Raw genomic sequence first — 56,782 nt, forward strand, 5'->3', positions numbered from 1 at the left:
CGCGATACAGTAAACGGTACATTGGAAGCAATTTCTGATTTAGCAGGTGCTGATATTGGTGGTGCTGCGGGTTCGCTCACAGGTGTTGTCGGCACATTGATTAATAATGGTTCAACGGCTTCTGGTCTGGTTCAGCATATTGCTGGTGACCTCACTGATGTCGGTGGCCTCATCGGCGGTGTAACTGGTGGTATCGGTGGTGGCGAAGGTGGTCCTTTAGGTGCGATCACTGGCATTACTGGTGGTATTGGCGGTGGTGAAGGCGGTCCTCTTGGCGCGATCACAGGCATTATCGGCGGCATTACTGGCGGTATCGGTGGTGGTGATGGCGGTCCTTTAGGCGCGATCACTGGCATTATCGGTGGGATTACTGGCGGTATTGCTGGTGGTGATGGCGGTCCTTTAGGCTCAATCTCTGACATCCTTGGTGGTATTACTGGCGGAATCGGTGGCGGTGAAGGCGGTCCTTTAGGCTCAATCACTGGTATTATCGGTAGTATCACTGGTGGAATTGGTGGCGGTGAAGGTGGTCCTTTAGGCGCGATCACTGGCATTATCGGTGGGATTACTGGCGGTATTGGTGGTGAAGGTGGTCTAAGTGTGATTACAGATATTCTTGGAACCATTAATAATGGTGCAAATAGCGGAGACGTTATCGCAGGAATTGCTCAACCGATTCAAACGGTCATTAGCAATGGCAACATTGCAGTAGACACATTACAAGATCATGTCAGTACCCTATTCAGCGATGGTTCATTAGAGAGTATCAATAATCTAATTAGCGTCAGTGTTGGAAATGGGGATTACAGTCTTCATGGTAGTATAGACGGAATTTTAGATGCATTGACTGGAACCGTCACTTCTGGCATCGCTGTAGGCGAACCAAATCCAAATGGTGGTTCTTTAACAGATCTTGTATCTCTTCAATCCCCACTCAGCAGTCTTACAGATCATCTATTCAGTTCAGTGAATCACTTCTAAAATAGATTAGCTAAAAAGCCGCTGATCTCAGCGGCTTTTTTTATATTTATTATTTAATTCATATTCAATCAAAAAACTCAGGCACAAAAAAACCGCAATTAAGCGGTTTCTTCTATTAAGTTGGTGCGCTCAGAGAGATTCGAACTCCCGACCCCTTAGTTCGTAGCCAAGTGCTCTATCCAGCTGAGCTATGAGCGCATTACTTATGTGCCTATTCAGGCGTGTGTTACATTAAATCTTTACTTGGTGCGCTCAGAGAGATTCGAACTCCCGACCCCTTAGTTCGTAGCCAAGTGCTCTATCCAGCTGAGCTATGAGCGCTTTAAGTAAAGTGGCGGTGAGAGAGGGATTCGAACCCTCGGTACAGTTACCCGTACGCATCCTTAGCAGGGATGTGGTTTCAGCCACTCACCCATCTCACCGTAACACGAGCGCAATAATACAAACTAAAACCACATTACACAAGGGATGTTCCTGTTTTTTTCTACTTTTTAAGCTCAATCAAATGTTTTTTAACCAATTTCCACATTTTTTCAGCATTTTTTAGTTCAACGCTTGTTAATATAGTGTTCTCTCCTTTATTCAGATCGGAGCAATAAACAGAATCTTGCAATCTTTGACGTGCAGTTAGAGTTTGAATGACTTATGCTAAACCGATCTGCCAGATGTGAATTGAAACGATATGACTAAAAATTGGGCCGATCCCGAAGCAAAAGCAGAAGCGCAACGTTACGATAATCCTATTCCTAGCCGAACTCTTATTCTAACTACATTAGAACAATTACAAACTGCACAATCCCATGCAGAGCTGGTTGACCACTTTAATATCCCCGATCAAAAAAGCATTGATGCCTTGAATCACCGTTTAAGCGCCATGGTTCGTGATGGGCAACTTATGAAGGATGGTTTTAAATACCAACCGGCAACCGATCTGCCAACTCATGAAGCAACGGTCTATATCAATAGCAAAGGTCTAGGTACTGCCAATATTGCAGGTCAGGACGATATCCTTTTACCTGAACGTGAACTTCGCCTAGTTTTTAATGGCGACCGCGTTAAAGTGCGTCAAACCTCAGTTGATCGTAAAGGTAAGCCTTGGGGCTTTATTAGTGAAGTGGTACAACATCGCGTTAAACAAATTATTGGTAAATTGTCTGAACATGAAGGTGAATACTTCATTCAACCAGGGAATCCAAACCAACATCAACCTATTACTTTAGAAAAAGAATTGATTGAGCATGCCAAGGCTAAAGTTGGGGATATGCTCCGTGTTGCAATTGATGACTATCCAACACGCGAAGAACTGGCGACAGGTCATATCGTGCAATCGATGGCAGACAAAGCCGATACCGAGATTATTATTCCGCAGACCATCTTAGAGTTTGGTTTGCCATATGAGTTCCCTGATGCTGTCATTAAAGAAGCTGAAAGTTTTAAAGAACCTTCAGCAAAAGATCTGAAAGGACGTGTTGATTTACGTGATTTGCCATTAGTCACCATTGATGGTGAAGATGCTCGAGATTTTGACGATGCAGTCTTTGCAGAGAAACGTGCAGGCGGTGGTTATCGTGTTGTCGTTGCGATTGCCGATGTTAGTCATTATGTCCGTTTAGACTCTGCATTAAATGAAGAAGCAGAAGAACGTGGTACATCGGTTTATTTCCCGCACTTTGTATTGCCTATGCTTCCAGAAGCGCTATCAAATGGCTTGTGTTCTTTAAATCCGCATGTTGACCGTTTATGTATGGTCTGTGATTTAAAACTGTCTCGTGCAGGTAAAGTCACAGGTTATGAGTTCTACCCTGCGGTGATGCATTCCAAAGCTCGTCTGACTTATACCCAAGTTGGGCAGTATTTTGAGGGGGCAACCAATGCGATCCCTGAAGATAAGAGCATTCACAAGTCACTCAATACACTCTTCCAGCTTTATCAAACACTAAAAGGCTTACGCGCTGAACGTCATGCAATGGAATTTGAAACCATTGAAACCTATATGACTTTTGACGAGTTAGGTGGGATCAAAGAAATCTTGCCACGTAGTCGTAACGATGCACATAAACTGATTGAAGAATGTATGCTGCTGGCCAACGTTGCTGCAGCAGAATATGCTTTAGAACATGATATTCCGATGTTATATCGTGTGCACGAAGCACCAGAGTTTTCACGTATTCAGAAAGTGCGTGACTTTGTGAAATTGCTTGGTCTACCATTCCCTGAACAGCCAACTCAAGCAGATTATCAAGCCGTCATTGAAGCAACCAAAGATCGTTTAGATGCACCAAGTATTCATGCGGTGTTGTTACGTTCGATGATGCAAGCCTACTATGGTGCGAAGAATGCAGGCCACTACGGTCTTGCTTATGAAGCCTATACCCACTTCACGTCACCGATTCGTCGTTATCCTGACTTATTATTACACCGTGCGATCAAAGCGTATTTAGACAAAAAAGTGTATCCACTGTCAGGTGCCGCTTTAGATGATGCGGGTGAACATTTCTCCAAGACAGAACGTCGTGCTGATGAAGCATCACGTAGTGTTACCATGTGGTTGAAATGCCACTATATGCAACAGCATATCGGTGATGAATTTGTCGGGGTAATCAGTGCTGTCACTGAGTTTGGTCTATTTGTCACACTCAAAGATTTATATGTCGATGGCATGATCCATGTCAGTCAGCTCGGTGAAGACTTCTTCCTTTATGATCAAGCCAGCCAAAGCTTGATTGGTCAAAACCGTGGACAGTCATTCAGTCTTGGTGATGAAGTGAAGATCCAAGTGGCAGGTGTCAACTTGGAAGAACGTAAAATTGACTTCCAACTGGTACAACAGCTGACACATTTGGGTCGTGTAATTCGTCAGAAAGCACCACGTACTGCGAATCCTTCTAGCTCGAAGCGTGCTTCAGCAACTGAAGAAGTATTTGGCAAACAGCCATCGACAACTTCTAAAGTCAGTGAAGATGGTGAAAAGCCTGTGCGTAAGAAAAAGGACAAAAATAGTCCAAGTTCTTATACCAAGAAGCCAAGTAAAAAATCTTCTGCTAAACCTGATAGTAAAGAGAAGGCGAAGAAAAAAGTGAAAAAGAAAAAGTCGAATGCGAAAGCAAAGGCTGAGTAATTTTAAAAAACAAGAGAGCTTCGGCTCTCTTATTTTTTGTTATATAATGAATAGATAGACTATTTCTAAATATAAATAAAATCCGAATGACTCACTACCGTATCACAAAATATTATTATCACCATTACTTATCTATTCTCTTTTTTTTCTCACAATAGGTGCAGCTATTTCTGTATTTTGGAGTAATTTTTCACCTCGCTATACGGTAAAAATTGTCACCTTGATCTTTGCTGGTTTTCTCTATGCCTTACTCCTTATTTATTTTCTCTATTTGAAAAAGAGACAGGAATGGGTGATCCCTAGACACTGGGAGCGTGTACAAAAACAACCTAAGCGTCATGCTTTATTTATTTTCCCTTTATTTATTATTCCCATACTCTGGCTCAACTTGGCAAGTAAGCTTCCAATGATCTGGACATATACGCTAGGAAAACCTCAAATCATAGAAATATCAGCACAAGCCGTAAAAAGGCGCTCTAAAAATACCGATCTTTATTCTTTTCAAACAATATATTCAGGGATCCCTATTTTCAGAATTACATCAAAACAATATGTAATGTATAGGGACCATCAACTCAAATTAAAGCTATCTACCCGTCACAGCACATTCGGTACATATGTACTGTCGATTGATGAAATTCAGATCACAACGCAAAACCCAATGAATAAATAATCAATCAACCTTGATTTCTCACCTCCGAAGCCCTACATCTATAACTATGTTTAAAGATGAATATGGCAAAAATACAATGACACTCCAGCAAGCGACACTTCCCGTTCCTCAATTTGATCAAATTCAACTTGCCGATTTAAAACAACAGATTGAACAGACCATCAAAAACGGTCAAAACTTCTTAAATCAACTCAATGAAGTTCCGCAAGGCCCTGAAGCCCAACTGGCAACCTTGGCAGAAGTCGATCAACTTGAAAATAACATGAGTGAATCGTGGGGGATTTTGTCACATCTCAATGCCGTGATGAACAATGCGGAAACCCGTGAAGTCTACCAAGCCCTGTTACCGAGTCTAAGTGAATACTATACGCAACTAGGTCAACATACGGCACTGTATCAGACCTATCAACAGATTCATGACAGTGCAGCGTTTCAAACGCTGAGCGAAGCGCAACAAAGTGCCATTAAACTCGCGCTACGTGATTTTAAACTGTCAGGTGTTGCACTGGAAGGTGAAGCCAAAAAACGTTATGCCGAAATCTCAGCACGTTTATCCCAGTTGTCTTCAGACTTTTCGAACCATGTACTCGATGCAACCCAAGCTTACTTCAAGCCTTTGACCGAAGCACAACTCAAAGGCCTACCGCAAAGCAGTGTTGAATTATTAAAACAATATGGGCAACAACGTGAGCTTGAGCAAGCTGTTGCCACACTCGACTTCCCTGCTTATTTTGCCATTTTGACCTATGCCGATGAGCGTGAATTAAGAGAAGAGCTGTATAAGGCCTATGTCACCCGTGCCTCAGAACAATCCGACCAAACAGAATTTGACAATACCCCAGTGATGGAGGAAATCCTGAGCTTGCGTCAAGAAATGGCGCAACTACTTGGCTTTAATAACTTTGCTGAATATTCTCTTGCCAGCAAAATGGCACCTGATGTCGAAACCGTAGATAAATTCTTGGTTGATCTTGCAGAACATGCGCGTACTCCAGCACTTGCTGAAATTGCAGAACTCAAAGAGATTGCACAACAAGATGGTATTACAGACTTAAAACCTTGGGATGCGACCTACTATTCTGAAAAGTTGAAACAGCAACAGTTCAATCTTTCTCAAGAAGCGCTTAAACCGTATTTCCCTGCACCAAAAGTGGTACAAGGTTTATTCCAGATCGTGCAACGCCTTTACGGGATCCAGATCGTTGAGCGCCAAGCCCCTGTCTGGCAAAATGATGTCCGTTATTTCGAAATTGAAGATCAAGGCCAAGTGGTCGGCGGTTTCTACTTTGATTTATATGCACGAAATGGCAAACGTGGTGGTGCATGGATGAGCGGTTTCCGTTCTCGTGTACAAACAGTCAATGGTCTACAAAAACCAATTTGCTACATGGTCTGTAACTTCACCCCACCGATTGGCGATCAACCTGCGCTACTGACTCATGATGAAGTGATTACTTTGTTCCATGAGTTTGGTCATGGCTTACATCATATGCTCACCGAAGTGGATAACATCTCGGTTGCAGGGACACACGGTGTGGCATGGGATGCGGTGGAATTACCAAGTCAGTTTATGGAATTCTGGGCATGGGACAATGAAAGTCTAGATGTACTCAGCGAGCACACTGAAACCAAACAAACCTTACCGCAAGAATTGCTATCTGCGTTGTTGAATGCTCGTTTCTTCCAGTCGGGTATGCAAACCTTGCGTCAGATTGAATTTGCATTGTTTGACCTGAGTATTCACCACCAAGCACCAGCCTTAAACAGTCAGCAAATTCAAGCCACACTGGATGATATTCGCGCTAAATTTGCCGTGGTTCCAGCTGTACCGTATAACCGTTTCCAACATAGCTTTAGCCACATTTTTGCAGGCGGTTATGCGGCAGGCTACTACTCTTATAAATGGGCAGAAGTTTTGGCCAGTGATGCATTTGACCGTTTCGAAAGCGAAGGTGTTTTTAACACCGAGACCGGAAAAGAGTTTAGAAAGTTTATTCTAGCAGTTGGCGGAAAAGATACAGCGCTTGATGCGTTTCGCAATTTCCGAAAAAGAGAACCAAAAATAGATGCATTATTACGTCATCAAGGTTGGACGAACACCGATAAAAGCGCTTAAACTACGTCATTATTGTTCACAGGGTGTAATTAACTGACATGAAAAGACAGTTCATCGCGGGCGCAAAATGCCCGAAATGTGGGGCCTTAGATCGTGTGGTTAAGATCATCACTGTGGATGACGAGTGGATTGAATGTATCGAATGTGCTTATAGCGAAAAACGCCCAACCCATGTGGAACAGGCACAACCCGCTGAGCCAGATGAAATCGGGGTGATACAATTCAAACCTCGTCATTTTGACTAGAAGGTTAAAAGTGATGTCCACATACCAAACAGAAAATTCCAAATTATTATGGATGATAATTGGTGGAATTAGTATTGTCGTGGTGCTGTTCCTTGCTGTGCAATGGTTCTTAGCTCAAAAAGATCAGCAAGCCACAACCTCCGCACCGACTCAGCCTGTTGCTGAAAAAAGCGTTACCCCAGCACCAACTGAAGCCGCAGCTACAGCTGAAGAAGTAACGACGGCGAGCAGTGATGTCGCTGCACCGATCCAATTGGTTGAAGAGTCGATTGTGAAAGCACCTCTGCCTGCAAATGATAGCTTGGCTAAAGAAGAAATTGCTAAACTGGATGATATTCATCAACAACTGCAAGACCAGCAACATGATTTGAAACAGCAAAATAGCGATGTAGATACTTTACTGAAGCTGAAAGAAGATCAAATCAAACTTTTAGAAGCCCAGATTGCGGCTCAAAACCACTCTTAAAATAAAAAAGCTTTAACCCCCGTTAAAGCTTTTTTCTTAACTGTATTTTTAATCTAAAATGTGTTTTGAGGCTGATTTAAATTGAATCGGTTTCTGAATGGTTTGCGCAATCAAAATCCCCAGCAAGGTTAAGCCACCACCTATATAGTGGAACAACTGCAAATGCTCGCCCAGCAAAGCCACCGCAATCAGCGCAGTAAATAAGGGCAATAGATTCATAAAGATACTATTTCGATTCGGTCCTAAATGTCTCACCCCCTCTATCCATAAATACGACAACAATACTGAAGAAAAAATACTGGCGTAGACAATTAGTGGAATGGTCTGTTGATTCAGTTGCATCTGCGAAGCAGGCAAAAATATAAAAAATGGCAATACATAAACAATGGCAAAACTGGATTGCACAAAATTCGATTGCCACGCAGGAATCGGCATTTTCCAACGTTTCAGTAATACACCATATAAGGCATAACCTGCCGCAGCAATGAGCATCAAACCATCACCCAAATGTACGCCTTGCTTCCAGATATCGGTAATTGAACCATGACTTAACAAATACAAAATGCCATAAAAAGATAGAGCGCCTCCGAACAACATGCCATAGCTCAGCCGAGCTTTCAGCATCACACTACTTAAAATCATGGTCAGTAAAGGAATCAAGGCGGTAACAATCGCCATATTGGTCGCCGTTGTGGTGGATGCTGCCTGATAAGACAAGAACTGGAATAGAGATACGGACAGAAAACCACCCAATGCCAATTGTTTCCAATACTGCTTGATCGTGTGTCGATTGTTCCAAACCGGAATCAACACAAAGGTACTCATCACCGCGAGCGCCAACACCAGACGATAAAAAGTAATGGCGACAGGAGAAATGGCATGGCTGGCCATTTTAGAGACCACCACATTGCCCGCCCAGAACAAAATGGCAAATAACGGATAAAAATAAGCTTTCTGAAACATGTGCTAGACCTATACATTGCGGTATTGATCATGCTAAAAAACAATCAATTTATAATTTCTCGATAATAAGACGATTACTATCGAAAAACAGACAATTTATCTGAGGTACTTACGATGGGAAAGAACTTTGAACATGGGTATTTAGACTATCCAGTCTATGCCTTTTCCGAAAACTACCCACATGGACATATTGAAGATTGGCATAGCCATGATCGAATCCAATTGATTCATACCCTATCAGGCGTGATTCGAGTACAAACCCATGAAGGCATCTGGATTACCCCGCCTGGACGTGGCGTGTGGATTCCTGCGCATAAACCGCATGCCTTACTCAGCAGCGGTGATGTCAAAGCCCGAGGGATTTTTATAGAAACCTCAGCACAAACCCATCTGAGTTCAGAATGCCGTGTTGTTGCCATTCCTGCTTTGCTACGGGAGCTGATGAGTAGTGCGATGCAGATCGAAACAGCAATCCAGCCGAATAGTCGTGATGAAAGGCTGTTGCAGTTAATCTTAGACGAAGTTCGGGTATTGCCAGCCCTTGCCTTTAATTTGCCAGATCCTCAAAACCCACGCCTACAACAGCTCTGTCAAAAAATTAAAGACAATCTCAGCTTTAACTGGAATCTGGAAGATACAGCTGAACAACTGCATATCAGTAGTAAAACACTGGCACGACATTTCCAAAAAGAAACTGGACTGCATTTTTCTCATTGGGTCCGTCAAGCCAAGCTGATGCAAGCCATGATTGATTTGTCCCTAAACAAACCAGTTTTAAATGTTGCCTTAGATTTGGGTTATGACAGCCCCAGCGCCTTTAGTGCGATGTTTAAGCGTGAAACCAGCATGACACCAAGTGATTATCTGAAACAGTTTTCTGAAACAGCCGTCTAAGCAATGAGATGACATTAAGCTGAAAATCTCATTCCTTTCACCTCAGCAGCAGCATAAAATAAGCACAATCTCCCAATACCCGAATCGCTATGGATGCTCAACCCACCAATCGCAACCTGATGATGGCGATTGGTTGCCTTACTCTTTCTGCGTTGCTTTTCTCTGTGATGGGCATTTGTATTCGTTATGCTTCACATACAGTTGATAATTACACCATTGTATTTTTCCGCAATGTGGTGGGGCTGATCCTGTTTTTACCTTTTATCTTCAAGCAAGGAACCCGCTTTGTAAAAACAGAAAAACTGTGGATGCATACGTGGCGTAGTATTGTTGGGCTTGCTGCCATGTATGGTTTTTTCTATGCCATTGCACATTTAAAACTCTCCAATGCGATGGTCTTTACCTATTCTTCCCCGATTTTTATTCCATTGATTGCTTGGCTATTTCTCAAAGAAAAAATCACCACAGCAATGCTCTGTGCTGCGGGCTTGGGTTTTATTGGGGTGTTCTGTGTCGCCAAGCCTGATCAAGGCTTGTTAAACTGGATCTCTATTGTCGGGATCAGTTCAAGTTTGTTGGCATCAATGGCCTTTGTTACCGTTCGCGCCCTAACACAGACCGAACCACCTGAACGCATCGTGTTTTATTTCTGCTTTATTGGTTCTTTATTGTCTGTCATTCCGATGTTTTGGGTATGGCGACCTTATCATTTACAGGAGTTACTGTTTTTGATTGGCGCGGGTATACTCGCCAATGTCAGCCAGATTTTTATGTCACACGCCTATCGGCTTGCCCCTGCTGGGCAGATTGCACCCGTCAATTATATTGCGATTATCTTCGCAGGGATTTGGGGCTTTTTATTGTGGAATGAAGTGCCTGATTTATATAGTGTGATTGGTTTTGGCATTATTCTCTCAGCGATTTTGTTATGTAGCCCTTTAATCCAAAGGTCAAAAAAGTCAGTATTGTAAGTTCATGACTTTGGATAAGGGTGCAGATCCAGTACATAGTGACCTAGAATTTCCCGTTTCGGCTTATCAATAATTACAACAAGATAGGTATTATCTAAGGGCACTGGGATATTAATATGCTGGAATTGCCCATCTTGAGTTTCATAAATATGTTTCACATACCATTCCCATGCAGTACAAGAATGATAGAGCTGTTCAATCACAAGATCAGCATATCCCCATAAATCTACAATTTCCTCAGCACTCTCTGTGATATCTAGCATGGGAGGAAAAAAGGTTGCCTGATATTCGTCCTGACTCAGTTTTTTCATGGATTAACCTATTCAATAAAATAACAATAAAAAAAAGCAGCCTAAGCTGCTTTTCTTTTGGTTTCAATAATTAGTGCTTATACCAACCAAACATCTGGAAGATATACGGCGCATATGTCACCAACACCAACGATGAGAACAAGACGATAATCGGCAACAACCAACGCTCATAGCGGAAGTAGAAACTGGTGTATTTCTCTTTCGCTTCCTTATCGGCGGCCGAGACCTCTTCATCCCCGACGGAGAGTCGCGTCAGTAAGTGGTTCAAGGCAACAGGCGGCGTTACATAACCAAATTCAAATGCCACCAATACAATCATCCAGAAGTGAATTGGATGGATGCCATTCTCGTAAGCAACAGGCGCAACAGTTGCAGCAACTAAAATCACCGCACCGAATGGATCGGTCGTCATACCAATAATCGCAAGTAACAGTGCAATAAAGGCAAGTGAAATATAAATATTACCCAAGTGTGTTGGTAATAATTCAACCACTTCTGCACGTTCGATTAAGCCACCAACACTTGCAGACAATGCCATTAATAGAATTAATGCACCAATATGTCCGACCGTTTCTGAGGTTGCAAAACGTAATGCTCCACCAAAACCAAAGCTCTTGCTCCCGTGTGGATCATGTGATTTCAAGAATTCTGATTTCTTTTCATGCTCACGAACCAAAGCTTCATGCTTCGCATCCACCACTGGTGCAGGTGCAAGTTTTGAGGCAAATAACTTGTCAAACAAGATCATTGCAATCAATACCAACGGTAAAATCATTGGCGCAGTAAATTCATTGATTGACGTATCTAAAGCAAGCTTATAGAACATCACCACAGCAAAACCAATGATGATATACGGGATCACAGGTACACAGGCACGTAACATCCCTGGCACAGCGATTTTAGGTGAGTTTACACGGAACTTTTCCTCTGCAAGAATCAGAGAAACACCCAAGAAGATGAAGGCTGTTAACCAGAAGACGTAGATACCGTGATCAAATAATTCTGTCGATGTCACATGACGGCTGTCCAGCATCGAGATCAGGATTACAAGTAAACATGGACGAATCACCACACCCAAAGAACCAGACATTGCTGATACGGCTAAGGCATATTGACGGCGTGCACCTGAGTTCCAGACTTCTTTATAGATGATCGCACCCGCTGCAATAACAAAAATCCCCGAAGCACCTGTATATGCTGTTGGAATCGCTGCTGCAATCAAGATTAGCCAAGTCAAGGTTTCTGGCGCCAAGTTCCACGGACGTAAGATATTTAAGAATAAATCCATCACGCGTGTTTGGGTCAGTAACATACCCGCCCAAATGAACAATGCCAGATTTAAGAAAATACCTGAGAACTCCACCAAGATACCTAAGTAGATCCCTTGCCCCATTGGATAATCCATGAAGAAGGTAAATACAATCCCTGTCACCAAAGACATAAACGCATACAGAGGAACGCTCAGTAGCGCCAAACCAAAGTTACCCTTCGGCTGTGCTGTCTTCGGAATAAAGATGAATTGGAAAATACTGATAATGGTCAGTGACACAAATAATGCAATCCACAACCAATACAAAACTGCCGTTTTTCCAGCAACTTCAACACCTGAATTCAATACTGAATGGTATTGGCTAATCACGGAATAACTGAGTAAAGCATTACCAGCAACCATCAACGCCGAATAGACACGGAAGTCGATTTTAGTTTTTGGTGCACGTAAACCAATGTGGTGATAACGTAAAGATGCTGTAATTGAAGCAAACAACACCATGATTAATAAAATAACAGTTTGGTTTTCAGAACCTAATTTAAAGATCCCAAAGAAAGTGGTTTCAACTTTACGATAAGTACGAATACTTGGATGGTTTTCCAAGTGCTTCATTGCTTTATCATAGAATTGGTATTTTTCTTCACACTGCTGCTGTGCGGCTAATAAAGACGCACGAACATCAGCTTCAGAAGCCGCACCAAACATACTTGCAAATTCATCGGCAGCATTGGCTTTCATCTGCTCTTGAACTTGTGCATCAATGTTTGGATGTCGATCACAAGATGGTTTTTCAGGTTCCGCACGTAAAAACGAATATTGCATCCCTGTTGTTTGATCACCGTATAAACGCTCCCCCATACGAAGCATCTGACCGTGAATCATTTCGCCTGTACCAATAAGCAACGTCATTAGCAACAAAGCAAGAATAATGAAGGTTGATATCCAGTCATTCCAGATATAGCCTAACCGGGCTAATCCAGTCTTATTCTCTTGATCATTTTGCATGTCTATTCCAATTTATTGTTATCAACATCCATCCAAAGATGTTGAATCATGCGATGTCCATGGTTGATAGATAAATGAATTTACCCTTTGAATCACCAATCCCTTTTTAAACCGCTTAAATTTGCAGCAAACTTTTAGAAAAAAGAATGACTGCAATCACTTTTTTGTTGGTTGTTTTTATCAATTTATATGTACTCTCGACTGCCCTCTATTTTCATCCTTATTTTAATGAACAATTTAGCGCGCTAAATTGTCTTTTTTACCGTTCCTTCCAGCATAAGATAAGTTAGCGCTAATGCAGGCTACTCCATCTTTTCCGTCTATTTATAGCATAACTATTTCAATCTAAAAATGTTATTTTAATCACATAATAGCCTTATCTGGCCTAAATTCATCGCTTGTTGTTCTTTCACCCCAAATTTATCTGCATAACCCGAGTCAACACTGTATCTACCATAAAAAAATAAGCACCCGAAGGTGCTTATTTTGATCTTTAAAGTACAATGCTAGCTATACCAGCCAAACAATTTAAAGGCATAAGGGACGTAGGCAATGATCAGAATTGCAGGCACCATTACCAATAATGGTAAAATCCAGCGCTCATAGCGATAGAAGAAGGACAGATGGCGTACTTCTGCATCTGCTTCCGCCACTTCTGCATCACCAATCGACTGTCTCGCCAATAAATGATTCAGTGCAACAGGTGGCGTGACATAACCCAATTCAAAACCAATCAATGCAATCATCCAGAAATGCACAGGATCAATGCCATACTGATAGGCCACTGGCGCAACGGTTGCAGTAATAAGAATAACCGCCCCGAATGGATCCATAATCATCCCCACAAAAATCATCAACAGCACGATTAGCGTAATCACCACATAGGTGCTGTTAATATCTTGCGGGAAAGTTTCCATGATATGAATCTGTTCAAGGAAACCACCAACACTCACCGAAAGTGCCATGAGGATCACTAAAGCCCCGATATGTCCAACGGTCTCACTGGTCGATGCATGTAATGCTTTACCGAAAGAAACACGGCGCACAGGATTCCGCGGATCATCTGCGGGGTTGATTGGCGCAGCAGGTTGAGAACCATCCGCAGGAATAGTGTAACTGTTCAAAGTACTATCCCAATGCCCAACAGGGGCTAAAGGTGCAGGTTCTTTACGCAATTTATCAAAGAGCACCATCAACAATAAAATGATTGGCATCATCACAGGCGCTGTAAATTCATTCAGATCTGTTGCTAATGCATGTTTAAAAAACAACCAAATCAGGATGAAAATCACGATATAAGGTGATACAGGCACAAATGCACGTAACGACTTTGGCAAGGCAACTTTAAATGGTGCAATTCTAAATTTCTGTTCGGCAAAAAACAGCGCGATTACCAAGAATAAAGTTGAGGTTAATAAGAAGGTATACATACCGTATTTATATAACAGGTCAGTGGTGACTTCTTTATTCAAAGAAGCCACAACCACGATCAATAGACATGGACGAAGCACCACTCCAAGCGAGCCAGAAAGTGCGGTTGCAGCCAAAGCAAATTGGCGACGCCCACCTGCATTCCAGACCTCTTTATAAATAATTGCACCTGCTGCAATAACGAAAATACCTGAAGCGCCGGTGTAAGCCGTCGGCAAAGCTGCAGCAATTAAGATTAACCAGGTTAATGTTTCAGGCGCTAGATTCCACGGACGCAAGATATTCAGGAATAAATCAACAATCCGTGTCTGCTTTAATAGCATCCCCGCCCAAATAAACAGGGCCAGATTTAAGAAAATACTCGAGAACTCGACCAACTGCCCTAAGTAAATCCCTTGCCCCATTGGATAGGCCATGAAGAAGCTAAAGGCAACCCCTGTAATAATCGCCATATAGGCATAGAGAGGCACACTGAGGAAAGCTAAACCAACACTTCCCCCTTCTCGGGTTGGCGTAGGTGACTTAATCAACTGATACAGACTGATCAAGGTCAGTACCGCAAATAAAATCATCCATAACCAATAAATCAGCGTCATTTCTGGGCTAATCGGAACACCAGAATTCATCACAGATCGATATTGACTCAGCACCGATGAGGTCAATAAACCATTTCCAATGAGCATCGCAATACTATAGATACGGAAATCAATTTTCGTTGCGGGGCTGCGCAAACCAATATGATGGGTCTTTAATGTGGCACTGATGGCCGCAAATACCACCATAATCACTAAGAATAAAGCGCGGTTTTCTGTACCAAATTTAAAGATGCCAAAGAAACTGGTTTCAATCTGACGATAGGTCCGCACACTCGGATGTGCCTCGATATGCGTCATTGCCTTATCATAAAATTGATATTTTTCATCACATTGTTGCTGTGCCGCCATCAATGAGGCGCGTACATCTGACTCTGAAGCCACACCAAACATACTGGCAAATTCGTCAGCAGCATTGATCCGCATCTGTTCCTGAACTTGCGCATCAATATTTGGGTTTCGGTCACAGGTGGGTTTTTCTGGTTCAGCACGCAAAAATGAATACTGCATTCCAATTGCAGGATCACCATATAGTCGCTCCCCCATTCGTAATAATTGGCCGTGGATCATTTCTCCAGTACCAATAATCAATGTCATGAGTAATAAGCAAAGGATAACAAAGGTTGATATCCACTCGGTCCAAATATAACTCAGTAGACCTAATCCAGATTTTTTCTGTTGATCATGTTGCATATCTATTCCAGTTTATTGTGATCAACATCCCTCCGAAGATGCTGAATTTTCAATGTACATGGTTGATAGAGAACACATTTATTCTCACTATAACCAATCCCTCGTTGTACCCACTGAAATATTATTAAGCTGGTTTATCCAATGATCATGACATTCTAATTTTTATGTTTTTTATCAATAAATAACTCAAACCACAGAGCAAGCCACCAATGGCACCGATCAAATGTGCCTCGGTCAAGACTGGGCTTCCAATTAACTGGGCTGTTCCTGTTTGCCCAAAGGTATTCTCCCAAATCAGTTTGGCAGCTATCAATGCTAGCACCAAAATTGCAAATTTCCGTTCATTCCGATATTGCAAATACACCACACCAACAGCGCTATAGAGACCATGCAAAACGCCAGAAAGCCCGGCATAGGCATCAATATAAGGTAAATAAAAATAAAAAATTAAACTAATGAATGGAGGCAGAATTAATAGCAATGCACCTAGATGCCAGTTGCGTACATGCGGGAAAATAAAAGGTAAACAGGCAAAAGCCATCATATTGAGTAGAAAATGAATCCAACCCACATGCACCCAATGTGCCGTCCAGATACGCCAAAATTCAGTAAATAAAATAGGGCGCCAATAAATAAAATGATCAGCAAACACCTGTAGACAAGCCGATATGGAAATACATATCGCGATCAAAATGATTTTCCTTATCCATATTTGATCTTTCATCTATCGCTTCCCTCTTAAAAAACAGACCTTTTACAAGTTTAGATGTTGCACTGGTAAAAGGTCGTTTAATTCAGGTTACTCAGTTGGTGTTTCTTGTGTTGGTGCAGCCTGATCTTGCGCTGGTGCAGCCTGATCTTGAGCAGGAGCTCCGTCACCACCACCATCAAAGAGTGAATCTAACTCTGCTGAGCTCTCTTGTTTGTCATCCCAGAATGAAGTTAAACCCTCATCGCCGGCTCTTACACCGGTATTTTCAGTCCAATAACGATCTGCAATACCACGAACCATTAAGCCAGCCATCTTATCAATCAATCTAAACTGTGGATTCGCAGGTTTATCATCGCCAGTTGCCGCAGCATAAGAACGGAATGCATCCCGTAACTTGGCATCATCACCGCTGGCTTGGGCTGCAACAGCATATAAAGCATGTGCAAGACGTACACCTTTTTTCTCACCAATTGCCATGGATTGCTTCATGGTGGCATAAGGCTCTGGTTTACCATCACCTGCACCCGGTAAAAGCGTCCAGATTACCGCACGGGTTGCCATTGGTGCACCCCAGAACTTTTCATTGTCCAGACACGCCATACCGCGTTCAACAATACCTGCAATATCTTTAGGTACATTGATCGCACCACCAGAGTTAATATCGTTGGTCATAGCTTGCAGACCACTGACCATACCGAGTAAATAAACAGTTTGGTCTAGATCATTACGCATGGTTGGACATGAGTCGCCCAACTTATATTTGTATTTAGTTTCCCAACGATTAGCAAACAGCTGATAGCCCGCATATTGACGTTCAGCAGCGATAGCCGCCCAACGTTTCTGTTCAATACGTGCATCTTGCGCTTCAGATACTTGTCCTGCTTTAGACGCACGTAAATAACGTAATTCAGCTTCTAAAGCTTGGTTCTCGGCACACACACCTGCTGCCGTATAAAGTAAGACTGCCATCCGAGTCGGATCAGCACCCATATCTTTGGTGGACATCACTGCAGGGGTTAAAGCATTCCCTGAGTTACATACCATTTCAGCATCATCCATCGACAAAATCGGTGGAACAATATGCTTTTCACCAAAACCAAGTGCCACGTTGGCACCTGTTTTAATTACATATGAACATCCTGATAGCATTGATGTTGTCAATACAGCAACCGCCACACCTTGCCCAATTTTATGGAGTCTAGACATACTTCCTGTCCCTCTAATAATTTGTTTTTTCCTTTTAGCTGTACATTATCAGATGCATAACCTGAATTAAAGAGTAATTGCTCTAATTTTAACCTAGACATTTTGACACATATCACAGAGGAAGGAATTGACACTTGGGCGGCTAAACACAAATTTCAGGCAAAAAAAAGTAGCATTGCGACGGTTCAGCACATGCTACTTATTAACTGGTAAAATCGTGAAACTCTTTATATTTTAGTTTTGTTGAAAATAATCCTTGAGTAATGTTCCGGCTCTTCCTACTACGATCGCCATAACGATTGCAATTACTAGAAACATCCACATTGAAATCTCCATAGAGACCTCCTACACTTACGTATCTACTTTTGATAGATACTAGATTGGCGTTCACCATCGATATTCACGGGAGAGTGATATATTGATGACACTTTCAATCTCTTTCTCTTGGTCACGACAACTTGACGTGATTCAAGAAATTCCCTGAGTAAAGTTCCTGCTCTTCCTACTACAATCGCAAAAATGATTGCGACCACCAGAAACGACCATGTTGGAATTTCCATTTTGGACCTCCACCATACTTTACGTTGGTGTTTGTACTTTAACGAAAATAAATCAGACTTGAGCGCCGGATTGTCTGACAATCATGATTTTCACTATTTTTTAGAGTATTTAATCTAACAATTTAAACAAGATAAACTTTAATTCTAATTAAGATATTGAAATTTATACTTTTATTAATTTTATACAGTTGTAGAATTGTCGAACAATCATCCCAGTTTTGCGCGTAATTTTAGCTTTTTCCATTGCAAATGTGACAATTGATCCCACCAAATAATGCAATTTTTATTCTTTTGATGAGAAAAATACAGCGCGATATAAAGTTGGTGATCCAGTATTTTGACGATCTGTCTGCGCTGGATCGTTAAGGCTGGATCAGAAAACTCAAATGAACACTCTTGATGATCCAAGTATTCAAATCGTCTAATTTGAGGTTGTTTCAAAAATAAAAACCAAGCGACGCTCATCATGCAGAAGCACAGTAGCCAAATCCATAAGGCAAGTAAGGAATAGGTTAAACTAAGCATGGCAATGAAAATCAAGAGCTGCAATACCATCGCAAAACGACTGCGTTGCAGCTCGAAAACACCATTAGCCATGGACATAGTGTTTTAATTTTAAAATAAAATCTTTTAATTCTGCACGAGGCGGTTCCCCAACCTCCATAAACCAATCCAATAAATCTGGATCTTCTTGATCGACCAACTCCGCAAATAATGCCTTTTCAGCAATATCAGCTGTCAGGTAATGGTTTTTAACATAAGGATCAAAATACACATCGATTTCTTTTAAACCGCGACGCGCACGATACACAACCTTACGCTCTTCCAGTGTCATTTCATCAGACATTATTGGCTCCGCAATGCAACAATTTTCCCATAGTGTACCCGATCTACCCAATGAAGTTCTGAGAGATTTTTCTCAAGTGACCAAATACATCAATCAAATTGAGCATTGATCACATTGTTCACTATTTTCGATTTCTTGTATGGTGATGACGATGACTTAAATCCAACACACTAGGGAAAAATAACAAATGCAATCAGGTGCTATTCGTCCAATTCCAAACATGCTCCCACGCAAACTGTTTACTTCAGACCACGAAGCATTCCGCGAGACCGTGCGTAAATTCTATGAGAAAGAAGTTGTTCCAAATATTGAAAAATATGAGACACAACAACATGTAGATCGTGATTTATGGAATAAAGCGGGGGCACTTGGTCTGCTCTGCACAACAATGCCTGAACAATACGGAGGTTCTGGTGTCGATCGTCTTTACAGTATGATTCTGATTGAAGAACAAGCTTATGCCATGGATTCGAGTACCGGTTTCTCGCTGCACTCAGATATCGTTGCCAACTACGTCAACAACTTTGGCAATGAAGCACAGAAGCAACATTGGTTGCCGAAAATGGCCACAGGCGAAGCAGTCACTGCGATTGCCATGACTGAACCTGGCACAGGCTCAGACTTACAAGCGGTGCGTACTACTGCGGTACTGGATGGCGATGAATATGTCATCAATGGTTCAAAAATCTTTATCACCAATGGTTATTTATGTGACATGGCGATTGTGGTCTGTAAGACAGGCAACAATGAAAAAGGTTCAGCCAATTTATCGCTACTTATTGTCGAAGCAGATCGTGCTGGTTTTAGCAAAGGCAAACCTTTGAATAAAATCGGGATGAAAGGCCAAGATACTTGTGAATTGTTCTTTGATAATGTCCGTGTACCGAAAGAAAATTTACTCGGTATGGAAGGCATGGGCTTTATCATGTTGATGAAAGAGCTCGCTTGGGAACGTATGCTGGTCGCGATTATCTGCCAAGCGGGGGCAGAAGCGGCCTTTGCACATACCGTGCAATACACCAAAGATCGTAAAGCATTCGGCAAAGCCATTAGCACCTTCCAAAATACTCGCTTTAAACTGGCGGAATTGCGTACTGAAATTGATTTCTGTCGCACCTATCTCGATCGTTGTATGGAATTACAACTTGAAGAAAACTTAGGTGTGGATGCGGCAGCAGCTGCGAAATACAAAATTTCCGACATGTTCTCAAAAGTTGTAGATGACTGCTTACAGCTACATGGCGGTTATGGTTATATGCTGGAATATCCAATTGCCCGTGCTTATATCGACAACCGTGCCAATCGTATTTATGCAGGTACCAATGAAATTATGAAAGAGCTCATTTCCCGCACACTCTAAATATCAATACAACAAAGGGATCGCGCGCGATCCCTTTTTATTTATTTCGATTCAGGTTTTTCAGTTGTTTGAACGGGCTGCGGATTCATCCTTGCCATCAGCTGCTTCACTTTTGGATTCTCAATATATTGTTGCATGGTGGTATTCAACGCAGTACGCGCATTTTGTGTCGTGAAATGCGCCACTTCACTGCCCACATCACTGGCTTTCTTTGCCCAAGCCTTTCCTTCCACAGATTGATAGAAGGTCAATGCAGCCTGTAACTCTTTCTGGCTAAAACTTTCTACATAACGTTGCACGATAAATTGCTTACGCTGTTCACTATTCAGATTTTTGCTTAAATCGGTATAAAAACTTTCAGGTAAGTCTTTTGGCAAACGCATACGAATTTGCTCTAAAATCATTTTATCAGTGTTTTGCAAACCTTGTTCTGTCCCGTCAACAGATACCAGCTTTTGTGCAATCGCTTCTTTTTGTTTTGCATCATCGGCAAACACCAATGTACTGAATAATAATGTCCCTAAGATGATGATTTTTTTCATCGTATTATCCTTAATCAAAATTTTCTAATGTGCTCAATATACGCGATATTGATCGAATTTAAAGCCTGATTGCAAATAAAAAACCCCATGCTTATGCATAGGGTTTTTTAATAAATTCAATAAATAATTACGACACTAGCTTTGGCTTACGATCGACTTGCTCACCACGTTTATGGAATTGTAGAACCACATCATTGAATGATGCATCTTTCAATTCTTTACGATCCGCAAGGTAGTTATTGGTGATCTTCCACGGTGCTTTTTTACCTTGTTTTGGCATCACATCTGCTGCACGTGCAATATAACCTGAAGACATTTTACCCATAATGGTATCTTGCTCACGCAATGCTGGATCTGCATGGGCGATGACTTCATCATAGCCATTTTTGTCCATATGATTAAGCAAACGACAGATATAATCCGCAGCAATATCAACTTTCAATGTCCATGATGCATTGATATAACCAATGATCATCGCCATATTTGGTACATCACTCACCATCACACCTTGATAAAGCATGTGTTGAGAGGTATCCATTGGCTTGCCATCGATTGTGCCTTTCACGCCACCCAAGATTTGGATTTCCAAACCTGTTGCTGAAATCACAATATCTGCTTCAAGGTGTTTACCAGACTTCAACTGGATACCATTTGCCGTGAACTTCTCAATTTGATCCGTTTCAACATTGGCTCGACCTTCACGCAACGCTTTAAATAAATCACCATCTGGCACGACACATAAACGTTGATCCCAAGGGTTGTAGCTCGGTGTAAAGTGTTTCATATCCACTTTACCCTTTAACTGCAACTCAATGCCTTTCAACAATAAACGACGTACTGTTTTTGGATATTTTTGTGCCAATGCATAAATACCACGTTGCATCCCAATATTACGTGCACGGGTAAATTTATAAGCGGTTTCCTCAGACATAAATTTACGGGTTTTTTCATAAATAAAGTCAATTGAAGGAATCGTCGCAATATAAGAAGGAGAACGCTGTAACATGGTCACATGCCCTGCTCCACCTTTCACCATTGAAGGAACAAGGGTAATCGCTGTTGCACCACTACCAATAATAACGACTTTCTTACCTGTGTAATCTAGGTTTTCAGGCCAGTGCTGTGGATGGATTAATTGGCCTTTGAAATCTTCCTGTTTTGGGAATTTCGGTGCATAACCTTGATCATAGTTATAGTAGCCAGTACAACCCATCACGAAGTTTGCTGACCAAGTTTGCTTTTTCTTGTTACTGTCTTCAATTTCGACAGCCCATTTTTTCTTTGCAGAATCGTAGTTTGCAGAAAGAACTCGATGACCAAAATGAATTTTATCTTTTAACTGATTTTCACTGATTACATCGCTTAAATAACCTTTAATCTCAGCACCGCTCGCCAATACTTTGTCTTTTGCCCATGGTTTAAAATTAAAACCAAAGGTTGACATATCCGAGTCAGAACGAATCCCAGGGTAACGGAATAAATCCCAAGTCCCACCAAAGCTATCACGACGTTCTAAGATTTCGAATTTACGTTGTGGACAGTTCTTTGAGAGATGCACAGCTAGCCCAATCCCAGAGATACCTGCACCAATAATTAATACATCAACTTGCTTTTCCATTTTTTTTATACCCTGTATAAACCATGACTTTATTAAAGCACAAATTTGACAATACGCAATGTCAAGTTTGGTCATTCATCGGTTTTTTCATATCACTTCGGGACATTTTTAAGAAATTGATAGGTAAAAAATCCTGAGATTTTTGCTTGGATTTCTCCTATTAGCGGATTTGCTTTATTAAAGAATAAGAATAGATACAGGCTCTAAATACTTAACAACATGCTCTATTCAATATCTGTAGGGAACCACTTTTAAAGAAATAGCTCTGGATAAAACGTTATGTAGAAATAGATGTTTTAGCAATTTCAGATCATAGCTTTAGTCTCTAATAGAAGATGTCATCGATACGCTAGAGTAAAAATAGTTTCATCAAAATCTCATCCGTATATTCTGCGTTATTTTTTAATGCTTTTGACTCTACCCCATAAGTTTGAAAGCCAAACTTTTGATAAAGCTTAATTGCTGGCTGATTATCATCAGCGACAATCAGTAAAATTTGCTCTAGATATTCTTTACTATGTTCAATAACAGCCGTGAGCAATCTATTTGCTATTCCTAAGCCTTGAAACTCGGGTTCAATAAATACACTTGATAAATAAGCCTTATGAGAAAGCTTTGTTGCGGCCTCTCGGGTTAAAGTCGCTAAACCAATAATTCTATCTTTGTGATAAACACCAAAGATGGTTGAACTAGATAAGCAACTCTCAAAAAAACTGAATGGTTTCACTACTTCTATACGATAAGTAGAACCAAACATTTCAGGGGCCTTTGCTAATGCTGAAAGCCTGATTGTTCTAAAATCATTCAGCTCATTCGCACCTAGAATTTTAATCTCAATACTTAGCATATTTGTCTATTTGAATTTTTATAGTCCTGAAGCCTAATTTAGCAGAAGACTCAATCTAAAATTATGCACAAAAGTCATAAAAAATGAATAATAAAAAAGACCGGTTATTACACCGGTCTTTTTTGGAACAACTGACTGTTCTACACGTAGAAGTATTATTTTACTTCACGGTCAACGAGTTCAACGTAAGCCATCGGTGCAGCATCACCTGCACGGAAGCCCGCTTTAAGAACACGAAGATAACCGCCGTTACGTTCTTTGTAACGAGGGCCAAGAACGGTAAATAATTTACCAACAGTTGCTGCAGAACGAGTACGAGCAAACGCTAAACGACGGTTTGCTACTGTATCGTTTTTAGCTAAAGTGATTAAAGGCTCAGCAACGCGGCGAAGTTCTTTCGCTTTAGGTAAAGTTGTTTTAATTAACTCGTGCTCAACTAAAGCATTCGTTAAATTTTGGAACAACGCCTTACGGTGGCTGCTGGTACGGCCTAATTTCACACCACTATTACGATGACGCATGGTGATAGTCCTACTTAATTAACGGCTACGATAGGCAAAACGGTCATCCATACGAAGACTAGCTGGTGGCCAGTTCTCTAAACGCATGCCGAGTTGTAAACCTTTCGAAGCCAAAACATCTTTGATCTCTGTTAACGATTTTTTACCTAAGTTAGGAGTTTTTAACAACTCAACTTCAGTACGTTGAACAAGATCACCAATGTAGTAAATATTTTCTGCCTTCAAACAGTTAGCAGAACGAACAGTTAGCTCGAGATCATCTACTGGACGAAGCAAGATTGGGTCAACTTCTTCGCGAGGCTCTTGAGCAACAGGCGTTTGATCTTTCTGAAGATCAACAAAAATTGCAATTTGTTGTTGCAAGATTGTTGCCGCTTTGCGGATTGCTTCTTCTGGATCAACAGTTCCGTTAGTCTCAAGATCAATCACTAACTTATCAAGATCGGTACGTTGTTCAACACGAGCATTTTCTACTGTGTATGAAACACGCTTGATTGGGCTATAAGAAGCATCTAACTGTAAACGACCTACAGGACGTGTTTCACCTTCAGGGAAACGCGAGTCAGATGTTTCATAACCACGACCTTGAGAAACTTTAAGGCGCATTTTTAATGAACCTGTAGAACTCAAAGTACCGATTAAATGATCAGGGTTAACCACTTCAACATTGTGAGGTAAACGAAGGTCAGCTGCAGTTACGTCACCTGCCCCTTGTTTCTCTAATGTCAAATATGCTTCGTTTTGATCGAACAGCTTAATAGACAATCCTTTTAGGTTCAGCAAGAGCTCGACGATGTCCTGCTGCAAGCCTTCTAAAGTACTGTACTCGTGCTCGACACCTTCTATTTCTACTTCAACCACAGCAGCGCCAGGTAAAGAAGACAATAGAATGCGACGTAAAGCATTACCTAGAGTATGACCAAAGCCACGCTCTAAAGGTTCCAGAATCACTTTTGCCGAGGTCCCGCTCACCGCTTCGACCTTGATCGCTTGCGGAGTTAGAAACTCGTTTGCAGTACGCGTCATTTATTGCTACCTCAAGGATTATTTAGAATACAATTCTACAATCAAGCTTTCGTTGATTTCAGCAGGTAAATCAGAACGATCTGGTGCAGCTTTAAACGTACCTTCTAACTTAGAATGGTCAATTTCCATCCAAGCAGGGATACCACGTTGAGCAGCTAATTCAATTGCGTTTTTAATACGTAATTGTTGTTTAGCGCCTTCGTGTACTGCAATTACATCACCAGCTTTAACTTGGATAGATGCAATGTTAACACGACGACCGTTCAAAGTGATGCTACGGTGAGATACTAACTGACGAGCTTCTGCACGTGTAGAACCAAAACCCATGCGATAAACAACGTTATCAAGACGGCTTTCAAGCAATTTCAACAAGTTTTCACCTGTTGCGCCTTTCACACGAGCAGCTTCTTTGTAGTAGTTACTAAATTGACGCTCTAACACACCGTACATACGACGTACTTTTTGTTTTTCACGTAATTGTAGTGAGTACTCTGATTGTTTGCTACCACGAGCTCCGCCATGTTGGCCAGGAGCTTTAGCATGTTTTTTAGTCTTAACGTCAAACGGTTTAACGCCAGATTTTAATTGCAGGTCTGTCCCTTCGCGGCGAGAGAGTTTGCATTTTGGACCAATATAACGAGCCATGAATGTTTCTCCTTACACGCGACGTTTTTTAGGTGGACGGCAACCGTTGTGCGGAATTGGAGTCACATCGGTAATGCTGTTAATTTTATAACCCACTGCACCTAATGCACGAACCGCAGATTCACGACCAGGACCAGGACCTTTTACAAGGACGTCCAAGTTTTTCAAACCGTAATCTAAAGCAGCTTTACCAGCAACTTCAGCAGCTACCTGAGCAGCAAACGGTGTTGATTTACGTGATCCACGGAAGCCTTGTCCACCTGAGGTAGCCCAAGCCAATGCATTACCTTGACGATCGGTAATCGTAACAATGGTGTTATTAAAAGAAGCGTGAATGTGTGCGACACCTTCAGAGACGGTACGAGTGACCTTCTTGCGTGCGCGAGTATCTTTAGCCATCTTTTAGCTTCCAGAAATCTTATTTCTTAATCGGTTTGCGCGGACCTTTACGGGTACGTGCGTTAGTTTTGGTGCGTTGTCCACGGACAGGCAAGCTGCGACGATGACGAAGACCGCGGTAGCAGCCTAAATCCATTAAACGTTTAATGTTCATGGAAATTTCGCGACGTAAATCACCTTCGGTCGGAACCTTAGCAACTTCTGCACGAATCGCATCAAGCTGAGCATCATCTAATTCACGGATTTTTGTAGTTTCAGCAATACCAACAGCAGCTAAGATATTCTTAGACGTGTGGCGACCTACACCAAAAATATACGTGAGAGAGATAACAGCATGCTTGTTATCCGGAATGTTTACACCGGCAATACGAGCCATTCAATTTTCTCCAAAAAGGCAGTCAAGATAATCAACCGCCCCACAAAAATCTTGAGGGGCGGATAATAACCTAATTAGCCTACTGAAATCAACAGGTCTTAATTAAATTAACCTTGACGCTGCTTATGACGAGGTTCTGCGCTACAAATTACGCGAATAACCCCATTACGACGGATAACTTTACAGCTACCACAAATTTTCTTTACAGAAGCTTGTACTTTCATGATGAAACCTTCTAAGTGCGCTTATCCCTTAGGATGAGCAGTCGTTTTTCTCATTAACGTTTGATTATCATATTGATGCGAAGTAAGGTGCGCTTGGAGTTGTGCCATAAAGTCCATTACGACTACGACAACAATCAATAAAGATGTTCCACCCAAATGGAATGGAATACCAAACGAACTTTGCAGTACCATAGGCATTAAACACACTACAGTAATGTAAATTGCACCAATGAAGGTCAAACGGTTAAGAATATGATCTAAATAACGAGCCGTTTGCTCACCTGGGCGGATACCAGGCACATATGCCCCGCTACGCTTTAAATTCTCTGATACTTCTTTCGGGCTAAAAACTAGCGCAGTATAGAAATAACAGAAGAAGATAATTAACGCGCCAAAGAGCATTAAATACAACGGCTGTCCAGGCGATAACACCAATGCCAGATCTTGTAAGCTACGTTTCACAATCCCTGCATTTGGATCAGCACTTCCCAACCATTGTCCCAAGCTCGCTGGAAATAATAACAATGAGCTTGCAAAAATCGCTGGAATTACACCCGCCATGTTAATTTTTAACGGCAAATGTGTTTGCTGTGCAGTAAATACACGACGACCTTGCTGTTTTTGTGCATAGTTTACTGGGATCCGACGTTGTGCTTTTTCAATAAACACGATCGCAGCTAAAACGGCTAATGAGAGTAAACCGAATACAGCTAAACCTATTAAACTACCCTGACCATTTTGTACAGACGTAAACGACTGAATTACGAGATTTGGCAAACCTGCCACAATCCCCGCAAAAATGATCATCGAGATACCATTACCAACACCACGTTCGGTAATTTGCTCGCCCAACCACATCAAGAACATTGTTCCAGCAACTAACGAAGTTACTGCTGGAACGTAGAATGCCAAGCCTGACGTTAAGGTAATACCTTGACTAATCAGGCCAGCACACATCCCTACACCTTGCACGAGTGCAAGGAATAAGGTGCCGTAGCGTGTATATTGATTGATCTTACGTTTGCCTTGCTCGCCTTCTTTTTTCAAAGCTTCTAGCGAAGGAACTACCGTAGACATGAGCTGCACGATAATCGATGCAGAAATGTACGGCATAATCCCTAACGCCAGAATCGACATGCGTTCTAATGCACCACCAGAGAACATGTTAAATAAACCTAAGAAGGTACCTTCATTAGCTTTAAAAAACTGTGCTAGCGCTACATTATCAATCCCCGGCAACGGAATATGCGCTCCTAGTCGAAAGACCAATAACGCGCCAATCAAAAACATTAATCGACGAATAATTTCACGGTATTTCACATGAAATGGTTGGCCTTTCATCATGTTTACATGACCAGAAGAACTAGGAGTCATAGACACTCGAGATTACTCCTCGACTTTACCGCCAGCAGCTTCAACAGCAGCTTTAGCGCCTTTAGTCAACACAACACCTTTAACAGTGAATGCGCGAGTGATTTCACCAGAAAGAACGATGCGAGCACGAATTTGGTCACGACGAACAACATTCGCAGCTTTTAAAGTTTCAAGGCTAACAACATCACCTTCAACTTTATTCAACTCAGACAAACGTACTTCAGCAGTTTTCAAAGCGATTTGGCTAGTGAAACCGAATTTAGGCAAACGACGATATAACGCAGTTTGACCGCCTTCAAAGCCTGGACGAGTACCACCACTTTTACGTGAGTTTTGACCTTTGACACCACGGCCACCAGTCTTACCAACGCCAGAACCGATACCACGGCCTAAACGACGGTTATCACGCTTAGCACCTTCTGCAGGTGCAAGTTCATTTAAACGCAGAGTCATGGCTTATTCCTCTACACTAACCATATAGTAAACTTTGTTGACCATACCACGGTTAGAAGGCGTATCTTGCACTTCTACAGTATGACCAATACGACGCAGACCTAAACCTTTAAGGCAAAGTTTATGATTTTTTAAACGATGCGAAGAAGATTTAGTCTGGGTAACTTTAATCGTTTTCATGATTGATTACCCTTGAATTTGTTCTACTGAAAGACCACGTTTCGCAGCGACTTTCTCAGGAGAAGTCATATCACGCAAACCTTTGAAAGTTGCGTTTACTACGTTAGCAGCATTTGTAGAACCATAACATTTAGCAAGTACGTTATGTACACCTGCAGCTTCAAGAACAGCACGCATAGCGCCACCAGCAATTACGCCAGTACCTTCTGAAGCAGGTTGCATGTATACACGGCTTGCGCCATGACGAGCATTCACAGGGTGTTGTAAAGTAGTACCCGCAAGGTCTACAGTAATCATGTTACGACGAGCAGCTTCAAGTGCTTTAGAAATAGCAGCTGGAACTTCACGTGCTTTACCACGACCAAAACCTACGCGACCATTACCATCGCCCACAACAGTTAATGCTGTGAAAGAGAAGATACGACCACCTTTAACAACCTTGGCTACACGATCAACGGCAACCAGCTTTTCAACGAGACCTTCGTTTTGTTCAACTTTCGCCATGATTAGAACTCCAAGCCGCCTTCACGAGCAGCATCAGCCAAGGCTTTGATACGACCATGATATTTAAAACCAGAACGGTCAAATGCAACTTTGGTAACACCAGCTGCTTTAGCACGTTCTGCGATCAAAGCACCAACTTTCGTAGCTGCATCTACATTACCTGTAGTACCGCTACGTAAAGATGCATCTAAAGTTGAAGCTTGCGCTAAAACTTTTCCACCATCTGCTGAAATAACTTGCGCATAGATGTGACGCGGCGTGCGGTTTACACACAAACGAGTCGCACCCAATGCACGAATGTGCAAGCGTGTGCTTTTCGCACGACGCAAACGGGTTTGTTTCTTTTCGTTCATAAGAACCTCGCGCCTTATTTCTTCTTAGCTTCTTTACGAAGAATAACTTCATCCGAATAACGAACACCTTTACCTTTATATGGTTCAGGAGAACGGTATGCACGGATTTCCGCTGCCACTTGACCTAACAACTGCTTGTTTGCTGACTTCAAAATGATTTCAGTAGCAGTTGGAGTTTCCGCTGTTACACCTTCAGGTAAAGCGTAGTCAATCGGGTGTGAGTAACCAAGGTTAAGGTTTACAGAAGTACCCTTAACCGCAGCTTTATAACCAACACCAACAAGCTGTAACTTACGTTCGAAGCCTTCGCTAACACCTTTTACAAGGTTGTTCAATACAGCGCGAGCAGTACCAGCCTGCATCCAAGCGTCTTTCGACTCTTTAGCTGGAGCAAGTTGAAGTTTACCTTCTTCCTGTTTTAGCTCGACCAGCGCATGCAGGTTGAAAGACAATGTACCTTTGCTGCCTTTCACTTCGACCTGCCGGCCGTTCTGAGTAACTGTTACACCATTCGGTACAGTTACTGGGGCTTTAGCCACACGAGACATGAGGAATCACCTATTAAGAAACAAAAGCAATAACTTCACCACCAACGCCTGCAGCACGTGCAGCGCGATCAGTCATGATGCCTTTGCTTGTAGAAACAATTGCAATACCTAAACCTTGCTTAACGCTAGGAATTTTATCTTTACCGCGATATTGGCGTAGACCTGGACGGCTTACACGCTTAACAGTTTCGATAACAGGCTTGCCTTCGAAATATTTTAAAGTAATTGTCAAAGTAGCTTTTGCTTCTTCAGAAGCAACTTCTACATTTGAAATATAACCTTCTTGTTGAAGTACGTTTGCAATTGAAACTTTCAACTTAGAAGAAGGCATAGAAACAGTTTGTTTCTTCGCCATTTGTGCGTTACGAACACGTGTTAACATGTCGGCAACGGTATCTTGCATACTCATTTAGTCGCTCCTTACCAGCTTGCCTTAACAACGCCTGGTACATCACCCTGCATTACTGTGTCACGTAATTTGTTACGGCTTAAACCGAACTTACGGAAGTAACCATGAGGACGACCAGTTAAACCACAACGGTTACGAAGACGTACTGGAGATGCGTTACGCGGCAATGCCTGTAACTTTAATGTCGCTTCGAAACGTTCTTCGTCACTTGCATTTACATTTGCAATCGTTGCTTTTAATTCAGCACGTTTTGCAGCGTATTTAGCAACTGTCTTTTCGCGTTTCAATTCGCGATTAATCATACCTTTCTTAGCCATATCGACCTCTTATTTGAACGGGAAGCCGAATGCACGCATAAGCGCACGGCCTTCGTCATCGCTACGAGCAGTTGTCGTAATAGTGATGTCTAAACCACGGATACGATCAATCTTGTCAAAATCGATTTCAGGGAAAACGATTTGCTCTTTTAAACCCATAGAGTAGTTACCACGACCATCAAATGATTTCGAAGAGAAACCACGGAAGTCACGGATACGAGGGATTGCGATCGAGATCAAACGATCCAAGAATTCGTACATTTGGTCGCCGCGTAAAGTAACTTTACAACCGATCGGCCAACCATCACGGATTTTGAAACCAGCGATTGATTTACGAGCAAGTGTCACAACTGGTTTTTGACCAGCAATGAGTTGCATATCAGCAACAGCGCCATCTAATAATTTCTTATCAGTTGCAGCTGCGCCTACACCCATGTTTAGAGTGATTTTTGTGATGCGAGGAATATCCATCACATTCTTAACGCTAAGTTCTTCTTGTAACTTTGCTTTAAGTTCGTCGTTGTAACGTGCTTTAAGTCTGGCCATTGCCTTTTCAACCTATTACTTCGCTACCGCCACTGATTCACCATTTGATTTATAAACACGAGTTTTCGCGCCATCAATCACTTGGTAACCAATACGGTCAGCCTTTTGGGTTGTAGCATTAAAAATTGCCACGTTTGAAATATGAAGCGTAGCCTCTTGAGTAACGATGCCGCCTTCAGCGCCAGTTACACGGTTTGGCTTTTGATGCTTCTTCACTAAGTTAAGGCCTTCGACCTTAACTCGATCTTCAGAAACTGACAAAACGATACCTTGTTTGCCTTTTTCTTTACCTGCGATCACAATTACTTGATCGCCTTTTTTAATCTTAGCCATGATTGCCTCTTATAGAACTTCAGGAGCCAATGAAATGATTTTCATGAACTGTTCAGTACGAAGTTCACGAGTCACTGGTCCGAAGATACGAGTCGCAATCGGAGCTTTGTTGTTGTTCAAAATAACAGCTGCGTTATCGTCGAAACGAATAACTGAACCGTCTGGACGACGGATGCCGAACTTTGTACGAACAACTACAGCATTCATCACGTCACCTTTTTTAACACGTGCGCGTGGAATTGCTTCTTTTACAGTAACTTTAATAATATCGCCAACTGAAGCATAACGACGGTGTGAACCACCAAGTACTTTAATACATTGTACGCGGCGTGCACCACTATTGTCTGCTACGTCGAGCATACTTTCGGTTTGAATCATTGCCCTACTCCAAAACCGAGCATCACCGGTCACAATTTCGAAAGGCTCAAAGAGTACTCGAAATTGTCCGATGATGCAACAAGAACGTCTAATTACTCAGCAGCAGCTTCAACTACTTCCACTAAAGTCCAAGCTTTAGTTTTAGAAATTGGGCGGCTTTCTTTGATGGTTACCAAGTCGCCTAATTTAGCAACATTGTTCTCATCATGAGCGTGTAATTTAGTTGAACGGCGGATTGATTTGCCATACAACGGGTGTTGAACGCGGCGTTCAATAAGCACAACAATAGACTTGTCCATTTTGTCGCTTACGACTTTGCCGGTTAACGTGCGGACTGTTTTTTCACTCATTGTCCGTTCCCCTGTTTTTCGGTAAGGAGTGTCTTAATACGAGCAATTGTCTTACGAGCAATTTGCACTTCATGCGATTTGCCTAGTTGACCAGTTGCTTTCGCCATACGAAGACGGAATTGGTTAAGCTGTTGCTCATCAAGCAAAGCTTTCAACTCTTCTACCGACTTTTCACGTAGATCTTTAGTTTTCATTACATCACCGTCCGAGTCACGATAGTGGTTTTAAACGGGAGTTTAGCAGCAGCTAAAGCAAAAGCTTCGCGCGCTAACTCATCGCTAACACCTTCAATTTCGTACAGGATCTTACCTGGCTGGATCTGACAAACCCAGTATTCCACGCTACCCTTACCTTTACCCATACGTACTTCTAATGGTTTTTCGGTAATTGGTTTGTCTGGGAATACGCGGATGAAGATTTTACCACCACGTTTGATACGACGGCTAATGGTACGACGTGCAGCTTCAATCTGACGCGCAGTCATACGACCACGTTCAGTTGCTTTAATTGCAATCGAACCAAATGATACTGTACTACCACGATGCGCTAGACCAGTGTTACGGCCTTTGTGCACTTTACGGAATTTGGTACGTTTAGGTTGCAACATGGATTATTCTCCCTTGTCAGCAGCACGGTCACCGCGACGACCACGACGCTCTTGACCTTCACCACGACCACGACCACGTTTAGCTGGACGCTCTTCAGCAGGAGCAGGGTTCATGACTTGTTTCATGCCACCTAAGATCTCGCCACGGAAAATCCAAACTTTAACACCGATCGTACCGTATGTTGTTTCTGCGCGCATAGTTGCATAGTCGATGTCAGCACGAAGCGTATGCAAAGGTACACGACCTTCACGATACCACTCAGTACGAGCAATCTCTGCACCACCTAAACGGCCAGAAACTTCAACTTTGATACCTTTAGCGCCAGCACGCATTGTGTTTTGAACCGCACGCTTCATAGCACGACGGAACATAACACGCTTTTCTAATTGAGAAGCAATCGCTTCAGCAACTAAACGTGCGTCCAAGTCAGGGCGATCAATTTCATTGATGCTAACTTGAGCTGGAACACCCATAATGTTGGTGAGTTCGCGCTGTAATTTCTCAATATCTTCGCCTTTTTTACCGATAACGATACCAGGACGAGCAGTGCTAATTGTTACTTTAGCAGCGCCTGTAGGACGTTCGATAAGAATATTGCTGATCATCGCGTTTTTAAGTTTTTTAGTTAAAAACTCACGAACTTGAAGATCTTTAAGCAAGTATTCAGCGTATTGTTTCGGACTCGCATACCAGTTAGCGTTATGACGTTTCACAACACCTAGGCGGATACCGATTGGATGAACCTTCTGACCCATATCAAACCCCTACCTTAACGGTGATGTGACAAGTACGCTTAGTAATACGATCTGCACGGCCTTTAGCACGTGGCATGATACGTTTAAGGCTCATGCCTTCATCAACGTAAATCGTAGTTACTTTAAGGTCATCAACATCTAAGCTGTTGTTGTGTTCAGCATTCGCGATTGCAGATTCAAGTGCTTTTTTAACGAGCACAGCTGCTTTCTTGTTACTGAAGTTCAAAATGTCTATCGCACGTGCAACCGACTTACCACGGATCAAATCAGCAACTAAACGTGCTTTTTGTGCCGAGATAGCGGCACCGCGTAATTTAGCAGTTACTTCCATCATAGCACCTATTAACGTTTAGACTTCTTATCAACACCGTGACCACGATAGGTACGAGTTGGCGCGAATTCACCCAATTTATGACCAACCATGTGTTCAGTAACAATTACTGGAACGTGGTTACGGCCATTGTGAACAGAAATTGTTAAACCAACAAAGTCTGGAAGGATCATTGAACGACGTGACCAAGTTTTGATCGGCTTACGGTTGTTAGCAGCAATCGCAGCTTCAACCTTAGCGAACAAATGCGCGTCGACGAATGGACCTTTTTTTAATGAACGAGGCATTATTCAGATTCCCTTACTTGACGCGACGGTCGCGAATAATCATCTTAGTCGTACGCTTATTGGTACGTGTCTTGTACCCTTTAGCTTTTTGACCCCATGGACTTACAGGTTGAATACCTTTACTACGTCCTTCACCACCACCGTGTGGATGGTCTACTGGGTTCATCGCCATACCACGAACGGTAGGACGAATACCACGCCAGCGCGCAGCACCAGCTTTACCCAATGAACGAAGGTTGCTTTCTTGGTTAGAAACTTCACCAATTACAGCACGACATTCAACATGGACTTTACGCATTTCACCAGAACGTAAACGAACGATAGCGTAAGAACCATCACGACCCAACAACTGAACTGAAGTACCAGCAGAACGTGCTAATTGAGCACCTTTACCGATTTTAAGTTCAAGGTTATGCAAGGTAGAACCGATTGGCATGTTACGAAGTGGTAAACAGTTACCTGGACGAATTGGAGCATCGTTACCAGATTGAACTTTATCACCAGCACGCAGGCCTTTAGGCGCAATGATGTAACGACGTTCACCGTCAGCATATTTCAATAAAGCAATATGAGCTGTACGGTTAGGATCGTATTCAATACGCTCTACAGTCGCAGGAATACTGTCTTTGTTACGTTTAAAGTCAACAATACGGTAGTTTTGCTTATGACCACCACCCACGTGACGTGTAGTGATGTGACCATTGTTATTACGACCACCAGTACGTTTTTTAGCTTCTACCAACGGTGCATAAGGAGCGCCTTTGTGAAGATGGTCATGAACCACTTTCTCTACAAAGCGACGTCCTGGAGACGTTGGCTTACATTTTTGAATTGGCATAATTCTCGTCCTTATTCCGCTGCGTTTTCAGCGGTATCGCCCAAGTCAGCCATTTCTACATCTTGGCCAGCTTTCAGGGTGACGTATGCTTTTTTCACATCAGAACGACGTCCTAATGTTTTACCAAAGCGTTTTGTTTTACCTTTAGTGATCGTTGTATTGATTTTTACAACTTCAACACCAAAGAGCTGCTCAACTGCTTTCTTGATTTCAAGTTTGTTTGCATTTAATGCAACTTTGAACACTTGAACACCAGCAGTGTCACCTAAAACTTGTGCTTTTTCTGAGAATACTGGTCCTAATAGGACTTGATAGATACGTTCGTTGTTCATCCGAGTTCTACCTCAATTTTCTTAGCAGCAGCTACAGACATTACAACTTTATCAAATGCGATCAAGCTAACAGGATCAATAGCAGTAGCATCAACCACATCAACGTGTGGAAGGTTGCGAGCTGCGAGATACAAGTTCTCATCTACAGCATCTGTAATGATCAATGCGCGAGTTGCATTCAAGTCTGTAAGTTTTGCAAGCAAGTCTTTAGTTTTTGGAGCTGCAACAGCAAACTCTTCAACTAATACAAGACGATCTTGGCGAACAAGTTCAGCTAAGATACATTGCATTGCACCGCGATACATCTTACGGTTTACTTTTTGAGACCAATCTTGTGGGCGAGCAGCAAAAGTTTTACCACCACCAACCCAGATCGGGCTACGAATAGAACCCGCACGAGCGCGACCAGTACCTTTTTGACGGAATGGCTTTTTACCACCGCCAGAAACATCTGCACGTGATTTGTGAGCACGAGTACCTTGACGACCACCAGCTAAGTAAGCTGTAACAACTTGGTGTACAAGAGCTTCGTTAAATTCACGTCCGAAAGCAACTTCAGACAATTCAACAGCAGAGCCGGAAACAGTTTTTAAATTCACAGTATTTCCCCTCAGGCCTTGATGGTAGGACGTACAACAACGTCACCGCCAGTTGAACCAGGAATAGCACCCTTAACAACTAAAACAGAACGTTCAGCGTCAATAGATACAATTTCAAGACCTTGAACTGTTACGCGTTCGTCACCTAAGTGACCAGCCATTTTCTTGCCTTTGAACACGCGACCAGGTGTCTGGTTTTGACCTGTAGAACCTAATACACGGTGAGATACAGAGTTACCATGAGTAGCATCTTGCGTACGGAAATTCCAACGCTTAACACCACCTTGGAAACCTTTACCTTTTGACTGACCAGTTACGTCAACAATTTGACCAACTGTGAACAGATCAACACCGATAGAAGCACCCACTTCACGGCCTTCAAGCTCAGCTTCAGTAACACGGAACTCTTTAACTAAACGACCAGCAGCAACACCCGCTTTCGCGAAGTGACCTTTCTGAGCGTTAGTTACGCGCGATTCGCGACGTTCACCAGTAGTTACTTGAATTGCTTGATAACCATCAGTTTCAAGTGTTTTGATTTGCGTAATGCGGTTTGGATCGACTTCGATAACTGTAACAGGTACAGATACACCAGCATCTGTAAAGACGCGAGTCATACCACATTTGCGACCGACTAAACCAATAGCCATGTGCATAAACCTCTAAAAAAGCGGCCTAATTAACTTAAAAAGTTAATCAACCGAAAGCCTTAACCCAAAGCGATCTGAACATCAACACCAGCAGCAAGATCTAACTTCATCAATGCATCAACAGTTTTATCTGTTGGTTGAACGATGTCGATCAAACGCTTATAAGTGCGGATTTCGTACTGATCACGAGCGTCTTTGTTGACGTGTGGTGAAGTAAGAACGTTGAAGCGTTCGATGCGAGTAGGCATCGGAATTGGACCACACACTTGTGCGCCAGTACGCTTAGCGGTTTCTACGATCTCTTGAGCAGATTGATCAATCAGACGATGATCAAAAGACTTCAAACGGATACGAATTCTCTGGTTAGACATACCAGTAAACTCCAAGCCAAATATATAAAGAATCACCCATGACGCACCTCACCATTCTGGTAAGTGTCAAGGGCAGTGAAAATCACTAAGGTCATGATCGATGCCACGACTGTAATGCGTTAACTACTTTCTTCGTAGTAAACGCCCTCCATTTGAGGGTCGCTCATTATAACGATTGTTTAAGTCTTATGCAATTCTTCTTTTCATTTTTTAAGCAATCAATCCTGCTATGCACTCACGACATAATCAATTGCTTGATTCAGCAAACGATTGCCCTGTTCAAATTTACTTTTGATAGTTCTTTTTAATTCAGATATCGGTTGTACATATTCACCATTAAAAACCGCCATATCCTCTTCATTCTCAATCAACAGTGCCAAGGTCTGTGGTGTCATTTCTGGATGAAACTGAAACCCAAGAACATTACGTCCAATCTGATACATTTGATTTCGGCAGACTTTATTCTCGGCTAAGCGCACCCCGCCTTTTGGAATTTCAAAAGTCTCACTATGCCATTGTAATATATTCAATTGTTCTGGAATCTGAAAATAATCCTCAGGCACATGCGAGGCACGCCCCACATCCATCCAGCCGAGTTCTTGGTACGGATTACGGCTCACGGCTGCCCCAAGAGCATTGGCAATTAACTGCCCACCCAAGCACAAGCCAATGGCAGGTTTACCCGCAGCCAAATAGCGTCGCAACCACCTTTTTTCGAGTTTTAACCATGGATAATTTGCTTCATCATTCACACTCATGGTTCCCCCCATAATAATCAGGAGATCAACCTCATCTACTCGCGGTAAGGCCTCTAATTCCAAGGGTAAATCGACGGGTAATGCAAAAAACTCTGTTGCGGTAATTTTTGCTTTATGTGCTTTTAAAAAGTCATAGCAACTGCCAAAACCTTCGCCAGCAATGTGCTGAAAATAATGCACTCTTAAATGCGACTTCATGCGCTAAAACCTATTTATCGTTAGAATGATAATTAGTCTTAGCAAAAATAAAGCCAGTTTTGAGCAATCGTATTAATCCGTACCGATTCTGTACAAAAGCAGCGCAACACTAGCGGCTTAGTTGATTTTCTCTTAACCTAAGTCATTCTATTGATTTAGCCCACGCACCATGACAACACACAATAAAGCACAAACTAATCTGATTCATGCACCACGCCAAGCCCCTCAATACATTGAAACCGTTCAACCTCCCTTATTTCGTGCATCGACGATTATTTTTAAAAGCACGGCGCACCTTTTTGACCGCCATTGGACCGATGCTTATGATTATAGTTACGGCACACACGGCACTCCGACGACGTTTACTTTAGGGGACAATATTGCCCAAATTGAAGGCGGACGTTATTGCTTACTTGCACCAAGTGGTTTATCTGCGATTAATCTCGTGAATAGTACAGTTTTAGGATCAGGTGATGAGGTTTGGGTCGCCGATAATATTTATGGCCCTAATCTTGAGCATTTAAATAATCTGCGAGATCGTTATGGCATCACCGTTAAAATTTACAATCCAATTGATGCCAATAGCTTTCAACCGACTGAAAAAGCAAAATTGATTTGGCTCGAAGCAGCAGGATCAGTCACTTTAGAATTTCCCGATTTAAAGAACTTGGTTAAAAAAGCACAGCAGGCCAATGTACTCACCGCACTGGATAATACATGGGGCGCAGGACTGGCGTTTAATGCTTTTGATTTCTCAGATGAGCATCTCACTGTTGATATTACAGTTCATGCATTAACCAAATATCCAAGCGGTGGTGGCGATATCTTAATGGGTTCTGTAGTCACAAATGACCAAGCACTCCACCACAAACTCTATCGTATGCATGCCATCCAAGGCATTTCTATTTCGGGCGATGATGCTGCGCAAGTTCAACGCAGCTTGGCGCATATGTCTTTACGCTATGAACAGCAAGCACAAAGTGCACTCACCTTGTTGAATTGGCTAAAACAACAAGCACAGTTTAGCCAAGTCCTGCATCCAAGCGATCCTGATGCAGCAGGCCATCAATTCTGGGCAGAAATTTGCAGCACTGGTAAAAGTGCAGGCTTGGTCAGTGTTATTTTCAAACCAGAATATGATCTAGCCATGATCAGAAAGTTCTGCGACAGCTTAACACTATTTAAACTCGGATTTAGTTGGGGCGGTCCTATCAGTCTGGCAATGTTGTATGACTTAAAACAAATGCGCACTTTGGAAAATACACATTTACAACAAGGTTTATTGGTTCGCTTCTGTATTGGACTAGAACATCCAGAAGATTTAATTCAAGATATTCAAAACGCATTAAAACAGCTCGATTGAGATTAAAACAGGTGAAGAATGAGTACACCAATCGTTATTGCAAAAAAAACCACTGATACAACACAAGATATTGTTTTACATTCTAAATTTGCAAACCGACATGGTCTGATTGCAGGTGCGACAGGAACCGGTAAAACCGTTACACTCAAAGTGATGGCCGAAAGCTTTTCTCGTATTGGCGTACCTGTATTCCTTGCCGATGCCAAAGGTGATGTCTCCAGTCTGGCCAAAGCGGGCAGCAGCAATCCTAAATTTGATGAGCGTCTAAAAAGCCTGCAACTAGATGCGATTCCTTTTGCAGCATCACCCGTTATCTTTTGGGATTTATTCGGTCAGCAAGGCCATCCAATTCGTACCACTATTTCAGAGATTGGCCCCTTATTACTGGCACAAATGCTCAATCTGAATGACACCCAAGAAGGCGTGCTTTCAGCAGTGTTTCGTGTGGCCGATGATCAAGGTTTACTGCTGATCGACTTCAAAGACCTGAAAGCCATGCTGACCTATGTTAGTGAAAATGCTGCCAGCCTCAAAGCCGAATATGGCAACCTTTCCCCTGCCAGTCTGGGTGCAATTCAACGTAATCTACTCGCACTGGGTGACCAAGGTGGAGAGCAATTCTTTGGTGAGCCAAGCCTGAATATTCTTGATTTCATTCAAACTGACACCAATGGCCATGGCTATATCAACATCTTGGCTGCTGACAAGCTGATGAACACGCCAAAGCTTTATGCAACGTTCCTGCTCTGGATGATGTCGGAACTATTTGAACAGTTGCCTGAAGTGGGTGATATGGATAAACCGAAGTTGGTGTTCTTCTTCGATGAAGCGCATTTACTGTTTGACAATGCCAGCCCTGCTTTACAGCAAAAGATTGAACAAGTCGTGCGTTTGATTCGATCTAAAGGTGTAGGTATTTATTTCATTACCCAAAATCCACTGGATTTGCCAGAAAGCGTATTAGGTCAACTCGGTAACCGTGTACAACATGCTTTACGCGCATTTACACCTAAAGATCAAAAGGCAGTTAAAACCGCAGCAGATACCTTCCGCGCCAATCCAGAGTTTAAAGTCGACCAAGCGATTACCGAACTTGCGGTCGGTGAAGCCTTGATCAGCTGTCTAGATGAACAAGGGACACCACAGATTGTGGAGCGCGGCTGGGTGATGCCTCCTTACTCCTCCTTTACCCCGATCACTCCCGAAGAACGCCAAGTGATTATTGGACAAAGCATTGTAGCGGGTGTCTACGACCAAGCCGTGGATCGTGACAGTGCCTATGAAATACTGCAAAAGAAAGTGCTACAACAATCCCAGCAAAAAGAGGCAGATGATCTCGCCAAACAGCAAAGCAAAGAGCAAGATGCTTTAGCCAAGCAACAAGCCAAAGACCAAGAACGTTTTGCTCGTGAGCAGCAAAAAGCAGCAGAAAAGTCACAGCGTGATCGCGAAAAACTCACTCAAGATATCGTCGGTACTTTTGCAAAAAGCGCAGCACGGAGCCTTGGTGGAACAACTGGACAAAAAATTGTACGCGGTCTACTCGGTTCTTTATTTGGTAAATAAAAAATTTTATGTAATTAATAATTAAGGGATAATTTGTTATCCCTTAATTTTTTTATGGCTTTTATTTAAATATGCATTGCAAATACACCTTATAAAATGTATTTTAAATACATCTTATAAATGATAGCCAAGAGAGATCAAGCATGACTCCACAGCAAATTGACCTAGTAAAAGCCACAGTTCCTGTCCTACGCGAAAATGGTGTTGCACTGACTGAATACTTTTATAACCGCATGTTAGGTAACCATCCCGAATTAAAAGAAACCTTTAATATGGGTCATCAACGTAGTGGGGCTCAAGCACAGGCACTTGCGGGTGCAGTTTTGGCGTATGCAGAAAATATTGAAGACCCTTCTGTGCTTTTACCTGTCGTTGAAATGATTGCGCATAAGCATGTCAGTTTAAATATTCAATCGCCTGACTACGGCATCGTTGGTGAAAACCTTTTGCACTCGATTAGTGAGGTCTTAAATATTTCAATGGAAGACCCATTGATTGGTGCATGGGCTGCCGCTTATGGTCAATTAGCAGACCTATTTATCAGCACTGAAAAAGCCATTTATGATCAACACCAACAAACCCAAGGTAGTTGGTTAGGCTGGCGTAATTTTAAAATTGCCAAAAAGGTCGTGGAAAGTGATGAGATTATCTCTTTCTATTTAGCACCTGTTGATGGCGGTGCATTACCACACTATGAAGCAGGTCAATACATTTCAGTCCGTGTGTTTATCCCTGAACTCAACTTAAGACAACCGCGTCAATACACGCTTTCGACTAGCCCACAGGCAGATTATTTACGTATCTCGGTCAAACGTGAAGATGAAAAAGGTGAACTTGCAGGTGGCTGGGTGTCTAACACCTTACATGGTTTAGCTGAAGGTTCAGAAATTGAAGTATCTGCACCAACAGGTAATTTCTATCTGATTAATAGCAGCAAGCGTAATGTCTTTATCAGTGGTGGTGTAGGATTAACACCGATGATTGCAATGTTGAACCAATTGGTGACTTTAGATATGCCGCAACCGGTTAACTTCATTCATGCCTGCCGTAGCAGCCAAGTACATGCCATGAAGCAGCATATTCAAGAGCTTAAAACCAAGTATCCACGTTTAAATACATTTACGGCATATGAGTTTCCACACCAAAATGACAGCCTTGGTGAAGACTACGATGTCGCTGGACGTTTAGATTTAAGCAGCATTGATGCCGCATTATTACCGACCAATGCCGATTATTATTTATGTGGCCCAATGCCATTTATGGCAGCGCAACATCAGGCACTGGTTGCTCGTGGTATTCCTGCCGCCAACATTCACAGTGAAGCTTTTGGTACAGGTGGCGTCAAACTCAGCTAAGCCGCACTACATTTTGCATAGGGCTAGTCTATGTTAGACTAGCCCTTTCTATTTCTTGCACCAGATTGAGTGAAACCACATGCAACTCAATAAGTTTACTGATTATGCACTCAGAATTTTGATGTATGTCGCTCGTCCGAGTGATGTACCTTATACGATTGCAGATATCGCAGAAGACTTACATGTGTCGCAAAACCACTTGGTTAAAGTCGTGCACTTCATGGGTAAGCAACACTGGATTGTGACTATTCGCGGTAAAGGTGGTGGCCTACGCCTTAATCCGGAAGCTAAGAATCTGAAATTAGGTGCGATTGTTCGAACCTTACAAGGGAATCATCAAATTGTTGAATGTAACACCCCTCCTTGTGTACTTAGAGCCAACTGCGGACTAAAAGGGATTCTAGATCAAGCCTTAGAATGCTTTTATCAAAGCCTTGATCAATATACGCTTGGCGAAGTCGTCCAACAGGGTATTATCCCCTCTTCCACACGCTCAAATATCGACTTTTTAGAGCTTATTCAAAAAGCTTAAAATCAGATACAGATGAAGGATTCGCACGAACGCCTCACATCCTTTATAATGGTCGTTGCTATTTCTATTCAAAAGTAAGCTTCTATGCGTCGCAGTGAAAAATCGAAAGACACCAAAGCCAGACTCGCACCTAAACAAAAAATCAGTTATGAAAAAAAGGCTGACCCTGCATTAACTGAATATGCAGTACAGTCTTTAACTTGGTTACGCCAAGCTGAATTTTTGATGAGTGCGCCGAAACTGGCTTTATGCGTAGAAGATACGGGTTATGAAATCGCATTTGCTGGCCGTTCCAATGCTGGTAAATCAAGTGCAATCAACGCATTAACCAATCAAAAACAACTGGCACGCGCTTCAAAAAGACCAGGCCGCACCCAAATGATCAACTTTTTCAGCTTGGGCAATCCAGATCAGCGCTTAGTCGACTTACCTGGTTATGGTTATGCTGCGGTTCCTGAAGCCATGAAAATCGTTTGGCAGAAAGAACTCGAAAATTATCTGATCCACCGCAAAAGCTTACAAGGCTTGGTGTTATTGATGGACATTCGTCATCCTTTACAACACTTTGACTTGATGATGTTGGAATGGGCGCATTCACGTCATTTATTTGTCCATATCCTACTGACCAAGGCCGATAAGTTAAACCGCGGTCCTGCCAATGAAGTTTTATTTGATGTAAAACAGCAATTGAAGAAAATGAAACTCGATTTCTCCATTCAACTGTTTTCGTCACTCAATCGTATTGGCTTAGAAGAACTGTCAACTGTCATGGCAGGTCGTTTGAATTACACCCTTGATCAACCAACGGAATTTGACCTGAGCCAAATCCCTGAAGCCTCAGAAACCGACATCCAAGAATAAAAAGTGCATTTTATGCAACTTGATGCATAAAATAATTTTTAATTGTCCCGAATTGCTAAACACAAACACTAGGTAGTTTTCATATACTGCTTAGTGTTGGTTCATTGCACTATCGATTAGGACTAAACGATGAAATTACTATCATTTGTGAAGAACAAAGTTCTTGGTTCTTCGATTGACTATAAAATCCTCCCACGCAAAGTAAAGTTTGACTGGGAAAATACACCAGTGGATTGGATTCCAAACCAGCCTTTTGCCAGCTATTTTATTAATGAAATTAACAATATTTTACCTGCTGGTGAGTTTTGGTTTTGCCGTTTATATAACAAAGTCCTTCCAGAAATTACCGATGAAAAATTAAAGCAAGACGTCCAAGCCTTTATTCGTCAGGAAGCAATGCATGCCGTTGCACATACCTCAGCCAATAAAGAATATTTGACGCAACGCAATATTGATATTCAGCGCAACCTCGACATCATGGATTTCTTATTTACCAAGGTTTTGGCAGACAAGCCTTTCGATAAAGAAATTCCGAAAGTACTCGAGCATCAATGGGATTTATTCCGTCTAGGTGTAATTGCGACTGTTGAACACATGACCTGTGTACTGGGCAAATATGCCCTGTATAACAAGCGCTGGGAAGAACTCGGTGCAGATCCAGAAATGATCGATCTGATTAAATGGCATGGCTCTGAAGAAATTGAACACCGTACCGTTGCATTTGATCTCTATCGTCATTTGGGCGGTGGTTATATCGCACGTTACTACATGAGTGTTGCTGTGATTATTGGTGTGCTTGGCCTTTGGGTCGATGGTGCAGCGCATATCATGAGCCAAGACCCTCGTTTTGCTGACAAGAAACCAAGCTTATTTAAGCCATGGATCTGGATCGAATGGTCGAAGATCGCGTTAAAAGACGCTAAAATCTTGCCAGGTCCTGCATGGTTGGTTGCACAACAAATTGATTACCTTATGCCGTGGTATGACCCAGTCAAAGAAGGCAATACGCAAGATGCTGTGAATTATTTAAATAATTCCCCTGCTGCAAAACGCGCCTTACAACCCGCAGCATAAACATTCTTTTATAGAATAAAAAAAGCAGGAGTCATCTCCTGCTTTTTTGCGCCCAATATGATCAGCTTGATTCAGCTTCCGCCTGCTTGGCATATCGATCAACCACCACACTAATCATCATATCACCCTGTACATTAACCACAGTGCGAACTGTATCCAGCACACGGTCGATCGGCAGTAAAATTGCAATCGCCTCCGCAGGCAAACCGACAGACTGTAGCACCATAATCATGGTCACCATCCCTGCACTCGGAATCCCTGGCGCGCCCAATGAAGCAATCATTGCGGTTAAACACACGATAATCTGCTGCGTTAAACTCAGATCCAAACCCATCAGATTGGCAATAAATAAGGCAGCTGCAGCTTCGTACAAAGCCGTACCATCCATATTCAGTTGTGTGCCTAAAGGAATCACAAAACCCGCTGTTTGCGGCCGCACACCTAAGTTTTCCTGTGCACACTTCATACTCAGCGGCATGGTCGCTGAACTGGAACTGGTCGCAAAAGCTGTGACTAAAGCGGTTCTCGCCCCTCTAAAAAAGGTGATCGGATTCATCCGCCCAAAAATCCACAACAAAGCCGGTAACACCACCACGCCATGGAAAATAGTCGTCCCCGTCACCACTGCCGCAAATTCAACCAACCGACTCAGTACCGATAAATCTTCAGTCGCAATCAACTTTGCTAAAAGCGCAAAAATCCCGATCGGCGCAAGTTTCATCACCCAACCCACTAACATCATCATAATGTCAAAGAATTGCTGACTGATGTTACGCACCAAGGCGAAACGCTCGCCGCCTTTGACCAAAGCCACACCCAGAAATAAGGCAAACACCACCACTGCCAACACATTGCCTTCACTAAAAGCCTTGAATGGATTGATCAATGTATTCTGAATAAAGGTCGTAAAGAAACTTGATGGGGTTAAGGTATCTGGGGTTTGATGGCTATCCATTGCGGCTTGGAATAATTGAATATCCACCCCTTTCCCCACATCAAACAAATGCGCACAGCTAATTCCCAGAATTAAAGCCAAGGTAGTGGTCGTCAGACAGCTCAATGCAGTAATTTTCCAGACACGCCCGAATTGCCCACCCGCCTGTAAATTAGAAACCCCAACCACAATCGAGCTAAAAATCAGAGGGATCAGCAACATTTTCAGCAAACCAATGAAAATGCTACTTAAAATACCCAAGCCATAGAGGCTGTAGTCAACAAAGATCGTCTGTGGGTAGGCCAGCAATAAAAAACCAAAGGCCACACCGAGCACAGCTGCAATTAAAATTTGTGTATTTAGATTCATTGTGAAGGGATAAAATTTTAACTTAGCCGTACTATGGCATGCTCATGTAGAAGAATCGAGCAATTTTTTGTCACATCCTTATGATAAAAAAAGCCATCAGAATGATGGCCTTAGTACGGGTTTACTTTTTACTGAGTTTCAATTTCTCTGAGCCGAATCAAACCTTCTTGGACGGTACTACAGACTAACTGTCCATTTTGCCACATCCTCCCAAAGTTCAAGCCACGTGAGCTGGCACTAATTGTTGCTTCCATGTCGTAAAGCATCCATTCATCTGCACGCAGTGGGCGATGGAAATAAATGGTGTGATCAATACTGGCACATTGTAAGTTTGGAGAGATCCATGACAAACCATGTGGACGTAAAGCCGTGGTCATTAAAGTAAAGTCTGAATAGAACGCCACAATCGCCTGATGTAATGAAATCTCATCAATATTTTGTGGGATTTGATCATGCGTACGAATGTAGTGCGCATAAAATGGAGCTTCAGGCTGGGGTTGAAATGGATTGATCAACTGTGTTGGTCTAATTTCCACATGACGTTCGCGCATAAAACTGGCACGTACATTTTCAGGTACAAAATTAATCAGACTTTCTTTCAGCTCATTCTCAGACTTTAAGGTCTCTGGTTCAGGGTACTCAGGCTCTTTATGTTGATAATTTAAGCCTTCTTCTGGATTGGCAAAAGAGACCATTGCAGAGAAAATAGTACGGCCATGTTGGATCGCACGAACCTGTCGACTGGCAAAGCTTTTACCATCTCTGAGTGGATCAACTTCATAAATGATCGGTGCATTGACATCACCGCCATACAGGAAATAAGCATGTAAAGAGTGTGCTGGACGATCTGTGGTGTACGATGCCGCTCTCAAGGCTTGTCCAAGAACCTGCCCACCGAATACTCGCTTGCCTACCAAATTGCGGCTATTGCCCCGAAAAATATGCTCTTCAAGCTTTTCCAGAGTCAACAGTTCTACCAATTCTTGAGTTAACGCATTCATGTAATAGCCTTCCAACATCAATGAGGAGAGATCAACCAATCCTTTCAGGGTTGATAATTTTGATTGTGCCACAAATTCAAATGACAATGGTCAGGATAAAATGATTCATCCGTCACGATAATGATGTATTGATTATCTTAATATGTATTTATAGCGGCTAAAAATACGATTTTTAACGATAAAATCTACCAAATACGCTATATTTTGTCAGAAAATAACATACCGTTTCATGTAAGAATATCGCAGAATGTCGTGTTCATCATGACTCGATGTCCGGATTATTATTTAGGAGTTTGTAATGTCCAAGACTGGATTTGGTCAAATGTATCGCCAACTTTCGAGTAAGTTACTTGACCTCGTGGTAACCCCACATGTTCTTGGTGAAGTTCCTACAGAATCCACCACTACAGAGCCAAACACAACCGATTCAAATAAGTTAGTTTGCTATGTTTTACAAAATTATTCGCGTAGTAATGCCTTGGTGGTTGATGGTGAAACCCGCCGTCTCAATTTAAAACCCGCATTAGATCCCTTGAGTTTTGGGAGCTATCAAGAAAAAAATTCAGTCTTGTTTTTACATCATAACGAAAATAATTTTTTTAATACCCAAACATTTCCACCTCGCCTGTTACAACTGGTCGAAGCCTTAGAACAACAAACTGATATTGATATTCAGCTCGTGCCTGTGACTGTTCTTTGGGGACGTTCACCCGATAAAGAAGATTCTTGGTTCAAATTATTATTCTCAGATACTTGGGCAACCCCAGGGACAGTCAAACAACTGATGAATATTGGTTTGCATGGTCGCCAGTCTTATTTAGAGTTCCATGAACCACAATCTTTGCGTGAGTTGGTAGATTATGCCAAGACCAACCACCCAAATATTTCGCCAGCAACCTATATTGCCAGTTCATTAGATACCTATTTAGATCAGCAACGTGAAGTCGTGCTTGGTCCTGACTTGTCAGACCGTCGCAATGTAATGCAATCGGTAGTGAAGTCAGCTGAGGTACAAGATGCCATTCGTCGTGAAAGCATTCAGCATAAAATCAGTATGCTCGAAGCTGAACGTCGTGCCATCGGCTATGTCAATGAAATCGTGTCTGACTATTCGGCATCTGCGGTACGCTTTGCCGATATGGCCTTAACCCGTTTATGGACACAGCTTTATGACGGCGTAGAAGTCCATAATTTCAGTACCGTACGGGAGCTGGCAAAAGACTACGAAATCGTTTACACCCCATGTCACCGTAGCCATATCGACTATTTACTATTGTCTTATGTGATTTATAAACGTGGCTTGATGATTCCATATATTGCCGCAGGTGATAACCTCAACCTACCATTTGTGGGTCAGTTATTACGTGGTGGCGGTGCCTTCTTTATTCGCCGTTCTTTCCGCGGCAATGCACTTTACACCTCTGTATTTAAAGAATATTTATACAGTATTTTATCGCGTAATACGCCAATCGAATACTTTATTGAAGGTGGTCGTTCACGTACCGGTCGCTTACTCCCGCCTAAAACGGGGATGCTAGCAATGACCATCCAAGGTCATTTACGTGGTCCTGCAAAACCAATTGTCTTTGTACCCACCTATATTGGTTATGAGCGCCTGATGGAAGGCTCAACCTATGTAGGTGAAATGCAAGGTCAACCGAAAGAAGCAGAATCCATTTTTGGTATCGTGAAAACCTTACGTAAAATTGAACGTATCTTCGGTAAGGTGCATGTTAACTTTGGTGAACCTGTATTCCTGAATGATATTCTGAAACAACAGGGTGCGGAGAATATTCAAGCGGATACTGCAAGCACCACAGAGATTTCCAATGTCGTTGCAAGCTCGGCCAATCTGATTTTAGAGAACATCAACCGCGCTGTGGTCATCAACCCTGTGTCATTACTGTCTTTAATTTTATTGGCAACACCAAAGCACACTTTAGATGAAGAAATCTGTGCGAAACAGCTCGATATCTACCGTGACTTGGCAACACAACGACCATATGATGAGCGCACACAAGTGACCTCATTATCAGGTAAAGAGATCATTGCTTATGGTCTCAAGCTCAAGTTAATCAAACGTGTACAACATGTGTTAGGCGATATTATTGCGATTGAAGATAATCAAGCCGTATTGCTGACTTACTTCCGTAATAACATTTTACACGCCTTTGTTTTACCATCATTGGTGGCTTCGCTGGTTGAGCACAATGGTAAAATTCACAAGAACGATTTAAGCAATGTGATCCGTACTTTGTATCCGTTCTTAAAAGCTGAATTATTCATGAAATGGGAAGCTGCTGATCTACAAAAGCAGATTGATAATTATATTGATGCCTTGGTTCAGATTGGTTTGATTTTCCAAGATCATGATGGCAATTTATTCAGCCCAACGCCAAATAGCGAAGAACATCAAAAGCTTGTCACTTTAGCTCTACCCGTCAAGCAAAGTTTAGAACGCTATTACATGACACTGGCACTGATTACTCAGCGCGGTTCAGGCAACATTTCAACCAAGCAAGTTGAAGAGCTGAGTCACCTCTTAGGTCAACGCTTATCTGTGCTGTATGAATTCAACTCACCAGAGTTCTTCGATAAAGCCTTATTCCAAAGTTTTATTAAAGTCCTGACGCAACAGAATTATATTCGTAACAATGAGCAAGGTTTCATTGAATATGATGATAATTTCAGTGAAATGGCCGCAGGTGCACAGCTAGTCTTAGATGAAACGACGCTACAAATGTTGCAGCACATCACCACATTTAGTGATGAAGAATTAGCAGAAGCATTAGAAGCTATGGCATCTCAACAAGCCAAACGCCGCTTAAAACGCAAAAAATCTTAAAATTAAAAAAGGCAACTTCGGTTGCCTTTTTTAATGCGCTAACGACACTCCAAATACTTCGGATCATCCAAACATCGCAGTCGTTTAATGAGCGATACAAAATACGCATCATAATAACCAGAGTCGACATAACGATTCCGAATTTTGACTACCATCGCGTCATAGCCCTGTTTCTCATAACCTGAGATATCCGCCCAGTAATAGGCTGGTAAATGGTTTTCCCATTGAATGGCTTGTGCAGCAAGCACATTGCTGTTGCGTACAAACCAAGATCGTATTTGATGACCGAAGCCCACTGGGTAGACTTGTGGTCGAATCACGATATTCATCGCAAAATACGCCATAGGGAAGTTGACGACCTGTGTGTCTGCACCAAACTCCTTTTTCAAGTTATACGGCAATATTCCATAAGCAGGTGCAGCCAAAATATCAATTTTCTTCTGCTTGAAAGATTCCACCGCATTGGAAAAATCTACATAGACTGGTTTAGCGCCGACACTTTGTACCAATGCCTGCTGTGGTGGATTATTCTCCAAAATACCAATGGTTTTATTTTTTAATTGAGACACCTTATTGATCTGTTGCGTATTCATGATCATATAAGCCGTGCCGATCGGGATCATACCCAGCATTTCATAATCTGCCCCGATCATACGCTTTTCCACATTGCTATTATTTAAAAGCTGTAAAAAAACTCTGGCAACACGATTATTGGGAATCAAACCAATTCCCCCTGTTGTCCCCATAAAACGATTATAGCGATAGGTATTAAAGTTGGATGCCACCAAGCCTGAACATTTACGCTGGTCAAAAGCTTGTATAGCTTCCTTTTCATTTTTAAAGGTTTGAAATTTTAATTGAACTTGATTCTGTTGCGCATACAGACGAATATCTTGTAGACGGCGACTGATATCACCCTTTGTACTTAAAGGATCAAATACGCACCAAGACTGCTCAACAGCCCAGCTACTGGTTGTGATCAACCCGAATAAGATCATGCAAATTATTTTTCTCATGTATCACCTTTACGCCTCGCCGCAAACCATGTGCTTAATTTAGGCAGTTCCTTTCAGGAATCTATTGGTATTTATAATTCAAAATACATACCAACTCTTTAAACTTTCTTTACAGTCTAATCGAATTATTTTTCATTACTATGTACCAATAAAGCTGCTGCATAGTCATTAAAGCAAATCAAATGGTCAAATTTAAAATCAATCTCAACCAATCGTGTGGCATAAATTCTCTTGCCAGTGTGTTGTTCTGATACTAGTTTTAGAGGTTTTACATGAAGTTGCTGTTGAAACCACCATAATATTTCGTGCATTGGTAGTGGTGTATTATTACTAATGATATAACTTGCTTCAACTTTAGCTAAATTAACTAATAGTGCTAAAAACTTTGCTAAATCATCAATATGAATGCGATTACTAAAATGAATTGCAGGATAAGTCAGACTCTGTTCTGCCATTTTTTTGAGTCGGGCAATTGAAGTCCCATAAATGCCAGTCGGACGCACAATAATACTCTGCTGCGGATAATGCGCTTGCCAAAGTAACTCCATCGCCCGAAGAATGCACCCTTGCTCATCAGCAGGCTGTATCAGCGACTCATCATCAATCCGCTCACCTGCATTTTCACCATACACCCGAGTCGAGGACACGATCACGATCCGTTGCACAGCATGTCCTCTAAGTGCTGCAACAATCGGTGCAACACTGTCGGTATAAGTATGTTGATAAGCATCAATCCCGCTTTGAGAGGGCGCCAAAATCACATAGACCACATCAATCGGGGCTAAGCCTGTCAAATCCAGTTGTTGCACATCCTGAATATAATGGGTCGCGTAACAATCTGTTTTTTCACTGCGACTTATTGTGCTAATGTGGTGACCTTGCTCAAATAAGTGTTTAGCGACACGCTGAGATGTTTTACCATAACCAATAAATAAAATATGCATACACACCTTTGAGCAGAGATGACATCAGTTCAGCAATTACAAGGCGTTGGTGCTGCCGCAGCGACCCTTTTAGAAAAGCTTCATATTTTTAGCACGGATGATTTGTTATTCCATCTTCCGCGTGACTATGAAGATCGTAGCACTATTATTCCAATGAATCAGCTGATCGTTGGACGAAGTTACTTGCTTGAAGGTGAAGTCCGCTCTGTCGATTTCCCTCCGGGGAAAAAGAAATCCCTTGCCGCCTTAGTGCAAGACGATTTTGGCAAAGTCACTTTGCGCTTTTACCACATTTATAAAGGTCTGACTGATCGCATCCAAATGGGGCAACGATTACGGATTTTTGGTGAAGTCCGTGTTGGTGCACGGGGTTTGGAGTTGTATCATCCTGAAATTCAAGTGATTCAGCAACATACTGCTTTACCGAAAACCCAACTGACTGCGATTTATCCAAGTACCGAAGGGCTAACTCAACCTAAGCTGCGTGAATATGTCCGCCAAGCCTTGCAGCATCATAGTGATGACTTACCTGAATTACTCCCCAGCAAATACAGCAATGGCTATGAGCTTAAACAAGCGCTCCATTACATCCACGAGCCACCGATTGATGCCAATATGCAGCAACTCAATCAAGGTTCGCATCCTGCACAACAACGCCTGATTTTTGAAGAACTGGTTGCCCACCAAATCAGTTTACTCACGCGACGTGCATATATTCGCCAGATTGCCGCCCCACGTTTTAGCAGCAGCAAAGTGCTGGCAAAGAAACTCTTGGAAGGCTTGCCTTTCCAAATGACCAATGCACAAAAGCGGGTTTCAAAAGAAATTCTACAAGATCTTAAACAAGATCAACCGATGCTACGTTTGGTGCAAGGTGATGTGGGCGCAGGTAAAACCTTAGTGGCCGCAGTCGCGGCGTGCCATGCCTTAGAAGCGGATTGGCAAGTGGCGCTTATGGCACCGACTGAGATTTTAGCTGAACAGCATTATTTAAACTTTAAACGCTGGTTTGAGCCTTTGGGCATTCAGGTGGCATGGCTGTCAGGCAAACAAAAAGGCAAAGCCAGAACCCAAGCGGAACAACAAATCAAAGAAGGTCATGCGCAGCTGATCGTGGGCACGCATGCCCTGTTTCAAGATACTGTTGGATTTTCCAAACTTGGCTTGGTGATTATTGACGAACAACATCGTTTCGGCGTTGACCAACGTCTTGCCTTAAGAAATAAAGGTGCTGATCAATTTACGCCACACCAATTGGTCATGACTGCTACACCAATTCCTCGGACACTCGCGATGAGTGCTTATGGGGATTTAGACACCTCGATTATTGACGAACTTCCGCCTGGACGTACCCCGATTCAAACCGTAACCATTCCATTAGAACGGCGTGAACAGGTATTGCAACGCATCGCCAGTAATTGCCGTGAAGGTAAACAAGCTTATTGGGTCTGTACCTTGGTAGAACAATCTGAAACGCTGGATGCGCAAGCGGCAGAAGCCACTTATCAAGAAATTAAAGAGCGCTTTCCAGACATCAACATTGGTCTGGTCCATGGCAAGATGAAGGCTGATGAAAAGCAAAGTGTTATGCAAGCCTTTAAAGATAATCAGTCGCAGCTATTAATTGCCACCACGGTGATCGAGGTCGGGGTCGATGTACCGAATGCTTCGATTATGGTGATTGAAAATGCAGAACGTTTAGGCCTTTCCCAACTGCATCAGCTTCGTGGTCGTGTGGGTCGTGGTGCCACCGCCAGTTTTTGTGCCTTACTGTATAAAACCCCTTTGTCTCAAAATGGTCAGGAACGGCTTTCGATTTTACGTGAAAGCAATGATGGCTTTGTGATCGCAGAAAAGGATTTGGAAATACGTGGCCCTGGAGAACTGTTAGGGACTAAGCAGACCGGCGATATGGGCTTTCGCGTGGCACGTTTAGAACGGGATGATCATTTGCTGACCCAGGCACATTATGTGGCAGAGCAAATTTTAAAGGACTATCCACAACATGCGGAAGGATTATTAAAACGCTGGCTGCCAGAAGCGCCAAGATATGCCTATGTTTAAACGACTTGGCACATCAGCACAGCAGCTTTTTGATTATTTTACACCTTGCAGTCTCTGCGACATCGGTATGAAACGCCAATTTGGTGTTTGTCAAAGTTGCTGGCAACAACTGCCTTGGTTAAAGCAAAGGATCGAGCGCAATCAGCAACAGATCTTGGTTGCTTGCGATTATCAATATCCAATTGATCGCTTGATTCAACAATTCAAATACGAGCAGAAACTGCATCATCAGAGAATATTAGATGGCCTGCTATTACAACTCAGACTTCCTCAAGTACATGCGATTGTACCGATGCCAATTTCGATTGATCGCCTATCAGAACGTGGTTTTAATCAGGCCCTGCTATTGGCCAAAACACTAAGCACTTACCTCAATATTCCTGTATGGCAGCCCGTACAACGCTTGGCTCAACACTCACAAAAAGGCTTGTCGCGCTTAGAGCGTATGCAAGATATTGAGCAACAATTTGTGGCAGCACCACCTAACTCAATTCGTTATCGCAAAGTCCTTATTCTCGATGATGTACTGACCACAGGCAGTTCAATTCGTGCTTTATCTAAGGTACTTAGCCAACTCGGCTGCCAACACATCTATAGTGCTTGCATAGCAGCCGCACAAGTACAACAAACTAATTCACTTGATTTTGCTGACACCACGGAATCACAATTTCTTTCGTTAAGGGCGCAAGTAAAGTAAATTGATCATCTAAATCAATCCATTTCATTTCTGCGATTTCGGCTGCAATTTGCGGTGGCTGTTTCAATTCAACTGCATACACATAACTGACTAAAACATGATCAGGTTCATTGGCGGCAGCTGTTTCAAAACGACCAATGAATTGCGTCAGCTCACATTCACAACCAATTTCCTCCAAAATCTCACGTTGCATCGTGATTTCAGGCGCCTCATCCATTTCCAATTTTCCACCCACTTGCATAAATGCATGTGTGTTTTGCTTGCGTACTAATAACAATTGATTTTGTTCATTCAAAATCACAGCAGCCGCTACGGTGATAATTTTCACTCATTGATCCTCAAGCCTGAATTTCAGCAGTCGACATCCACTTCGGTGTCGCTGGCTGATAATTTGAAAATGCCCTAAGAATATCCTCAATTTGTTCCGCCACAATCAACTTATCGACAAAACGCTCCTGACTAAAACCGCGCTCAACCGAGCCTTGAATCATCTGGATCAAGCCATCATAGAAGCCATCAACATTTAAAAATGCGCATGGTTTCTGATGGATTCCTAACGGGCTCCAGGTCCATTGCTCAAAAATTTCTTCCAGTGTTCCAGCACCGCCCGGTAAAGCCACAAAGGCATCGGATAGCTCAGCCATTTTGGTTTTACGCTCATGCATATTCTTAACGATATGCAATTCAGTTAAACCTGTATGTGCTAGTTCTCGATCGACCAAAGCATCAGGAATCACCCCGATAACTCGCCCACCCGCCTGTAATGCACTATTGGCAACCACCCCCATTAAACCTGAACGGCCACCACCGTAAACCAAGGTTTGACCTTGTGCCGCAATTGCCTGACCGGTTGCCTGCGCCATTTGCTGATAAATTGGATCATTACCGAGAGAAGAACCACAGAAAACACATATAGAATTCATACAATTAAAACCGTTTTATATAACTGTCATGCTGATAAAGTAGGCTATGTAACAAGATTTTTGAGAAAATAACGTTTAGGCAAGTGTTTTTCGTTTCATCCTTGTCTAAAATACACCCTGCTTTTCGGTAAACGACCGAAAACATTACACCGACTGCGCGAGGAAAAAAGACATGCTTGAAGCCTTTTATGCCACAGAGCGCGGTAGTCTAGAAGATGCAACCATCAACGGAGGTTTCGATCTCCACCCCGAACTGGTCTGGATTGATCTCATCGCCCCCTCCCAAGAAGAACAACAATGGGTTTTGGATGCGTATGACCGAAACTTACCGACCCTAAAGTCGCTTGAGGATATTTCCTCATCTGCACGATTTTACCGTGATGATGATGGAATTTTGCATATCAGCACCTATTTTTTAACAAAGAATAAAAACTTTCAAGTCGATGGTGATACTGACGACTCCTTACCCATGTTAGCAATGGTACAAACGGTTGCATTTATTTTGCATAAAGATCGCTTATTTACCATGCGTGGTGAAAAGTTGGTTGCGTTCCGTGCCTTTCGTGCCCGCGCACGTCGTAATGACTATGATATGGATTATAAAGACCCAACCTGGATCTTGCTCGGCCTACTTGAAGCGAAACTGGATGAGCTTGCGGATATCTTAGAAGATATCCACAAGGACTTGGAACGATATTCCACAGAAGTCCTGAATAACCATCATCGCGAGAAAATACTCGACTTAGATGACATGATTACGCGCTTAGCTCAACAAGAAGATATGCTGGGAAAGGCACAGCTATGTTTAATTGATTTACGTCGTGTCTTGACCTTTTTAGCGCGTCCACGTGCATTAGGCAGTCACATTTATGATGCCGACATTCGCGAGTTGAGTGAGGATGTTCGCTCACTAGTCGAACATGATGCATTCTTATTCCAAAAAGTACGATTCTTACTGGATACCACCTCTGGATTCATTAACACCGAACAGAATGACACGATTCGTCGATTCTCGATTTTACCCAGCATGCTTGCGCCCCCAATGCTGATCGCGAGTATTTATGGGATGAACACCGATGTGCTACCTTTTGCTCATGGCAGCCTCAGTTTTTGGATTGTGATTGGTATTCTGATGGCCTTCCTAGTCCTACCC

Annotated in this window: 63 protein-coding genes, 3 tRNA genes and 3 pseudogenes (1 of these 69 cut by a window edge); 19 read left to right on the plus strand and 50 right to left on the minus strand. The window is 42.4% G+C overall.

The annotated features are described in order from the left end of the window. Positions 1-981: pseudogene (locus A7P55_RS00005) on the plus strand (hypothetical protein); the annotation flags it as partial. Positions 982-1,102: 121 nt separating this feature from the next. Here the strand turns inward: A7P55_RS00005 and A7P55_RS00010 are convergent. From A7P55_RS00010 to A7P55_RS00020, 3 genes are all read right to left on the minus strand, one after another. After that, positions 1,103-1,179 (minus strand) — tRNA-Arg (locus A7P55_RS00010). Between the two features lie 46 nt (positions 1,180-1,225). Continuing rightward, a tRNA-Arg gene (locus tag A7P55_RS00015) sits at positions 1,226-1,302 on the minus strand. Between the two features lie 11 nt (positions 1,303-1,313). Continuing rightward, positions 1,314-1,403, minus strand: a tRNA-Ser gene (locus A7P55_RS00020). 260 nt (positions 1,404-1,663) lie between these two features. On the opposite strand from A7P55_RS00020, the gene rnr reads away from it, so the two are divergent. The 5 genes and pseudogenes from rnr (at position 1,664) to A7P55_RS00040 (ending at position 7,599) form a co-directional block, all read left to right on the plus strand. Next, positions 1,664-4,099: a ribonuclease R gene (gene rnr / locus A7P55_RS00025; protein WP_171550639.1), complete on the plus strand. Its 2,436-nt coding sequence runs from the start codon at positions 1,664-1,666 to the stop codon at positions 4,097-4,099. An 86-nt stretch (positions 4,100-4,185) separates the two neighbouring features. Beyond that, positions 4,186-4,772: pseudogene (locus A7P55_RS22835) on the plus strand (hypothetical protein). Between the two features lie 76 nt (positions 4,773-4,848). Then, the gene (locus A7P55_RS00030; protein WP_171550640.1) at positions 4,849-6,888 is read left to right on the plus strand and encodes a M3 family metallopeptidase; all 2,040 of its coding nucleotides are present in this window, start codon (positions 4,849-4,851) and stop codon (positions 6,886-6,888) included. Between the two features lie 38 nt (positions 6,889-6,926). Next, positions 6,927-7,133, plus strand: coding sequence for a YheV family putative metal-binding protein (locus A7P55_RS00035; protein WP_004657752.1), 207 nt, complete (start codon positions 6,927-6,929; stop codon positions 7,131-7,133). A 10-nt stretch (positions 7,134-7,143) separates the two neighbouring features. Continuing rightward, entirely contained in the window at positions 7,144-7,599 is a 456-nt protein-coding gene (locus A7P55_RS00040; protein ID WP_171550641.1) for a hypothetical protein, read from the plus strand. 48 nt (positions 7,600-7,647) lie between these two features. Here the strand turns inward: A7P55_RS00040 and A7P55_RS00045 are convergent, their stop codons facing one another. After that, on the minus strand, positions 7,648-8,562 hold the full coding sequence (locus tag A7P55_RS00045) for an EamA family transporter (RefSeq protein WP_171550642.1): 915 nt from the start codon (positions 8,560-8,562) through the stop codon (positions 7,648-7,650). A 114-nt stretch (positions 8,563-8,676) separates the two neighbouring features. On the opposite strand from A7P55_RS00045, the gene A7P55_RS00050 reads away from it, so the two are divergent. Continuing rightward, positions 8,677-9,456 (plus strand): helix-turn-helix transcriptional regulator, encoded by a 780-nt coding sequence (locus A7P55_RS00050; protein WP_171550643.1) that lies wholly within the window; start codon positions 8,677-8,679, stop codon positions 9,454-9,456. An 89-nt stretch (positions 9,457-9,545) separates the two neighbouring features. Next, entirely contained in the window at positions 9,546-10,427 is an 882-nt protein-coding gene (locus A7P55_RS00055; RefSeq protein ID WP_171550644.1) for a DMT family transporter, read from the plus strand. A gap of 2 nt (positions 10,428-10,429) precedes the next feature. Here A7P55_RS00055 and A7P55_RS00060 read toward each other — a convergent pair whose 3' ends face one another. The 8 genes from A7P55_RS00060 to A7P55_RS00095 form a co-directional block, all read right to left on the minus strand. Then, a complete protein-coding gene (locus tag A7P55_RS00060) occupies positions 10,430-10,738 on the minus strand; it encodes a hypothetical protein (protein WP_171550645.1) in 309 nt (102 codons plus the stop codon). Between the two features lie 70 nt (positions 10,739-10,808). After that, positions 10,809-13,013, minus strand: a complete 2,205-nt coding sequence (locus A7P55_RS00065) for a TRAP transporter large permease subunit (protein ID WP_171550646.1) — start codon at positions 13,011-13,013, stop codon at positions 10,809-10,811. Between the two features lie 506 nt (positions 13,014-13,519). Next, complete coding sequence (locus tag A7P55_RS00070; RefSeq protein WP_171550647.1) at positions 13,520-15,730, minus strand: TRAP transporter large permease subunit; 2,211 nt, start codon at positions 15,728-15,730, stop codon at positions 13,520-13,522. Positions 15,731-15,875: 145 nt separating this feature from the next. Continuing rightward, complete coding sequence (gene rrtA, locus A7P55_RS00075) at positions 15,876-16,454, minus strand: rhombosortase (RefSeq protein ID WP_171550648.1); 579 nt, start codon at positions 16,452-16,454, stop codon at positions 15,876-15,878. A gap of 75 nt (positions 16,455-16,529) precedes the next feature. Further along, on the minus strand, positions 16,530-17,648 hold the full coding sequence (locus A7P55_RS00080) for a hypothetical protein (protein ID WP_171550649.1): 1,119 nt from the start codon (positions 17,646-17,648) through the stop codon (positions 16,530-16,532). Positions 17,649-18,007: 359 nt separating this feature from the next. After that, positions 18,008-18,208, minus strand: coding sequence for a hypothetical protein (locus tag A7P55_RS00085; protein WP_004804140.1), 201 nt, complete (start codon positions 18,206-18,208; stop codon positions 18,008-18,010). Positions 18,209-18,415: 207 nt separating this feature from the next. Beyond that, the gene (locus A7P55_RS00090) at positions 18,416-18,805 is read right to left on the minus strand and encodes a hypothetical protein (protein WP_171550958.1); all 390 of its coding nucleotides are present in this window, start codon (positions 18,803-18,805) and stop codon (positions 18,416-18,418) included. Beyond that, complete coding sequence (locus A7P55_RS00095) at positions 18,798-19,055, minus strand: succinate dehydrogenase assembly factor 2 (protein ID WP_004804137.1); 258 nt, start codon at positions 19,053-19,055, stop codon at positions 18,798-18,800. Before A7P55_RS00095 ends, A7P55_RS00090 begins: the two co-directional genes overlap by 8 nt. Positions 19,056-19,242: 187 nt before the next feature. On the opposite strand from A7P55_RS00095, the gene A7P55_RS00100 reads away from it, so the two are divergent. Further along, entirely contained in the window at positions 19,243-20,415 is a 1,173-nt protein-coding gene (locus tag A7P55_RS00100; protein WP_171550650.1) for an acyl-CoA dehydrogenase family protein, read from the plus strand. Positions 20,416-20,456: 41 nt separating this feature from the next. On the opposite strand, the gene A7P55_RS00105 is transcribed toward A7P55_RS00100, so the two are convergent. The 32 genes and pseudogenes from A7P55_RS00105 to A7P55_RS00260 form a co-directional block, all read right to left on the minus strand. Beyond that, complete coding sequence (locus A7P55_RS00105; RefSeq protein WP_171550651.1) at positions 20,457-20,957, minus strand: DUF2059 domain-containing protein; 501 nt, start codon at positions 20,955-20,957, stop codon at positions 20,457-20,459. Between the two features lie 127 nt (positions 20,958-21,084). Continuing rightward, entirely contained in the window at positions 21,085-22,575 is a 1,491-nt protein-coding gene (locus A7P55_RS00110) for an NAD(P)/FAD-dependent oxidoreductase (protein ID WP_171550652.1), read from the minus strand. 349 nt (positions 22,576-22,924) lie between these two features. After that, positions 22,925-23,422 carry a GNAT family N-acetyltransferase gene (locus tag A7P55_RS00115; protein ID WP_171550653.1) on the minus strand — a complete coding sequence of 166 codons (498 nt, stop codon included), beginning with the start codon at positions 23,420-23,422 and terminating at the stop codon, positions 22,925-22,927. A 155-nt stretch (positions 23,423-23,577) separates the two neighbouring features. Continuing rightward, positions 23,578-23,943, minus strand: a complete 366-nt coding sequence (gene rplQ / locus A7P55_RS00120) for a 50S ribosomal protein L17 (protein WP_004641032.1) — start codon at positions 23,941-23,943, stop codon at positions 23,578-23,580. Between the two features lie 18 nt (positions 23,944-23,961). Further along, on the minus strand, positions 23,962-24,969 hold the full coding sequence (rpoA, locus tag A7P55_RS00125; RefSeq protein WP_004804125.1) for a DNA-directed RNA polymerase subunit alpha: 1,008 nt from the start codon (positions 24,967-24,969) through the stop codon (positions 23,962-23,964). Positions 24,970-24,987: 18 nt separating this feature from the next. Next, complete coding sequence (gene rpsD, locus A7P55_RS00130; RefSeq protein ID WP_004657698.1) at positions 24,988-25,614, minus strand: 30S ribosomal protein S4; 627 nt, start codon at positions 25,612-25,614, stop codon at positions 24,988-24,990. 12 nt (positions 25,615-25,626) lie between these two features. Beyond that, the gene (gene rpsK, locus A7P55_RS00135; RefSeq protein WP_004281491.1) at positions 25,627-26,013 is read right to left on the minus strand and encodes a 30S ribosomal protein S11; all 387 of its coding nucleotides are present in this window, start codon (positions 26,011-26,013) and stop codon (positions 25,627-25,629) included. A gap of 19 nt (positions 26,014-26,032) precedes the next feature. Then, positions 26,033-26,389 (minus strand): 30S ribosomal protein S13, encoded by a 357-nt coding sequence (gene rpsM, locus A7P55_RS00140; RefSeq protein ID WP_004804122.1) that lies wholly within the window; start codon positions 26,387-26,389, stop codon positions 26,033-26,035. A gap of 107 nt (positions 26,390-26,496) precedes the next feature. Continuing rightward, the gene (rpmJ, locus tag A7P55_RS00145) at positions 26,497-26,613 is read right to left on the minus strand and encodes a 50S ribosomal protein L36 (RefSeq protein ID WP_000867907.1); all 117 of its coding nucleotides are present in this window, start codon (positions 26,611-26,613) and stop codon (positions 26,497-26,499) included. 21 nt (positions 26,614-26,634) lie between these two features. After that, positions 26,635-27,954, minus strand: coding sequence for a preprotein translocase subunit SecY (secY, locus tag A7P55_RS00150; protein WP_171061115.1), 1,320 nt, complete (start codon positions 27,952-27,954; stop codon positions 26,635-26,637). A gap of 45 nt (positions 27,955-27,999) precedes the next feature. After that, positions 28,000-28,440 carry a 50S ribosomal protein L15 gene (gene rplO, locus A7P55_RS00155; RefSeq protein ID WP_004804120.1) on the minus strand — a complete coding sequence of 147 codons (441 nt, stop codon included), beginning with the start codon at positions 28,438-28,440 and terminating at the stop codon, positions 28,000-28,002. A 3-nt stretch (positions 28,441-28,443) separates the two neighbouring features. After that, positions 28,444-28,620: a 50S ribosomal protein L30 gene (rpmD, locus tag A7P55_RS00160; RefSeq protein ID WP_004804119.1), complete on the minus strand. Its 177-nt coding sequence runs from the start codon at positions 28,618-28,620 to the stop codon at positions 28,444-28,446. Positions 28,621-28,626: 6 nt separating this feature from the next. Next, on the minus strand, positions 28,627-29,124 hold the full coding sequence (gene rpsE, locus A7P55_RS00165; RefSeq protein WP_004657688.1) for a 30S ribosomal protein S5: 498 nt from the start codon (positions 29,122-29,124) through the stop codon (positions 28,627-28,629). A gap of 2 nt (positions 29,125-29,126) precedes the next feature. Then, positions 29,127-29,477, minus strand: coding sequence for a 50S ribosomal protein L18 (gene rplR / locus A7P55_RS00170; RefSeq protein ID WP_004775881.1), 351 nt, complete (start codon positions 29,475-29,477; stop codon positions 29,127-29,129). A 14-nt stretch (positions 29,478-29,491) separates the two neighbouring features. Continuing rightward, positions 29,492-30,025, minus strand: coding sequence for a 50S ribosomal protein L6 (rplF, locus tag A7P55_RS00175; protein WP_004804118.1), 534 nt, complete (start codon positions 30,023-30,025; stop codon positions 29,492-29,494). A gap of 13 nt (positions 30,026-30,038) precedes the next feature. Then, positions 30,039-30,434: a 30S ribosomal protein S8 gene (gene rpsH / locus A7P55_RS00180; RefSeq protein ID WP_016162200.1), complete on the minus strand. Its 396-nt coding sequence runs from the start codon at positions 30,432-30,434 to the stop codon at positions 30,039-30,041. 11 nt (positions 30,435-30,445) lie between these two features. Beyond that, complete coding sequence (rpsN, locus tag A7P55_RS00185; RefSeq protein WP_004641050.1) at positions 30,446-30,751, minus strand: 30S ribosomal protein S14; 306 nt, start codon at positions 30,749-30,751, stop codon at positions 30,446-30,448. Between the two features lie 9 nt (positions 30,752-30,760). Beyond that, positions 30,761-31,297, minus strand: a complete 537-nt coding sequence (gene rplE / locus A7P55_RS00190; protein WP_004804116.1) for a 50S ribosomal protein L5 — start codon at positions 31,295-31,297, stop codon at positions 30,761-30,763. Positions 31,298-31,312: 15 nt separating this feature from the next. Continuing rightward, positions 31,313-31,630, minus strand: a complete 318-nt coding sequence (gene rplX / locus A7P55_RS00195) for a 50S ribosomal protein L24 (protein WP_004804115.1) — start codon at positions 31,628-31,630, stop codon at positions 31,313-31,315. A 9-nt stretch (positions 31,631-31,639) separates the two neighbouring features. Further along, on the minus strand, positions 31,640-32,008 hold the full coding sequence (rplN, locus tag A7P55_RS00200) for a 50S ribosomal protein L14 (protein WP_004657680.1): 369 nt from the start codon (positions 32,006-32,008) through the stop codon (positions 31,640-31,642). 92 nt (positions 32,009-32,100) lie between these two features. After that, on the minus strand, positions 32,101-32,358 hold the full coding sequence (gene rpsQ, locus A7P55_RS00205) for a 30S ribosomal protein S17 (protein WP_004657679.1): 258 nt from the start codon (positions 32,356-32,358) through the stop codon (positions 32,101-32,103). Then, positions 32,355-32,552 carry a 50S ribosomal protein L29 gene (gene rpmC / locus A7P55_RS00210; RefSeq protein WP_000849927.1) on the minus strand — a complete coding sequence of 66 codons (198 nt, stop codon included), beginning with the start codon at positions 32,550-32,552 and terminating at the stop codon, positions 32,355-32,357. The genes rpsQ and rpmC overlap by 4 nt, the downstream gene beginning before the upstream one ends. After that, the gene (gene rplP, locus A7P55_RS00215) at positions 32,552-32,965 is read right to left on the minus strand and encodes a 50S ribosomal protein L16 (RefSeq protein WP_004657678.1); all 414 of its coding nucleotides are present in this window, start codon (positions 32,963-32,965) and stop codon (positions 32,552-32,554) included. Before rplP ends, rpmC begins: the two co-directional genes overlap by 1 nt. After that, positions 32,905-33,721 (minus strand): annotated as a pseudogene (gene rpsC, locus A7P55_RS00220) (30S ribosomal protein S3). Before rpsC ends, rplP begins: the two are co-directional and overlap by 61 nt. 1 nt (position 33,722) lies before the next feature. Beyond that, positions 33,723-34,052: a 50S ribosomal protein L22 gene (rplV, locus tag A7P55_RS00225; protein ID WP_004657676.1), complete on the minus strand. Its 330-nt coding sequence runs from the start codon at positions 34,050-34,052 to the stop codon at positions 33,723-33,725. 11 nt (positions 34,053-34,063) lie between these two features. Further along, positions 34,064-34,339 (minus strand): 30S ribosomal protein S19, encoded by a 276-nt coding sequence (gene rpsS, locus A7P55_RS00230; RefSeq protein WP_004641066.1) that lies wholly within the window; start codon positions 34,337-34,339, stop codon positions 34,064-34,066. Between the two features lie 13 nt (positions 34,340-34,352). Further along, positions 34,353-35,177, minus strand: a complete 825-nt coding sequence (gene rplB, locus A7P55_RS00235; protein ID WP_004804114.1) for a 50S ribosomal protein L2 — start codon at positions 35,175-35,177, stop codon at positions 34,353-34,355. A gap of 11 nt (positions 35,178-35,188) precedes the next feature. Beyond that, positions 35,189-35,509, minus strand: coding sequence for a 50S ribosomal protein L23 (gene rplW / locus A7P55_RS00240; protein ID WP_004641070.1), 321 nt, complete (start codon positions 35,507-35,509; stop codon positions 35,189-35,191). Beyond that, a complete protein-coding gene (rplD, locus tag A7P55_RS00245; RefSeq protein WP_004804113.1) occupies positions 35,506-36,108 on the minus strand; it encodes a 50S ribosomal protein L4 in 603 nt (200 codons plus the stop codon). Before rplD ends, rplW begins: the two co-directional genes overlap by 4 nt. 11 nt (positions 36,109-36,119) lie before the next feature. Further along, on the minus strand, positions 36,120-36,758 hold the full coding sequence (rplC, locus tag A7P55_RS00250; protein ID WP_004775888.1) for a 50S ribosomal protein L3: 639 nt from the start codon (positions 36,756-36,758) through the stop codon (positions 36,120-36,122). Between the two features lie 59 nt (positions 36,759-36,817). Continuing rightward, entirely contained in the window at positions 36,818-37,129 is a 312-nt protein-coding gene (gene rpsJ, locus A7P55_RS00255; RefSeq protein WP_000070912.1) for a 30S ribosomal protein S10, read from the minus strand. A gap of 227 nt (positions 37,130-37,356) precedes the next feature. Continuing rightward, positions 37,357-38,085 carry a type 1 glutamine amidotransferase gene (locus tag A7P55_RS00260; protein ID WP_004804112.1) on the minus strand — a complete coding sequence of 243 codons (729 nt, stop codon included), beginning with the start codon at positions 38,083-38,085 and terminating at the stop codon, positions 37,357-37,359. A gap of 169 nt (positions 38,086-38,254) precedes the next feature. Between A7P55_RS00260 and A7P55_RS00265 the strand changes: the two genes are divergently transcribed. The 6 genes from A7P55_RS00265 to A7P55_RS00290 all read left to right on the plus strand — a co-directional run bounded on the left by A7P55_RS00265 (position 38,255) and on the right by A7P55_RS00290 (position 44,836). Continuing rightward, entirely contained in the window at positions 38,255-39,448 is a 1,194-nt protein-coding gene (locus A7P55_RS00265; protein WP_171550654.1) for a PLP-dependent transferase, read from the plus strand. Between the two features lie 18 nt (positions 39,449-39,466). Then, positions 39,467-41,014, plus strand: a complete 1,548-nt coding sequence (locus A7P55_RS00270; protein ID WP_171550655.1) for a helicase HerA-like domain-containing protein — start codon at positions 39,467-39,469, stop codon at positions 41,012-41,014. A gap of 143 nt (positions 41,015-41,157) precedes the next feature. Next, positions 41,158-42,369, plus strand: coding sequence for an NO-inducible flavohemoprotein (gene hmpA / locus A7P55_RS00275; protein ID WP_171550656.1), 1,212 nt, complete (start codon positions 41,158-41,160; stop codon positions 42,367-42,369). Positions 42,370-42,448: 79 nt separating this feature from the next. Further along, on the plus strand, positions 42,449-42,901 hold the full coding sequence (locus A7P55_RS00280) for an Rrf2 family transcriptional regulator (protein ID WP_005147145.1): 453 nt from the start codon (positions 42,449-42,451) through the stop codon (positions 42,899-42,901). An 84-nt stretch (positions 42,902-42,985) separates the two neighbouring features. Next, positions 42,986-43,762 carry a ribosome biogenesis GTP-binding protein YihA/YsxC gene (yihA, locus tag A7P55_RS00285; protein WP_171550657.1) on the plus strand — a complete coding sequence of 259 codons (777 nt, stop codon included), beginning with the start codon at positions 42,986-42,988 and terminating at the stop codon, positions 43,760-43,762. A gap of 129 nt (positions 43,763-43,891) precedes the next feature. Beyond that, positions 43,892-44,836 (plus strand): metal-dependent hydrolase, encoded by a 945-nt coding sequence (locus A7P55_RS00290; protein ID WP_171550658.1) that lies wholly within the window; start codon positions 43,892-43,894, stop codon positions 44,834-44,836. 61 nt (positions 44,837-44,897) lie between these two features. On the opposite strand, the gene A7P55_RS00295 is transcribed toward A7P55_RS00290, so the two are convergent. Both A7P55_RS00295 and A7P55_RS00300 read right to left on the minus strand, forming a co-directional pair. After that, positions 44,898-46,139 carry a dicarboxylate/amino acid:cation symporter gene (locus A7P55_RS00295; protein ID WP_171550659.1) on the minus strand — a complete coding sequence of 414 codons (1,242 nt, stop codon included), beginning with the start codon at positions 46,137-46,139 and terminating at the stop codon, positions 44,898-44,900. 128 nt (positions 46,140-46,267) lie between these two features. Further along, positions 46,268-47,140 carry an acyl-CoA thioesterase II gene (locus A7P55_RS00300; protein ID WP_171550660.1) on the minus strand — a complete coding sequence of 291 codons (873 nt, stop codon included), beginning with the start codon at positions 47,138-47,140 and terminating at the stop codon, positions 46,268-46,270. Positions 47,141-47,438: 298 nt separating this feature from the next. Here A7P55_RS00300 and plsB point away from each other — a divergent pair, with 298 nt between their 5' ends. Further along, positions 47,439-49,985, plus strand: a complete 2,547-nt coding sequence (gene plsB, locus A7P55_RS00305) for a glycerol-3-phosphate 1-O-acyltransferase PlsB (RefSeq protein WP_171550661.1) — start codon at positions 47,439-47,441, stop codon at positions 49,983-49,985. A gap of 38 nt (positions 49,986-50,023) precedes the next feature. On the opposite strand, the gene A7P55_RS00310 is transcribed toward plsB, so the two are convergent. Next, positions 50,024-51,001 (minus strand): putative solute-binding protein, encoded by a 978-nt coding sequence (locus A7P55_RS00310; protein ID WP_171550662.1) that lies wholly within the window; start codon positions 50,999-51,001, stop codon positions 50,024-50,026. Positions 51,002-51,126: 125 nt separating this feature from the next. Beyond that, positions 51,127-51,945, minus strand: coding sequence for an NAD-dependent epimerase/dehydratase family protein (locus A7P55_RS00315; protein WP_171550663.1), 819 nt, complete (start codon positions 51,943-51,945; stop codon positions 51,127-51,129). A gap of 18 nt (positions 51,946-51,963) precedes the next feature. Here A7P55_RS00315 and recG point away from each other — a divergent pair, with 18 nt between their 5' ends. Further along, the gene (gene recG / locus A7P55_RS00320) at positions 51,964-54,009 is read left to right on the plus strand and encodes an ATP-dependent DNA helicase RecG (protein ID WP_171550664.1); all 2,046 of its coding nucleotides are present in this window, start codon (positions 51,964-51,966) and stop codon (positions 54,007-54,009) included. Further along, positions 54,002-54,706 carry a phosphoribosyltransferase family protein gene (locus A7P55_RS00325; RefSeq protein WP_171550665.1) on the plus strand — a complete coding sequence of 235 codons (705 nt, stop codon included), beginning with the start codon at positions 54,002-54,004 and terminating at the stop codon, positions 54,704-54,706. The genes recG and A7P55_RS00325 overlap by 8 nt, the downstream gene beginning before the upstream one ends. Here the strand turns inward: A7P55_RS00325 and A7P55_RS00330 are convergent. Both A7P55_RS00330 and A7P55_RS00335 read right to left on the minus strand, forming a co-directional pair. Beyond that, the gene (locus A7P55_RS00330; RefSeq protein WP_171550666.1) at positions 54,639-55,034 is read right to left on the minus strand and encodes an NUDIX domain-containing protein; all 396 of its coding nucleotides are present in this window, start codon (positions 55,032-55,034) and stop codon (positions 54,639-54,641) included. The genes A7P55_RS00325 and A7P55_RS00330 overlap by 68 nt on opposite strands. Positions 55,035-55,044: 10 nt before the next feature. Further along, positions 55,045-55,629: a TIGR00730 family Rossman fold protein gene (locus A7P55_RS00335; RefSeq protein WP_171550667.1), complete on the minus strand. Its 585-nt coding sequence runs from the start codon at positions 55,627-55,629 to the stop codon at positions 55,045-55,047. Between the two features lie 172 nt (positions 55,630-55,801). Between A7P55_RS00335 and A7P55_RS00340 the strand changes: the two genes are divergently transcribed. Then, a protein-coding gene (locus A7P55_RS00340) for a magnesium and cobalt transport protein CorA (protein ID WP_004657647.1) crosses the window boundary here: on the plus strand, positions 55,802-56,782 show its 5' portion. The gene runs 33 nt beyond the window's last position; 981 of the gene's 1,014 nt are visible here — the first part of the coding sequence; it begins with the start codon at positions 55,802-55,804; its stop codon lies beyond the right edge, outside the window.

This window comes from Acinetobacter sp. Ac_5812, assembly GCF_013072695.1.
Lineage (GTDB): Bacteria > Pseudomonadota > Gammaproteobacteria > Pseudomonadales > Moraxellaceae > Acinetobacter.

Excerpts from the sequence above, each read along its gene's own strand:
- rplQ (WP_004641032.1), bottom strand. The coding sequence starts at position 23,943 with ATGCGTCATCGTAATAGTGGTGTGAAATTAGGCCGTACCAGCAGCCAC.
- A7P55_RS00100 (WP_171550650.1), top strand. The coding sequence starts at position 19,243 with ATGCAATCAGGTGCTATTCGTCCAATTCCAAACATGCTCCCACGCAAA.
- rplF (WP_004804118.1), bottom strand. The coding sequence starts at position 30,025 with ATGTCTCGTGTGGCTAAAGCCCCAGTAACTGTACCGAATGGTGTAACA.
- A7P55_RS00280 (WP_005147145.1), top strand. The coding sequence starts at position 42,449 with ATGCAACTCAATAAGTTTACTGATTATGCACTCAGAATTTTGATGTAT.
- rpsN (WP_004641050.1), bottom strand. The coding sequence starts at position 30,751 with ATGGCTAAGAAAGGTATGATTAATCGCGAATTGAAACGCGAAAAGACA.
- plsB (WP_171550661.1), top strand. The coding sequence starts at position 47,439 with ATGTCCAAGACTGGATTTGGTCAAATGTATCGCCAACTTTCGAGTAAG.
- recG (WP_171550664.1), top strand. The coding sequence starts at position 51,964 with ATGACATCAGTTCAGCAATTACAAGGCGTTGGTGCTGCCGCAGCGACC.
- A7P55_RS00325 (WP_171550665.1), top strand. The coding sequence starts at position 54,002 with ATGTTTAAACGACTTGGCACATCAGCACAGCAGCTTTTTGATTATTTT.
- rpsM (WP_004804122.1), bottom strand. The coding sequence starts at position 26,389 with ATGGCTCGTATTGCCGGTGTAAACATTCCGGATAACAAGCATGCTGTT.
- rpsS (WP_004641066.1), bottom strand. The coding sequence starts at position 34,339 with ATGCCTCGTTCATTAAAAAAAGGTCCATTCGTCGACGCGCATTTGTTC.
- A7P55_RS00055 (WP_171550644.1), top strand. The coding sequence starts at position 9,546 with ATGGATGCTCAACCCACCAATCGCAACCTGATGATGGCGATTGGTTGC.
- A7P55_RS00265 (WP_171550654.1), top strand. The coding sequence starts at position 38,255 with ATGACAACACACAATAAAGCACAAACTAATCTGATTCATGCACCACGC.
- A7P55_RS00115 (WP_171550653.1), bottom strand. The coding sequence starts at position 23,422 with ATGCTAAGTATTGAGATTAAAATTCTAGGTGCGAATGAGCTGAATGAT.
- hmpA (WP_171550656.1), top strand. The coding sequence starts at position 41,158 with ATGACTCCACAGCAAATTGACCTAGTAAAAGCCACAGTTCCTGTCCTA.
- A7P55_RS00045 (WP_171550642.1), bottom strand. The coding sequence starts at position 8,562 with ATGTTTCAGAAAGCTTATTTTTATCCGTTATTTGCCATTTTGTTCTGG.
- rplR (WP_004775881.1), bottom strand. The coding sequence starts at position 29,477 with ATGAACGAAAAGAAACAAACCCGTTTGCGTCGTGCGAAAAGCACACGC.
- rpoA (WP_004804125.1), bottom strand. The coding sequence starts at position 24,969 with ATGACGCGTACTGCAAACGAGTTTCTAACTCCGCAAGCGATCAAGGTC.
- A7P55_RS00065 (WP_171550646.1), bottom strand. The coding sequence starts at position 13,013 with ATGCAAAATGATCAAGAGAATAAGACTGGATTAGCCCGGTTAGGCTAT.
- rplE (WP_004804116.1), bottom strand. The coding sequence starts at position 31,297 with ATGGCCAGACTTAAAGCACGTTACAACGACGAACTTAAAGCAAAGTTA.
- A7P55_RS00035 (WP_004657752.1), top strand. The coding sequence starts at position 6,927 with ATGAAAAGACAGTTCATCGCGGGCGCAAAATGCCCGAAATGTGGGGCC.
- rpsJ (WP_000070912.1), bottom strand. The coding sequence starts at position 37,129 with ATGTCTAACCAGAGAATTCGTATCCGTTTGAAGTCTTTTGATCATCGT.
- rplB (WP_004804114.1), bottom strand. The coding sequence starts at position 35,177 with ATGCCAATTCAAAAATGTAAGCCAACGTCTCCAGGACGTCGCTTTGTA.
- A7P55_RS00270 (WP_171550655.1), top strand. The coding sequence starts at position 39,467 with ATGAGTACACCAATCGTTATTGCAAAAAAAACCACTGATACAACACAA.
- rplC (WP_004775888.1), bottom strand. The coding sequence starts at position 36,758 with ATGGCTATTGGTTTAGTCGGTCGCAAATGTGGTATGACTCGCGTCTTT.
- A7P55_RS00295 (WP_171550659.1), bottom strand. The coding sequence starts at position 46,139 with ATGAATCTAAATACACAAATTTTAATTGCAGCTGTGCTCGGTGTGGCC.
- A7P55_RS00060 (WP_171550645.1), bottom strand. The coding sequence starts at position 10,738 with ATGAAAAAACTGAGTCAGGACGAATATCAGGCAACCTTTTTTCCTCCC.
- A7P55_RS00095 (WP_004804137.1), bottom strand. The coding sequence starts at position 19,055 with ATGTCTGATGAAATGACACTGGAAGAGCGTAAGGTTGTGTATCGTGCG.
- rplO (WP_004804120.1), bottom strand. The coding sequence starts at position 28,440 with ATGACTCTGCGTTTAAATGAACTTGCACCTGCAGAAGGTGCTAAGCGT.
- rrtA (WP_171550648.1), bottom strand. The coding sequence starts at position 16,454 with ATGAAAGATCAAATATGGATAAGGAAAATCATTTTGATCGCGATATGT.
- A7P55_RS00260 (WP_004804112.1), bottom strand. The coding sequence starts at position 38,085 with ATGAAGTCGCATTTAAGAGTGCATTATTTTCAGCACATTGCTGGCGAA.
- A7P55_RS00335 (WP_171550667.1), bottom strand. The coding sequence starts at position 55,629 with ATGAATTCTATATGTGTTTTCTGTGGTTCTTCTCTCGGTAATGATCCA.
- A7P55_RS00300 (WP_171550660.1), bottom strand. The coding sequence starts at position 47,140 with ATGAATGCGTTAACTCAAGAATTGGTAGAACTGTTGACTCTGGAAAAG.
- A7P55_RS00315 (WP_171550663.1), bottom strand. The coding sequence starts at position 51,945 with ATGCATATTTTATTTATTGGTTATGGTAAAACATCTCAGCGTGTCGCT.
- rnr (WP_171550639.1), top strand. The coding sequence starts at position 1,664 with ATGACTAAAAATTGGGCCGATCCCGAAGCAAAAGCAGAAGCGCAACGT.
- rpsD (WP_004657698.1), bottom strand. The coding sequence starts at position 25,614 with ATGGCTCGTTATATTGGTCCAAAATGCAAACTCTCTCGCCGCGAAGGG.
- secY (WP_171061115.1), bottom strand. The coding sequence starts at position 27,954 with ATGAAAGGCCAACCATTTCATGTGAAATACCGTGAAATTATTCGTCGA.
- A7P55_RS00110 (WP_171550652.1), bottom strand. The coding sequence starts at position 22,575 with ATGGAAAAGCAAGTTGATGTATTAATTATTGGTGCAGGTATCTCTGGG.
- rpmC (WP_000849927.1), bottom strand. The coding sequence starts at position 32,552 with ATGAAAACTAAAGATCTACGTGAAAAGTCGGTAGAAGAGTTGAAAGCT.
- A7P55_RS00050 (WP_171550643.1), top strand. The coding sequence starts at position 8,677 with ATGGGAAAGAACTTTGAACATGGGTATTTAGACTATCCAGTCTATGCC.
- rpmD (WP_004804119.1), bottom strand. The coding sequence starts at position 28,620 with ATGAAAACGATTAAAGTTACCCAGACTAAATCTTCTTCGCATCGTTTA.
- rpsQ (WP_004657679.1), bottom strand. The coding sequence starts at position 32,358 with ATGAGTGAAAAAACAGTCCGCACGTTAACCGGCAAAGTCGTAAGCGAC.
- A7P55_RS00080 (WP_171550649.1), bottom strand. The coding sequence starts at position 17,648 with ATGTCTAGACTCCATAAAATTGGGCAAGGTGTGGCGGTTGCTGTATTG.
- rpsH (WP_016162200.1), bottom strand. The coding sequence starts at position 30,434 with ATGAGTATGCAAGATACCGTTGCCGACATGTTAACACGTGTTCGTAAC.
- A7P55_RS00290 (WP_171550658.1), top strand. The coding sequence starts at position 43,892 with ATGAAATTACTATCATTTGTGAAGAACAAAGTTCTTGGTTCTTCGATT.
- A7P55_RS00085 (WP_004804140.1), bottom strand. The coding sequence starts at position 18,208 with ATGGAAATTCCAACATGGTCGTTTCTGGTGGTCGCAATCATTTTTGCG.
- rplN (WP_004657680.1), bottom strand. The coding sequence starts at position 32,008 with ATGATTCAAACCGAAAGTATGCTCGACGTAGCAGACAATAGTGGTGCA.
- A7P55_RS00090 (WP_171550958.1), bottom strand. The coding sequence starts at position 18,805 with ATGGCTAATGGTGTTTTCGAGCTGCAACGCAGTCGTTTTGCGATGGTA.
- yihA (WP_171550657.1), top strand. The coding sequence starts at position 42,986 with ATGCGTCGCAGTGAAAAATCGAAAGACACCAAAGCCAGACTCGCACCT.
- rpsE (WP_004657688.1), bottom strand. The coding sequence starts at position 29,124 with ATGGCGAAAGTTGAACAAAACGAAGGTCTCGTTGAAAAGCTGGTTGCC.
- A7P55_RS00310 (WP_171550662.1), bottom strand. The coding sequence starts at position 51,001 with ATGAGAAAAATAATTTGCATGATCTTATTCGGGTTGATCACAACCAGT.
- rplP (WP_004657678.1), bottom strand. The coding sequence starts at position 32,965 with ATGTTGCAACCTAAACGTACCAAATTCCGTAAAGTGCACAAAGGCCGT.
- rplX (WP_004804115.1), bottom strand. The coding sequence starts at position 31,630 with ATGGCTAAGATTAAAAAAGGCGATCAAGTAATTGTGATCGCAGGTAAA.
- A7P55_RS00030 (WP_171550640.1), top strand. The coding sequence starts at position 4,849 with ATGACACTCCAGCAAGCGACACTTCCCGTTCCTCAATTTGATCAAATT.
- A7P55_RS00070 (WP_171550647.1), bottom strand. The coding sequence starts at position 15,730 with ATGCAACATGATCAACAGAAAAAATCTGGATTAGGTCTACTGAGTTAT.
- rplV (WP_004657676.1), bottom strand. The coding sequence starts at position 34,052 with ATGGAAGTAACTGCTAAATTACGCGGTGCCGCTATCTCGGCACAAAAA.
- A7P55_RS00105 (WP_171550651.1), bottom strand. The coding sequence starts at position 20,957 with ATGAAAAAAATCATCATCTTAGGGACATTATTATTCAGTACATTGGTG.
- rpsK (WP_004281491.1), bottom strand. The coding sequence starts at position 26,013 with ATGGCTAAAGATACTCGCGCACGCAAGAAGGTCACTCGTACCGTCTCT.
- rpmJ (WP_000867907.1), bottom strand. The coding sequence starts at position 26,613 with ATGAAAGTACAAGCTTCTGTAAAGAAAATTTGTGGTAGCTGTAAAGTT.
- rplW (WP_004641070.1), bottom strand. The coding sequence starts at position 35,509 with ATGAACAACGAACGTATCTATCAAGTCCTATTAGGACCAGTATTCTCA.